Below are 57,671 nucleotides of genomic sequence, written 5' to 3'. Positions count from 1 at the left end.
GCGAACCAGAGCAAAAACAGACGCCATTTGCGGGTTTGTCGCAAAGGCCGATGAGCCGCTGGAAGGCAGCGCGATTGACGATGATACGCGGGATGCCGATGACGGGCCAGGGCGGATCATCAGGATGAATCGCCATGTTGATCCCCACTTCGTCCGCAACGGGTATCACGGCCTGCAGAAAATAGGCGAGGTTGTCCCACAGCGCCTCCGTCCCCATCTCGCGATAGGTCACAAGCATCTCTTGCAAAAGATGCGAATCCGTCTCTAAGTTCCATGCAGGCAATCGCAAACGGCCGGCAAGCAACGCCTGTTCATCGACCTCTTCGTCAAAGTACGCGAGCGTGGTCGATCCGTCGGGCAGTTCATAAGCGAGCGACGTACGCAACCAATCGAACAAAGGCATGAAGTTATAGCACACCGTGCGAACGCCTGCGGCAGCCAGGCGCCGCAACGTCGTCTGATAATTCGCGATGTACTCGTCGCGCGTTGCCCGTCCCAGCTTGATATCCTCGTGTACGGGTACGCTTTCGATCACGCTCAGTTGCAATCCCGCGGCTTCTATGGTTTGGAAAAGCGCCCGGATCTCATCCTCTGGCCAAGCTTCGCCTGCGGGTATGTGATAAAGCGAGGTGACAATGCCAACGACACCCGGGATTTGACGTATGTTCGCAAGTGTCACCGGATCGCTTGATCCATACCAACGAAATGACATCTGCATCGTTGTGAACCTCCTGACCCGTTAACCCAACAATGTCCGCAGACGCTCTGCACGGCGCGCGATACTTATAAAGTCGCGAACGGCAATCTCCGCCTTCGGAAACAGCGAACTGCCCATGCCCACGGCGATTGCGCCTGCCTCGATAAACTGGCGCGCGTTGGTCTCGTCGATGCCGCCTGTGACCATGGCCTGTAAATCGCCAAAGGGCCCGCGCAAGTCGCGAACGTAGCCAGGTCCCATGGCCGCCGCCGGGAAAATCTTGACCGCTTCGGCGCCTGCCTGACGGGCTGCATGCACCTCTGTCGGTGAAAGCACACCTGGCACCATGGGCTTGGCCAGGCTCTCAGCCAGGCTTAGAAGCGCCGGATCGAAATGCGGCGAAACAAAAAACTCGGCCCCGCTTGCATGCGCATCCAACAGTTGCTGTTCCGTCAATACGGTGCCCGCACCAATGCGCGCCCTATCTCCATAACGCTCGCGCGTCTGGGCGATGAGGCGCGAACCTCCCGCCGAATCCATGGTCACTTCAATGGTTGTGACGCCACCTTCAATTAAGGCGCCGATCACGTCATGAAATACGTCTTCCGGCAGCCTGCGTACCACTGCAACGACGCGCGCCGCTTGCAACCACGCCACGATCTCTGATTTCATCGCTCCACAACTCCCTTTCCGTCCAGATGCGCCGCCACTTCTGTCCACGTCGGATACTGGCTAAAGTCTCCGCTCCCCGTCACTGCGTAAGCACCGACGAGCGATCCGAGCCTCAAACATTGGTCAAGCGGAAATCCACGCAGCATGCCGGCGATGAAACCCGCGTTGAATCCGTCACCTGCGCCGACGGTATCGACGACGGTTTCAACAGGCCAGGGATCGACGTGCAGCCGCTTGGCGGTCGTCGCCAGGTCGGCGCCTTTGTCGCCGCATTTGACAACGACGCCCGTGCCGCTAAACCCGTTCTCACAAAGCCGTGTCAACACCTCGCCAGCATCGCAGGTGCCATACAACTGTTCCGCCTCACCATCTCCCATGAACACCCATGTCACGTGGGGCAAGACTTGGCGCACGAACGCCCGCCACTCTTCAATGGGCGCCAATTTCAACCGAATGTTCACATCGAACGACACAGGTACACCCGCCAACTTCGCGGACTTGACCAGTTCAAAGCTCGACTGTTTGGCGTCACTGCCAATCATCCACGTGATGCCCGTCGCGTGCACCCATGCAAAGGCCGCTTCCTGAAGGCGCGAGATTGCACGGTCAATCGCAAATCCCTCGCCGGCCATCGCCGAAAGCGCACGGTAATAAAACACTTGCGTCTGTTTTTTGAGGCCGTGCCACTGTTTGAAGTACACTCCTGTGGGCCGCTCGGCCGACACGTCGACCAGCGTATCATCGACGCCTTCTGCTCGCAGTTGTCTGCGGATCAACTCGCCAAACGGGTCATCGCCAACGCGCGCCAAGTATGAAGTAGGCACCTGGAGTCGCGCCAGACCAATGGCAGTATTCATCTCCGCGCCTGCACAGTCGGTACGAAAATCTCGAACTTCGGTCAACTTCCCAGCTTCTTTGGGAACGCACACGACCATCGGCTCCCCAAACGTGAGCACGCGACCGAGTGGTTGCATGACGTTTGACAATCTGATGCCCCCTGTTCAAAACCGATCAACGCTTTACAAAATCCCAGAAGTTTTGTGAGAATAACTGCTTCACGTCGCGCTCGACATCTTCGCGCGTCAAATCCCATCCTGCGTCTTGCAACTGTTGATACTTATGGGTCAAGACGTCGGTTGCGACTTTGCGCGCCCGACGCCACTTATAAATGACGTGTTCCAGCACGCGCGCGTCGGAATGTTGAATGACGAACGTGGGGCCGATTAACTCAAGGCGCAGATTGGAGATTTCTGAAACCAGCGTTTCCGTGTTCAAAAACCACCAACATCCAAATGGCATGATGTTTCCAAATTTGCGCGCCGTGACGGCCAATTCGTGCTGATCCTCGCGCGATAAAAACGTCACAAGAAACTTGTTGTCCGGGTAGCGCCGAGCCAATGCTTCAATCGGCAGCATCGAGGCCTTTGCCGTGCTATCGCCGGCGGATCGCAAACTTGGGTTGACCTGTCTGCGCACACCTATCATCAGCGCAAGCGGCAGTCGTTGTTCCCGGCAGATTGGCAAAATCGCCTCGGCGAGCAGGCGTCCCCGCACGCTATCCTCTGGGAACGCAAACGTGTCAGGTGCAGAAAACGCGAAGTAGACCGGCTTGATTTTCGCAACCCAGTCTTTCAGAAACCTGCGCACCTCCGCCATATCGACCTCGCCAAGTTCTGGCCCCACATGGTAGCCGCTATGCGACAGCTGCGCTTGTGCCCGCGGCCAGTCGTTCAGGAGAACGTCGAGGCGCAAAGCGGCGTGAAAGCGCGGGTTGCGCGGCGTGCCCTGTTCCCAATAGCGCCGCTCAATCTCGTCAAACGGATCGTTGGTCATGACCACGCTGTCAACCCCGGCGAGATCGAGCACATGGTTGGCGTACACGTCGGTGGCGGTCGCTTCGAGTTTTGCTCGCAGGCCGGCCAACTTTTCTCTCCGCAAATCGACGGCAAACGCCTGTGCTATTTGAACCACACCCAAGGCGGCTTCACTCAGCGGTGTCGTCTTTTCAAATAGCTGTTCCCAGATCCAATCCGCCTGTAAAGGCGTCGGCAAGTCCCAAAACTCTGTCGGCGGCATCTGCCCAACGCGCATCGCCTCGGCAATCAGATAGTGATATGTGAGTACATTGTCTGCGCCACTGACCTGAAGCGCCGAGAACGAGGGTGGAAACAAATGTGTGTGCATATCGGTGACGCGTACCGATGCCACGGCTTCGCGCACCCACGTAGCGAGTTCACCTTGCGCTGCCACGAAAGAATCCCCACCTTTTGGTACAATCTACGGAAGCGTAATACTTCTTCAAATCGTCATCGCCGTGAACCCGCCGTCGACTGGAATCAATGCCCCAGTGACAAAACTGGAAGCCCGCTCAGACGCCAACCACACAGCTATCCCTTGAAGTTCCTCCGGCTCCCCTAACCTTCCCATTGGCGTGTGTCGAATGATGTTGTCGATCCGCTCTTTGGTTAGGATTTTCCGATTTTGTTCCGCCGGGAAAAAGCCCGGAATTATGGCATTGACGCGCACATGAGGAGCCAACTCGCGCGCTAAGTACTGCGTCATATTGTTGACAGCCGCCTTCGATGCGGCATACGCAAAGACACCGGAGAGTGGAGGATGTGAGGAAACGGATGAGATGTTGATGATAGAGCCGCCGCCATGCTCCACCATGTGTCTGCCCACAGCCTGGCAGGCAAAAAAGACAGCCTTGGCGTTTGTGGCCATGATGTGATCCCATTCGGCCTCCTCGATGTCGAAAAACGGTGTTTTGCTGTTGACACCTGCACAGTTAACCAAGACGTCAATCCGCCCGGCCCACGCTGCGACATCATGCACGAGGTTCACAATGGACGACTGATTTTGGACATCGACGGCAAACACCTGTGCCTCACCGCCGAGATCCTGCAGATGCTTGGCAACTTGTGCACCTTTCGTTTGATCCCGTCCGGCAATGGCGACCTTTGCCCCGTGCTCGGCAAGCCCCTTTGCAATGTAACTGCCCAGCACGCCGGTACCACCAATGACCAAAGCAGTACGACCATGCAAGTCAAACAGGTGCAAGGCGGACACCCCTTTCTTCGCCCACACTTCGGAAGCGGTTACAGAATAGCCAGAACACAGGCTTTCCTCGTCGTCTCCCAGAGAGATTTGGAATACTAGTGGACACGTCAATTGTAGCACAATTAGGAATTCATGGTGTCCCGCATCGTGCCCTGCGTCCGCTGGTAGCCTGCCAGAAACGCACGAACGGCCATTTCTGCAGCGTTGGCCGTCAAGGAGAATGCTTGCTCCATCGCATCCTGTGCCGAGATGGGGCCATTGACGATCGAAAACATGGCACTGACACCGAGATCGTATAAGCCTTTGGCACCTTCTAGAACCGCGCCGGAAATACAGATCACAGGCACACCCGCTGCCTTTGCGCGTGCTGCCACTCCTGCTACCGCCTTGCCAAAGCATGTTTGCTCGTCTGTGCATCCCTCGCCCGTCAAAACAAGGTCTGCCGTTTGGAGGTGTAGGTCAAAGTCGATCGCGTCGAGAACGAGATCGACGCCACGGGCAAATTGCGCACCCAGGACCAACAGTGCAAAACCAATCCCCCCTGCCGCACCTGCGCCAGGAAGTGTTTGGCACGATCGCGCAAACGCTTGTTCTACCGTGCTGGCGATGTGACTCAGCGCGGCGTCAAGGCGAGGCAGCTCCGCAGCGGTAGCGCCCTTTTGCGGGCCGTAGACAAATGTTGCCCCGCGCGTGCCGCAGAGTGGATTCGCGACGTCGCAAGCCGCCCAGATGTCGGCGCCTTGTAAAGCCGGGTGCAGGTTTGCGAGATCGACCCGCGCCACATCTTGACAAGCGGCAGGCGTCGGTGCCAACGAGCGGCCAGCGGCGTCGTAAAAACGGGCACCCAACGCATAAAGCAATCCGATGCCCGCGTCGTTTGTACCACTGCCACCGAGGCCGACGATGATTCGGCGATGACCTCGTTCGAGCGCATGGAGCAGCAACTCGCCAAGGCCGCGGCTATTTGCCTGCCAGAGATTGCGATCCGCAGGTTGAACCAAGTTTAGGCCCACCGCCGACGCCGCCTCTAACACCGCTGTACCGTCTGGGAGGACGACATAGCCTGCCCGGATGGGCCGCGAAAGCGAATCGTGAACATCGACGTTGACCATTTCGCCTCCCGTTGCCTGAAGCAGGCTTGCCACCGTGCCCTCACCCCCATCGGCGATCGGGAGTTGCAGGATATTGGCCTTTGGGCAAGCACGTTGCACGCCAAGTGCGAAGGCCTGTGCCGCGCGAGCCGAGGTCAGTGAACCTTTGAATGAATCCGGAGCTACAAGAAAGTGCATACAGACACCCTTTCACTCACTATAAACCTGTAACCTGGCATATCTCACAGGTATAATCATAACAGTCTTAGCGCAGAGAGGCCTGCATCATCGCAGAACTGCGCCAAAAGAGGGAGGACCTACATGAACAAGCTGATCTACGCAGTGTTCGGGGACTACTATCACCCAAGTGCGCCCATTTCGGAAGCGTTTGCAGCCATGTTTGAACCACTTGCCAAACAAGGATACACGTATACTGAAATTCGGGAATCTGAACTGGCGGATCGCCTCGCGGAACAGCCTGCTGCTGTCGTCATCTATAAAGAAGACCGCGTCGATCCCACCCTGAACCCCCCAACGCGTTGGCAGGATGAGCGAACTGCAGACATCATCGTGCAATACGTCGAGGCAGGGGGAGGCTGGCTCGCATGGCATGCCGGCATGTCGTGTTACCCGGTCCCCGGCCCGTATACATCTATGCTGCGTGGCCACTTTGTATCGCACCCAAAAGTGAACGCACCCGTTACATATACGCCAGCGAGCCACCCAATCACGGACGGCATCGCTCCGTTTACCATTGTGGATGAACACTATTTTGTCGAACTGCATTCTGGACCGACTGACATTCTCGTGTCATCGACGTCGATCGACGGTGCGTCCACAGCTGGTTGGGCACACTCGTATGGCAGTGGACGCGTCTGTTGTATCACGCCCGCGCATAAACCGGAGGGACTCGCACACCCTGGCGTGCGGCAATTGTTGACGAACGCCATGCTCTGGGTAACGAAACAACTGTGATACCATAGACTTGGTGATTGCATTGAGTCCAAAGCGTTGGCTTTCGGTACTTTCCATTGCCATCCCTGTCGCGAGCCTCGTCGTATCGGCGGTGACCTCGCACTGGGGACTTCTGTTCCTTTGCATCACGCCGGCGTTTTTAAACTGGGGCTTTGGCCGAGGGGATAAGTGATCCCCTCAGCCTCCATGTCGTCGGTAGCGCAAGACAAACCATATAAGTAGAGCCAAGCCGGCAACTTCAAAGAACCCTTGCACCGTGACACCGCCTGTCGAAGATTGTCACTTTTGATCATAGCGCAAAATGGGAGAGCGGCGCTGTGTACGGTGTGGCAAATTCATGAGGATTTTGCGCAATGGTCGCAAGTGCGTATGGCACTCCGTATCTGGACACGCTACAGTTGCACCTTTACACATTTGCAATGAAAGGAGTGACCAGCGGATGCTGAACGCGCGTCGCGCCAAGGAAATTTCTGAATCGCCGGTCATGGCCAACGTAACGCACAACGGCCAGCGTATCTACATTCAACAGGTCGATCTCGCGAGCGAGACCGCCCGCGTCTACGCCTTGGAACGGCCAGAACAAGAATACGACGTACATGTGTCTAACCTCGTCGAGCATTAACGGCCAGTGTCGGCGGATCGGCACGGCAAACGACGCCTACCGATTCGCCGCTTTGTGCGTTAGGATGATGCTCGAGCCCATATGGGCGTTGGCCCGGGCACCTTGACGAAAAGAAGGCATCTTCTATGTATCCAGAACGAATTGTCTGCCTCGCCGCAGAAATCCCAGCAATCCTGTATGAGCTCGGCGCACTCGACCGCGTCGTCGGCATCTCTGCCTACACGACGCGCCCGCCAGAAGCCTTAAACATTCCGAAAGTCTCTGGGTTTCAAAACGGCAGTATCAAAAGGATTCTCGACACAAAGCCGGATGTCGCCATTCTCACTTCCGCGGTTCAAAACGGTTTGGCGGCCGAGCTCGGAAAAGCCGGAGTCACCGTCATTCACCTTTACCCCCAACGATTGCAGGACCTGTTTTCGACCATCACGCTCCTTGGCAACATCGTGGGCGCGCCTGACAGGGCATCTGCGCTCAACGAACGGCTAGAAACGGCGATCGACGCAGTGCGCGGAGAAGCCAAACGCCTGCCGCGCAGGCCACGCGTGTATTTCGAAGAGTGGATGGATCCACTGATCACCGGCATTGGCTGGGTCAGCGATGTCATCGAACTGGCAGGTGGCGAAGATGTCTTTCGGACGAAGGCCACCGGGGGACTTTCGGCGTCGGAGCGCGTGATCCAGCCGGAAGAGGTGATCGCGGCGGACCCGGAAATTGTGTTTGCATCATGGTGTGGCAAGCCGTTCCGACACGAAGAATTCTATGCTCGTCCAGGATTTTCGCAAATTTCGGCCGTACACAACCACCGCGTCTACGAGTGGTCGGGGGAAATTTTGCAATGTGGCCCGATGCTCGTCGATACGCTCGAATCCCTGCATCAGGTGATCGCTAAGGTTGCACGCTCTGAACATTGAATCACGCCTTTGCGGTTCACGGCTTCGACAAAGGGGGCAACCGCATGTCCAAACGACTCTGGTTATTCTATTGTGTCACGATGTTATACTGGTTTTCTACGTATACATACGTGCCCCTTTTATCTCCCTATGTACTCGCGATTGGCGGCACGTTGAGCATGGCGGGCGTGATCGTCGGATCGTATGGCTTTTCGCAGATGTTGATACGGATTCCACTGGGTATCTGGTCGGATCGCATAGGTCGGCGCAAGCCGTTTGTCATCGGCGGCGTGGCGATGGGTGCCGCAAGTAGTTTGGGGTTGGCTCTCACTCACTCGGTCGCCGCAACGTTAATGTTCCGCTTGCTTGCCGGCGTCGCAGCCGCAAGCTGGGTCGTGTTCACCGTCCTTTATGCCAGCTATCACACGCCGGATGAGGCACCGAAGGCCATGGGCGTGATTAGCTTCTACACTTCCCTCGGCCAACTTGCCGCTTCGACGCTTGGGGGGATTGTGGCAGAACGCTTTGGCTGGCACGCGCCGTTTTGGCTTGGCGCCTTGGGCGGCGCCATCGGGATCGCGTTGGCGTTTGGCATCCCGGACAAACCACCAGCCGCCGACAACGTCGGCATTCAGCCGCGCGAAATGCTCGCCGTCGGGCGGGATCGGATCGTCCTTGGCGTTTCGACGCTCGCGGTACTCGCGCAGATCGTCACGTTTACGACGATGTTTGGCTTCACCACCACAGCGGCGACATTGCTGCACGCCAATAAGATGGACTTGAGTTGGTTGACACTGGCGTCAACCCTACCAAACGCCATCGCGTCACTGTACAGCGGCGGCGCGTTCTCCCGCTGGTTGGGACCGCGCAATGTTGTCGCGTCTGGCTTCGTGATCGCAATGGTGTTTACAGCGGCCATTCCGTTTGTGCATCATTTGGGATGGTTGTATATCACACAGGCATGCAACGGGTTCGGGCAGGGGCTGTGTATGCCTGTTCTTATGGGACTCGCGATCCGCCATGTCGAGGCGCGTAAGCGTGCCACGGCGATGGGCTTTTATCAGGCTATCTACGCACTCGGCATGTTTGGCGGTCCAGCCATTGTCGGTTGGCTCGACGACGCCATCGGGATTGGGCGCGGTTTTCTTTGCGTGGCTGGCGTGAGTGCGCTTGCAGCGCTCCTGACCTATGGGCTGGCACCAGCGGTCCATCGAGAGCGGCCTGTACATGACATGAAACAAGGGCAGGCCTAACTGGCCTGCCCTTTTTCCGTACATGCAGTTCTCACGTGATTCGTTCCAACTCGTCGCGCAAGTTTGCGACATCGACAAAGTGCATACCAGCAACCATGCGGATTTCGGAGGCGACAAACCCAGCCGTCGATAGGACGATAAATTTCTTGCCGCGTGCACGCAGCAACTGTAACGGCCGTTCAAAGTCTCCATCGCCGCTCACCAGAATCGCCATATCATAATTGTCAATGGTATTGAACATATCGAGGACGATCTCGATGTCAAGATTCGCTTTACGCGTGATTGAGCCATCATCTTGTAGGATTTCTTTAATCTCTTTCGTTACAAGCGAATAACCACTATAGGCGAGCATATCCAGATATTTTTGTTCGCGAAGATCAGACGGGGCGCTCTTCCCAATATAGTAGAACGCATCGACCAACTCGCCCTTGGAAGCCGCCCAATCTCTCAACTTTTGAGCATCGATATTCCATTTCAGCTTATCTCTTTGCATGTAGTAGTAGTTTGCACCATCCACAAATAGTGAAACTCTCATCGTTGGTATCTCCTTTTCCAAAATTCAGTTTTTCGCATTCATTACACATCCATTAGAGCCATGTGAATAAGAAAACAAGTTTTAATAATTCGATCATACCATGCCGTGCAACGAGTTGCGATCGCGCTGCCGCTATGGGGCAGCCGGTTCTGCGGAAGCAAAGAGAATCTCGTGCATCACGAGGGATGACGCACCCACGGCAACCGCGTGCACATTGCCCATGCGCACGGGTACTTGCTTGTTTGTAAGTAAGGCGCGGTGCTTAATTGCACGCTCCACTTCCGGCAAGACAAACGTGGCGGCCTTGACGACACTTCCCCCTAAGATGACTTCGTCAGGGTTTAATACGTTCAGGATATTTGCAATCCCGATGCCTAATTGCTGACCAAGCGCATGAAATGCCCGAATGAAGGCCCGATTATCGTTTTGCGCCTGCGTAATAGCCTGCTCCAACAACGATTCACCCACGCCGACCGTCGAAACATCGGCACCGGCTTCTCGCAGATAGCGAAGCAACCCTCGCTCGGATGCGTACTCTTCCCAGCATCCATAACTGCCACACATGCAAGCGGAACCCATCGGATTGACGGTCATATGGCCAAGCTCGCCCGCGATCCCATCCCTTCCCCGGTACAATCTGCCGTCGATCACGATGCCCGCGCCAATCCCGATCCCCATATTGACGAAGACGAGATTCTTCAGCCGCATCGCCTGCCCCATATACTCGTTCCACGCACCGCAGTTCGCGTCGTTATCAAAAAATAGCGGGATCGACACGCGTTCCGCAAGCTGTGAGCGAATATCCCACTCGCCCGCAAACAAACTCGGCAAATAATAGACAAGACCGCGATGAAAATTGACCATTCCAGGCAATGCAATACATGCCCCCACTAAGCCGTATGGACTGGAGGGAGCGGCCGCAACCGCTTTCGAAACCTCGTCCGCAATATGATCCAGCAGTTGATCACGCGGATCCCCTGAACTTGCTAAAGGCGTCTGGCGGACCTGCCGATAGACAGGCTCTCCCCGAATATTACAAACAACGGTCGTCATATGGGAAATTTGAACGTCCACACCGACAGCATATGCCGCATTGGCGTTGAAGCGCAGTAAAATGGGCTTGCGCCCGCCGCTCGAAGAGCCGTAGCCCACTTCCAACACGAGTTGTTCAGATATCAGTTCATCTACGATGTTCGACACGGTCGCCTTGTTCAATCCCGTCATCTGCGAGATGTCGATGCGAGATGTCGTCCGCAGGTCGCGAATCAGTTTGAGAACCGTGGCGCGATTCATCCGGCGCATCGCCGATGCGTCGATATTCGCATGCATGAACGCCGGTCACCCCTTAGCTGGTACGAGTCTATTGCAAAGCTTTCGCGAATGCCCTAGCATTGTGCTCATAGACTTGCCTCTTGGGCAAGGCATGTTACGTACCAGTATACGCTGTCCGACGCCCGAACAGAAGTGGCCATTAAGGGGGGGCTTGCTTGTCACTGTTTCGAAAATTGGTGATTCTCTTCAGTGTAGTCATCTTAGTCATTCTCTCTGCAACATTGACGATTGTCTATGTGGAAAGTCGTCGGACCATTGTTCAACTCTCCAAGGAGAAAGCGGTTTCAATGATCCAAACTATCGATTCTGCTCTTCTGAGCGATGTTCCAGATTATCAGTTTGAGTCTGTGTTGCTCAATCTAAAGAAACAAGAGCCTGACCTGATATCATTCGACATTTACAAACTCAACGACTTTTTGTACGATATCGCGTCGACCAATCCGCACCGCATCGGTACACAAGCGTCTCCTTCAAGCACCATCGCGTTGGGTGAACACAAGGTACTAACCATGCTCGACGGGACTACCATAAATCTGATCGTACCACTTACAGGGTATGGTGGCATGCCCTATAGTGCCGACGTCAAGCTGTCCATTGCAGGTGACTTGCGTTCCAACCATATATTGCTCAGCGAGATCTTATACATTGGTCTGTGTGCACTTGCACTCGCATTGCTATCTGCTTGGTTGTTCACCCGCGAAGTCCTGTCCAAGCCTTTGCAGGCGATGATGTCGGCCGTCAACGAGGTTGCTACGGGGAATTTTGTGGTCAATTTGCGAAAGTCCTCGCGCCGCAGTGATGAGCTCGGCAGCCTTGCCCGCAGTTTCGAACGAATGACCAGCGGTCTGCAACAGTTGATTACACGGATGGCGCAAACGGCTGAAGAATTGCACACTGATTTTGAACAACTGGTGGAGAGTGGGGACTTTACGGCCCACGGCGCCCTCCACATGGCAGACGTCATTCAACATCTAAACGAGTCCATTTCATCCCAGTTCTCAAAGCTGCAGGAACTTGGCGGAAAAATGTCGTGGCACCTGCAAGCCACCGCCGAAATCACCAGCTTCGCGCAGACGGCTGACGCAGATGACGAGTCCGACCTTCGCCAGTGGTTGGTTACCATCGAGGGGCTGATGGATGAAGCAGCTCAAGTCCATCGTCACTTACAGGGACTGGCCTCGACCGCCAACGGCCAACTGGGAGCCATTCGCCATATTAACCGCACGGCAGGTCGCCTCAGTGAAATGGCAAGTGAACTGCGCACGTTACTATTGACACTCGAGGTTTGATCTTGTCATCTGTCACCCAGCAAGTCGAAATAACTGTGGGGTTGCATGTCAGCGACCGATGCGCAGCTATCGTGTCGAATGAATGCTCCCCTTTTAGAAAGTTGTCTAAACCATCGAAGAAAACCCCATCCGTATTTCCGACCGTCGTCGAGCTATTCCGGCATCATCAACCGCTAAAAATGAAAAACAGGTTGCAACTTTCGACACCTTAGTTTATGATCACGACGAAGAAGAGATATCGGAACCGATGTAAGCGTTCACCGTCGATTCCATCTCTCATCACTCGCTCTATTTTCAGGGGGGTTTAAGATGAAGAAAAAGTACTTATCCATCGCCGGCGGCGCCGTTTTAGCGCTCGGTGTTGTAACCGCTTGCGGTGCACCTAGCAACAACGCAGGATCGAATGGCTCCGCATCCGGGTCCGCGAGCACAACCAGCAACCAGGTGCAAATCTTTAGCTGGTGGACGGCGGGCGGCGAAGCCAATGGCTTGAATGCCTTGATTAAAACGTTCAACAAAGAGTATCCACATGAAAAGATCGTCAACGAAGCAGTTGCTGGCGGCGGCGGATCGAATGCCAAGGCCGTCTTGGCGAGCCGCATGCAAGCGGGCGATCCACCGGAAACGTTCCAAGTTCACGCTGGACAGGAACTGATGGCATGGGTCAACGCCGGCAAGATGCAACCTCTTGACAGTCTTTACAAGAGCATGGGGTTGAACAAGGTTATTCCGGCAGCCATCATCAACGACCTGTCTAAGAATGGACATGTCTATGCGGTTCCTGTCGACGTCGGCCGTGGAAACGTGTTGTGGTATAACCCGGCGGTATTGAAAAAGTACCACCTGACGCCGCCAAAGACCATGAGCCAGTTCATCTCCGAGTTGAAAACACTCAAGGCAAAAGGCGTAACGCCGCTGGCTTACGGAGACAAAGATCAGCTTGGCTCTGTCATGCTCTGGGAAAACGTTTTGTTGGCGACGATGGGTCCGCAAAATTACGATAAGCTCTGGCAAGGCAAGCTTTCGTTCAACAACCCACAGGTCAAGCAGGCCACCAACACGTTCCTGGAACTGTTGCAGTATACCAACTCGAACCACTCCGCACTCACATGGGACGAAGCGGATCAAATGGTGGCAGACGGCTCGGCAGCTTTCAACCTGATGGGCGACTGGGCAAAAGCGTACTTCCAGTCCAAAGGCTTAAAGGAAGGCAGCCAGTTCGGTTGGACTGCATTCCCAGGCACGAACAACGACTTTGAATACGTCATTGACTCGTTCGGCTTGCCAAAGGGTGCAAAGAACCCGACGGGCGCGATGGATTTCTTGAAGCTTGTAGCTTCGAAGCAAGGGCAGGACGAATTCAACCCGCTCAAGGGCTCTATCCCGCCGCGGACCGATGCAAATGTCAACCTGTTTGACACGTACAGCAAGGAAGCGATGAGCGACTTTAAGAAGGATAGCCTCGTACCGAGCTTGGCAAACGGTGAAGCTGCAAATCCAGCCTTTGAAACGGCGGCTACCCAAGCAGTCACGATGCTTATCAGCACCAAGAACGTCAACGAATTTGTCAGCGCTTTGAACACGGCGGCTGAGGAAAATCCGCTTTCGTAATCAGGCGTATGGGGCTTCTACTGTGGTCAAGTACGGTATGTACTTGACCACTGCCCTAAAGGGGGATCAAGGAATGGAGAAAACACCCGTGCTTACATCACAGTCTGCGGCCATTGCACGGCCATCGGTCGCACATCACAAAAAGAGACGATTCAGCTGGGATAAGATGTGGTCGTTTTTAACGCTCGTACCGTCTCTCGCGGCGGTGCTCATCTTTGTCTATGGCTTTTTAGGCTGGACAGGATATGTATCCTTTACAAAATGGAACTCAATCCTCCCAGACTATCAACTGTGGGGCTTTAAAAATTACCAAATCTTGTTCCAGGATTATCGCTTTCAATCTGACCTTCGCAACTTGCTTTTCTTTACCGTGTTTTTCATTCTGGCATGCATGATCGTTGGTCTATTTCTCGCCGTCTTGGTTGATCAAAAAATCAAAGGCGAAAACATATTCCGGAACATCTTTTTGTTCCCCATGGCCCTGTCGTTCATCGTCACGGGTGTTGTGTGGCAATGGCTGTTAAACCCGAAAACAGGTGTCAATTTGATTTTCGAGGCGTTGGGCGCAAGCCATCCGCCGGCTTGGTATACCAGCACGCGCATCGTACCAAGTTTCCACGTTGGACAAATTCAATTTGGACTTCCCATCGCCATGATTGCCGTTCTCATCGCGAGTGTTTGGCAGATGTCAGGTTTTGCAATGGCTTTATACCTCTCAGGCCTGCGCGCTGTCCCGGAGGAAATTAAGGAAGCAGCGCATGTCGACGGAGCAAATGGATGGAAGACGTTCTGGCGAATTGTGTTTCCCCAGTTGCGCCCGGTCACAGTGACCGTCGTCATCATCCTTGTGCAAAGCTCGATGAAAACGTTCGATCTGGTCTATGCCATGACAGGCCCCGGCAACGGATATGTCACAGATCTACCGTCGCTAGACATGTTCACCACGACATTCCAGGCCAACCAGTATGCACAGGGTTCTGCAATCGCGATTGTCATGTTTGTCCTCATGATGATTTTTGTGATTCCGTACCTCTGGAACAGCCTGCGGAAGGAAGGGCAATAACTATGGTAATGCGCCGGGTTGGACAAAGTGCAACATACACATTGTTAGTTTTCTTTTCTCTGATCTTCCTGGTCCCTATTTACGTCTTATTGACAACCAGCTTTAAGCCAAATAGCGAAGTCGATATCGCGCATATGTGGGCATTGCCCCACCATTTCTCGTTAGCCAGTTACTCGGCGGCATGGGCACAGTTAGGCCCGAACCTCGGTAACAGCTTTTATCTGGCCATCGTGGCCACGATTCTATCATCTGTCATCGGTGCGTTTAATGGCTATGCACTTTCAAAATGGAAGTTTCCAGGTTCCAATATTGTTTTTCCAATCATATTGTTTGGTATGTTTATCCCATACCAGAGCATCTTAATTCCATTGCTCAAGTTCATTCAGGCTATCCATTTGTACAACACGATTCCGGGTCTCATTCTGACCAATACGATTTACGGATTGCCAATCACGACACTCATTTTTCGCAACTTTTACGCCGGTATTCCAGACGACCTGATCGAGTCTGCCCAAATCGATGGAAATGGCTACTGGGGCGTCTTCATGCGTATCATGTTACCACTTGCCATCCCAGGCTTTGTGGTCACAGGGATCTGGCAGTTCACAAGCATATGGAACGAATTCCTGTTCGCCGTATCCCTAACTTCGCCACCGCATCAACCTGTGACGGTTGCCTTGCAAAACTTATCCGGCAGCGACGTCGTTCAGTGGAACGTGCAGATGGCAGGCGCCGTACTCACGGCACTTCCCACCTTGATTGTCTATATCCTGCTGGGACGCTATTTCATTCGCGGGCTGCTCGCTGGTTCCGTGAAAGGTTAAATTTGACTCGCCTCCAATGCGGCATGGCTCCGAGCCATGCCTTTTCATTTGTCTCCTACTTTATGCAACTTTTTGTCCGAAACCGGAAGGACTATTCACGATTTTGTCGAAATAATCACTTTGTCGTTTGATGTAGAAAAAGCACGAAAAAGGCAACCCTCCGGAAACGGAGAGGACGCAAAGCTATAGGGGCTAACACTGTCAGGTGTAGACAGTCATGCCAGCCAGCTGCCGTGGTTCGGTTTGGGACAACCGCCGTCACGGTTGTCCCTTTTCATTTGTGGACACAGGGTGGGACAAACATGATGAAGTACTCGCGGTTCAGAGGCAAAGCGGAGCAAAATGGAGGTGAATGGGATGTCCCTATGCTCGGCCCATGGCGATACAAATTAAAGGAAAATGAGGTTTACTGCTCGCCCGAGATGGATCAAATCTATGGCCTTCAAACTCATGGGAAACCCACGCGTCCGGATCGGTTCATTGAAGCAATCGTGCCGGAAGATCGCGATCTGGTTTTGCACTGTTGGCGCATGCTGTGTTCCGGTAAGCGCGTCGGACGCAGTTTCACCTACCGAATCCAAGTTGGTACTCAAATTAAATTTGTACAATACACCGCAAGTTGCACGTATGACGACCATGGCCGGATGTCAGGACTGGAAGGCACCATCCGCGACGTGACAACGCTGCTTGATACCCCGGTAACAAGCCTGTTTTTGGCGCATGACCGCCGGTTGCTCAATCAGCCGCAGGCCGCTGTTGCTCTTGATCACGAGTTGGGAATCATCCATATCAATCAGTGGACGGAACAGCTCTTTGGATGGTCTGAAGACGAGTTGCTCTTTCAACACGTTCCATACCTACCCACGAGCCTGGAATCCGCGACACATGAGCTGTATCAAACCATCGTGAAAACGGGTGGTACCATCTGGCTCGACACAATCCGTTTGCATAAAGACGGATCGCTTAGGAAGGTATCCGTTGCCTTGGGGCCACTCTATGACGAGAATGGCCTCGTCAAAGGTTTGCTGGCCATGTATACGCCCGTGTCTGGTGTAGCCGATAGCATGGAACGTTCGCTGGCATGCGAAGCGCGCCTGCGCCCGTTCATCGAACACGCTACCGATGTTTTTATGTTGTTGGATCGACAGTATCACGTATTATACGCGAACGCGGCAGTTCAAGAGGTCCTGGGCATGGATCCATCTGAAACGCGTCAGTTATCTGCGCCCATGCTTGTGCATCCTGCGGATCGCAAGGAGTTTGAGATGGCATGCCAGCGAGTTGGCAACTCCGTGTCAGATGCCTTCAACATGGAACTTCGTTTCCAACACCGTTCCGGAGAATACAGACACTGTCTCGCATCTCTATTTACGTGGGTAAGCCCAGGTGGTCAATCGCACGTTGTCGTTCGTTTTCGCGACGTCACGGAAGCGCGATCGGTGCGACAACAGATCGAGTTTCTTGAGCGACATGACGAACTGACGGGGCTGCTGAATCGGAAGGCATTCTTCCATGAGTCAACTGTATGGATCAGCCAATCGGATCCGAATCACCCGCTTACTGTGATGGTTCTGCGCATACAGCAATTCGACCGCATCATCGAGAATCTAGGCCATGCGGTGGGTGATGTCGTCATTCGTCTCGCGGCGGAGCGCATTCGCTTCCGGTTGCCCAAAGACAACATCTGCGCGCGCATCGGGGATCATGAATTCGCTATCATGGTCCGGCAACAAGAGCGCGGCACGCAGACGATGTTCGCTTTGGCGAACGAACTGCTCCGCGCGTTTGAAGAGCCGTTTGCGTCTGCGGGACACACCATCTACCTTGACGCAGACATCGGTATGAGCTTCTGCCCGAACGACGGAGATGACATTGCGACCTTGGTGCAACGTGCCGGTGTGGCTTTACACCGTGCAAACGATGCAAGTGAGAATAGCGTGCAGACCTACTCAACTCAACTTCACACCGATACATACAAACAGTTTGTTCTCGCGAACGACTTGCGTGATGCCCTGGCAAATGACGCATTTCGTCTATATTATCAGCCCCGGGTGGACGCACAAAGCGGACGCATTGTTGCTGCCGAAGCACTGATCCGTTGGGAACACCCTGTCTGGGGATTGGTGTCACCTGTAGAGTTTATCCCCATCGCGGAGGAAACAGGGTATATTGTCGATCTCGGCTATTGGGTGATCCGTACAGCATGCCAACAGCTTCGCGCATGGCAAAACAGGGGTTATCCACCCATCAAAATTTCGGTCAATGTCGCAGTGAAACAGTTTCAAGCAAAAGATGTTGTACAAACCGTCTTATCCATCCTGGATGAGTGGGGCGTTCCTACGTCGGCCATCGAATTCGAAATCACCGAGACGTCTGTGATGCCTAACGATCCGACCGTGATCGACACCATTCAGGCGTTTCGCAAAGCTGGGGTCGCCATCTATTTTGACGACTTTGGCACGGGCTACTCGTCACTGAGTTGGTTGAACCAATTTCAATTAGATGGATTAAAACTAGACAAGTCGTTCATCGATCACCTGCCAAACGCTTGGGCGCCTTCACAGATTGTCAAGTCCGTCATTCAACTCGCGCATCAACTGGGACTCACGGTGGTGGCAGAAGGCGTCGAAAACGTGGATCAACTTACGTTTTTGCAAAGCGAACGTTGCGATCAAGTGCAAGGCTACTTATATAGTAAGCCTGTTCCGGCAACCGCTTTTGAGCACCTGCTCGCGCAGCCATCGATTAGACCCGCATCAGCAGACACGGTGGAGCGAGCGGCAAAGAATCGGCGCCGGTATGTCAGAGTTTCGTTTGACGAGCCGCTGGTTGGCGAAGTGACGCTTGCGTCCATTGCAGGCAAACCGCTGTCTCTGGGTTACACGCAGGTTTCTATTGTCGACGCTGGCGCGGGCGGCATCAGTTTTTTGTCCAAGCTTCGGTTTCCACCTGATCGACGCGAACTTCGTCTGCGCTTCCGTTACTCGTTAGCAGAAGTGAACATCGAAGTGGAAGGCTATGTGGTCTGGGCACATGAACTTCAAAATGGCGTATTTCAGTATGGTGCGGAATTCGATATCGATGCATCGACCAGAACGCGCCTGCAAGAGCTGTTACACCGACATCAGACACTAACCCATACCACAAGCGAAAGAAAATTGGAAGCCGGTATGCCATCATTCTTTGGATAAGGTAGAACGAGGACGGGTGCCCCGCTGGTGAACAACGGGGCATCTCGTTGCCGATGGAATCCGCCGCGAATCGAGTACATCTTGCAAATAGGCTTGTATCGTTTGACCAACGTCCCCAGTACTATCGATTGTCATGGCAAGCGTCGTTTCATCATCCTTACCTTCTGCTTTAAGCTCACGGTATTGTTCCTGTAGATCGAAAAGCAGGTCCGCCTTACGCTCATTGACGCATTTAATCCCATCATAGGGTGTAAATGCTTCAAGGCAAGATGACAGAGCTCGACTCAAACATTCGTACGCGAATATCGTCAAATGGATGGTATCAACCTTTTCACGCGGTCACTTGCAATGCATCCGACAGAGCCTGTCCTAGCCACTCTGTTGTCCCCCGGAAAGTCTACGAGCAAATTGGTTGTCTTTACAGGCGGGAATGTGGCTATAATTACGTATAGAACAAGCAAATGCTATTGACAAACTGCACTACGGAGGGATTGTCATGAAAAGGCCGATATCTGTCGGTACATTCGGAGTTGTTTATCTCATGCTTGCCGCCGTAATCCTAACAGCTCTGATGGCCGGTTTCGCGACGCATCCCGGCGTGGTGTTAAGCATCATGACGCTTCTCACAGCACTCGTTATGGTTCATCGATTGCGGTCTTCCCGTGGTTCATCTTTTCATGTGCACCTAGCTTTACTCGTCGTCACCGTTCTCGTCGGCCTCCTGGTTGTAAGTTTTGGCAATGACAGAACGGAACTTTGGTTCGCAAGCTGCTATGGGCTTTTCAACGTCCTGTATCTATTGGAACTCATGTTTTTGGCGAAGGCATATCGCTGACAAACATCCACCCCGCTCTATGTGACAATAACATATTCTCTTTTTTCTCTATTGACTGCGCTGGTGACTGTCTTTACTGTTGATGTTGCAACGTGTCTACAAATGTCGCTTTCGCCTATATGACGAAGAATACCATCCACCCAAAAGCAGGTGCTGAGCTTGTACGATTCATCGACGACACCGAAATGGATAAGCATCTTGTCTCGCGAAGAGGGACTTGAAACGGCATATACGCAGAACATGACAGCTACGCTAATCGCCAGCAAGAACGGTACTGAGATTATTCACCATCGTCTCGCCCGTATGGGTACAATGGCTATTATGCCAGCAGCAGGTTGGAATGAGCTTGAGTCACTTTGTCTATTAACTGGCTCACTCCGGGTGACATACGGCAGCGAGACATCGGTTCTATATCCTGGTGACAAAGTTGTGGCCGCCCCTGTACATGAACATGTATGCATCGTTGCTATCGAGGATAGCGAGTTTTTATATGTCTCATCAGCTCCAGTCTTTCAATCTTATCAAGGTCTAGTAAATGGTTTTCATGAACTTGCCGTAAAAATTTCTCTTAAGGATGGATACACGGCGTCGCACTGTGAGCGCATACGGCGATATTCGCTGATGATTGGGTGCGAACTAAACCTTAACGCGACCGACCTTCTTTCGCTTAGCTGTGGTGCATTATTTCACGATATCGGGAAAATTCGCATTCCTGATGAAATTCTTATGAAACCTGGTAAGCTAACTCCCGAAGAATTTGATATAATCAAACAGCACACCATTTTTGGAAGGGATATCATGGACTCTCCAGAGAACCCCTTTCTGAACATTGGCAGCAAAGTGGCGGAACAACACCACGAACGCTACGATGGAAGCGGGTATCCATACGGACTGAAGCGGGAGGAGATCTATCTTCCGGCGGCCATCGTCGCAGTGGTGGACAGCTACGACGCAATGGTATCCAATCGTCCTTATCAACCGGCTCGAAAGAAGGCCGATGCGGTTCGGGAGATTGCGTCGCTTAGCGGACAGTTGTACGACCCTCGCGTCGTTGACGCGTTTCTTAAGGTCGTAGATACATTTGCAGACGAAGACTAAGGAGGAATGGCGATGAAACACGTAAAGAAGGTCCTCGTATTTGGCTCGCTCGTTGCGGCTACGCTATTGAGCGTTGCCCCGGCGGCCGTTGACGCGGCAACAACCACGCAGACATTTAGCACTGTCGGCGGCTATCAACCGATGCAACCGCCGTGCCCCACTTCTTCTCCGACACTGTGAGTTTAACTTCTATGGCATGGCCCTTCGGGGCCATATTTTTATTCCAAACTTCTTCTCTCTCTGCTCCCCCACCTCTGAAGCCCGTACGATAGCGCGACGCCAAGTCCGTCTATGATCATGTCATACAATCGCCCATCGCGACCAAAGTACAGTTGGAACAGTTCAGTACAAATGCCAAACACAAGTGCGATCGCGGCAGACAAGCGAGGACGCCGAAGAAGTAGAGTCAATAAAGCTTCAAATATCATAAAGCCAAACAGGTGACAAAGCTTCGCGACGGTATATTTCCACGAACCAAAGTGAAAGTCGAGCTGTAACAGATCCCGAAAGTTCGCATTGGGGTGGAAGTGAAACGCACTTAAATAAAAGTGGAATGGATCAATACTGCAGGTGCCGTAGGCGAGAACACACGTCCATAGCAACACGGCGAGTATTCGCCACCACATGCTCCTTGCCCTCCTCCCCGACAACAAATCCGTATTACTCTACCACAACATATTTGCGCATACAAACGCCACCTTTCACAATCACCACGCCTTATTTGGGCGCATACGCTACCACATCGTGTGCAAGAGGAGGAAAACAGATGAGTTTCGTCCAGGCGGCCCAGTTTGAGCAGCGCTTCTGGCTGCAAGTATTGGGCGATCACGCTCGCTTCATCCGCGACAGCCTATCGGTCGATGAAGGAAAAGAACTGACAACGTCGCAATACTTCATTCAGGAATACGATGCGCTCCTGCATACCGTAAATACCATGGTCCCCGATCCGGCAGCACACATCGAGCTTAGCAAGGAAAGCCTCGCGCTGTCGCGAAAATTGCGCGCCTTCAAACTTCATCTTCTGCGTCGACATCTAACCGGTGGCATCAAAACATATCTGCCACCAACATTTATCAACCACATGCTGAACGAGCTCGACGAATACCTGCGCATTTTGCACCATCTGTGCAAAGGGGAGGTTCCCGAAACGCAGCACCCACTCCACCACCACGTACTGTGGTTACAAGATGCCATGGGTCATGCGGCAACGTTGCAAGACGATGTCGATCCGGCAGAATATCAGCTGGCAAAGCGTAGTTACGCGTTCCGTAAGCAGTTTGAGGCATACTATCTGAAGGCCATCGAACTCGCTGGCTACCTACGCACCAAATTGCGAGAATTCCCTGCCCTCAACCGCTTCAACTTGGAAGTTGGCATGGAACTTACGTTGTTTCAGGAATTTCTCAACGAACTTGAGGAACTGCGTTTATCCGATCAAGCACTCGGCGTCCTTGCGCCCCTTTTGCCTGACCACATGGCGCGCGAGGAACTATATTACCTGACCAAGCTCGCTGAGGTTACAGAACTCGCTGCACCAGTGGGGGACCCCACAAAACCGCGCGTGAACAGTTAATTCCCGCACACCACCAGCTACAGGAGGCAAGCTACCCGATTCAGACGAACCGCAACAGACTTGCCTCCTATTGCCGAATGACAGTTTCCCATTGCTTTCCCACATCATTGCGGCGACAATGCATATACGAATATCATCGGCACAGCCGAACGACTACTGTGATAAAGGTATGAACTCATCATGCAACCCTTGGACCATAAATCGCACTTTATCAATCGCGAATTAAGCTGGTTGGCATTTAATGAACGCGTAGCTTCCGAAGCCATCAACACCGCTAATCCTTTGTTCGAAAGGCTAAAGTTTATGGCCATCTGCGCATCCAACTTGGACGAATTCTTCATGGTTCGTGTGGCTGGACTCAAAGATCAGTTAAAACTTGGGATGGATCGCAGGGATGATAAAACGCAAATGTCTGCCGGACAGCAGTTGCTCGAAATTTCAAAGCGCGTCCACACCGACGTCGAGCGCTTGTATAGCACATGGTCTCGCACCTTGTTACCTGCTTTGCGCCGAGAGGGCATCCATTTCTTAACGTCCAAACAGTTGAACTCCCAACAGCAGGCGTATTTGGAAAGCTATTATCATGAACACATCTTTCCCGTGCTCACGCCACTTGCCATCGACGCAAGTCACCCATTTCCTATGCTTGCAAATCGAACGCTAAACGTCGCCGTTCTCCTGCAACCCTTTGAAAGCCATTCCGAGGTCGATCCGCCTTTGTTTGCCGTCGTTCAAGTGCCGTCGGTGTTGCCGCGATACATCGAAATCGCCGGCACCCATCACAAACGAGCGTTCGTACTGCTCGAAACGGTGATTCAACTGTTTATCCACGCTTTGTTCCCCGGCCATGCCGTTGTCGAACAAGCCTGCTTTCGTATCACGCGCAACGCGGACATCAACGTGGACGAAGAAGGTGCAGAGGATCTCCTTGAGGAGATCGAAAAGGAGCTCAAAAAGCGAAACCGAGGGGCCGCAGTGCGCCTAGAAGTGGAGCAATCCATGTCTCCGGAACTCGTTGAAACATTGCGCGACTGGCTCGAACTTGAGCACGAAGATGTATACTCGATTCTCGGGCCACTTGACCTGACGTTTCTTATGCGCTTTGCCGCCGAGCCGGAGTATGCACATCTGCGCTTCCCACCCATTTCGCCGCAGATTCCGCGCGACTTTATCGGTGAAAGCAACCTGTTTGATACCATTGCCAAGAAGGACATCCTGCTCTTTCACCCGTACGAATCATTCGATCCGGTTGTCCACTTCGTCAACCTCGCGGCCAACGATCCGCAGGTGCTTGCTATCAAACAAACTCTGTACCGCGTCAGTGGCAATTCGCCAATCGTCTTGGCTTTGGCGAGAGCGGCGGAAAACGGCAAACAGGTCACGGTACTCGTGGAACTCAAAGCCCGCTTTGACGAGGAAAACAATATTGTTTGGGCAAAGAAGCTAGAAGAGGCCGGGTGTCACGTCATCTACGGGCTGGTCGGTCTCAAAACGCACAGTAAAATCACGCTGGTTGTCCGCCGGGAAGGAGACAACATCGTGCGCTATGTGCACTTGAGCACCGGCAACTACAACGACAACACAGCCAAATTGTATACCGACATCGGCATGTTCACGGCCCGTGAGGACTTCGGTGAGGATGCATCGTTATTTTTCAACCATCTTACGGGTTTTGCCGATCCGCCCGCGTGGAACCAATTTGCCACGGCTCCACTCGGATTAAAGCAAAAGTTCTTAGACTTGATCGATCGCGAAATTGAACACTGCAACGCAGGCCGTCCAGGGCGCATCATCGCCAAGATGAATGCGCTAACCGACAAAGACCTCATTCTTGCGTTGTATCGGGCATCGAACGCGGGTGTCGAGATCGACCTACTGGTGCGTGGCATTTGCTGCTTGCGACCAGGCCTTGCGAATGTGAGCGAAAATATTCGCGTGTCGAGTATTGTTGGGCGGTTTCTCGAGCACAGCCGCATCTACTACTTTTACAACGGCGGCAACGAGGAACTCTTTTTAGCCAGCGCGGACTGGATGACGCGCAACATGGTAAGCCGCGTAGAAATCCTCTTTCCAGTGCTGCAGGAGAATTTGAAGGAGCGTCTGCAACATATGCTCCACCTGCAGCTCGCAGACAACGTCAATCGCTGGCTCCTACTGCCCTCGGGTCGATATCAAAAGGTTGCCCAAGGCACAGGCGATACACCCTGTGCATCGCAAATGCGGTTCTACGCAGAAGCGCGAGGTGCCGCGGACAAAACGGCTCGAGCCGTCGCCGAATCCATGATTCCCCGCACACCCCCGCGCCTCTGACAATGTTCCTCATTGCAAGGCGATGAACCAGCGCTCCGATTACGGTGCGGTGCACTGTTGCAACAGCGCGTTGCGGCGAACGAGGATCGCTTCGATTTGATCGATTGTGGTCTCATCCATCGACTGCATGGCTCTGGCGATCTCGCCGTCCACCGCGAGCAGATCGTAGAGCATTTGTTCGTTTTCCGCCGTGCCATGAAACACGTACTCGTCTGGTGGAATGGGAGCAGATAAGGCAATAGTCCGGACGTGCTCCACACGGCGAATGTATTGCTCCATCTCTTTCACCGCCGCCAGACCCTCCAAGGGCGGGAATGGATGTTCGCGCGTTGGTTCAGGCAACGCCTGGCGAAGTTTTTTCAGATCCTGGCGTAGCTGGGCCAAATACTGGCCTAGGGCATTGTCGATCGCGTTATGGAGCGCACGGCTGCGCTCACGCAAGCGATACTTCGGGTCTTTGACGTTGATAAACCACGCGTTCATCCAACCTGTCAGCAGTTCGTTGACCACGCCGCGCGGCGCGAGGGCGATGCCGTACTTCATCAGATCGCTCATTCTTCCATCCCCTTTGCGGCCTTACGACTCGTTGCCCAGTTTTGTCATGCGTTCCGCAGCCACCTGCGGGTTGCCGACAAAGAACGGCTCGCCAATGGCCATGTTCGGTGCCGACACGACGCCTTTGCTTGCCATGATCATCGCCGTATAGTAACGCACCGCATCGAGTTCAGAGAGGCCAAACGCTCGTAGGGCAATGAGTTCCTTCATGCGCTCGTCCTTCGGATACACGAGCGCCTTCACATCGTTCAAGGTCAACCCGTAAACCGACAGAAACTCCTGCAGGTGGTCTTTCACGAGTTCCAGAATTTCAGGCATCTTTTCGTTCACCCGCTCCAACTCGGTGAGTTGAACGATTTTATTAATGGACTGTTCGATCACTGGACCCGCGTACCAATTGACTTCTTTCATGCTGACGTAATGCCCCGCCATCGGCATGTGTTGCACCAGCTTCAAGGCGTCGTCCTTGGTGTCAACATGCACATAACAGCTTACGTGATAGCCCATTTCCGCCATTTCGCGCGAGTATGCGATCCCAGATACTTCGAGAATCAGTTTCGCGCGATTGACATAGATGACCTCGTATTGCCAAGGACTGTTACCGCCAAAGAACGCCTGTTGAAAGGCTCCGATAATGGGGCGATCCGGCGTTTGAATCACATATTGACCCGTGTCGTACACGTTCAAAATGGCACCGCGCGACTTTAACACGGCGAAGTGATTCGATTCCACGGTGAGCAAGGAACCATTCAAGATGTTGTTGTCGGGATAGTGGTACGCCAGAACGTCAGGGCCCATCAATTCCTTTCCGTCCTGCGTAAGGGTGCTGATCACTTGGCGAATGGCTGGCATCGCATGTCCTCCTCGTTCCTTTGCATGCAAGAAACTCGTGTTTTTGGATGTCACAACCTTTGGAGTGTCTCTTTGGCCATCATATACCCATTGCGTAGCAACTGTCTGCCAATTTTACGAGATCTGAAATTTTTTCGCTCCGATACACAGAAAGAGGAGTAAGATGAAAGAAAAACGTTGGTGATCAGTATGGAAGCCTGGCAGCGAAATCTTGTCGTCCTTTGGATTGGCACACTTCTGACATCCGCTAGCTACTCGATGGTCGTCCCCTTCTTGCCCTTGTTCCTTCTGAAAATTGGCGTGCACTCGCACACCGAACTTTGGTCAGGCGCTTTATACAGCGCTGCATTCCTCGCCGGCGCCATTGCGGCGCCATATTGGGGTTCTGTGGGTGACAGATTCGGCCAAAAGCCGATGATCATCCGGGCAGGCATCGCGTTATTCATTACATACGGCTTAACCGCCTTCGTCCAAAATCCGTACGAACTCCTTGGCCTGCGCATCCTGCAAGGATTGCTATCCGGATACATTCCTGGTTCTATTGCACTCATCGGCAGCAACACGCCGGAAGACAAGGTCGGGTACGCCCTCTCGATGATCTCCGCAGCAAGTTCGGGCGGCGGCATCGTAGGTCCACTCTTGGGAGGAACGATTGCAAGACTTGCGGGCAATCGCGTGGCGTTTGGCAGCGCTGCCATCCTCGTCTTGATATCGGCACTACTCGCCATCTTTTGGGTCAAAGAAGCGCAAATTCGTCGAGCCACTACGCGGCCATCCGTGGTGCGCGCTATTGGCGATGCCCTGCACAACCGCCAACTGGTCACCGCGCTTTTGTTAAATATGGTCGTCTCCTTTTCCATTATGACCATCGAACCAGTGCTCACCTTGTACGTGACACAACTCGATCCGTCGACCCAAAATGCCTCATTTATCGCTGGACTCGTCTTCTCCCTCGCTGGCATTGCCAGTGTGTTATTCGCGCCGATTTGGGGCAAGTGGGCGGACAAAGTTGGCTTTCCAAAGGTGATGATTGTCGGCCTTGTGGGCGGTGCAGTCTGGACACTGATGCAGATTCCGTTTCACAGCGTGATCGCCTTCGCGGCAATTCGGTTCATATACGGTATGTTTTTCTGTGCGGTATATCCGGCCATCAATGGTCTCATTGTGCGCTCGACTTCCCAATCGTTTCGCGGGCGCGCATTTGGCCTGAATCAAACGGCGAATCAGATTGGCAATACACTAGGGCCGCTTGTCGGTGGCGCAATCGCAGATGTCACGTCGATTCACGGCGTATTCTGGGTAACCGGAGCGCTCCTTGCGAGTGTGACATGCACAGCGATCACGTTGGTGCGCAAACCTGGCATGCTGCCCAATGTAAACGAAACACATCACACAGCCCAATAAAGAGCGAAGACCGCCGGTGCTATCGCAGGCGGTCTTCTGTGTTTATGAAAGCGAACCGTCTCGATCTGGCGAGGCATGCTTACGAGCGATTTGCATCGCTTGCAAAACCGTATCCATATCTTTCTGCAAGTCGTCATACTTTGCCTTCCATTGTTCGCATTCACTGCGCAAGCGGTCATACCGCGTGTTCGCCGACTCTAAAAGCGCCTCGAGTTCAATACACCGTTGCTTCAAATCGGCGAGTTGACGCATCTGGTCACCAGATTCATCGACAATTTCGATCCGTTGCAAATACGCAATGAGTTCCTTTTTCGAAATGCGTTCGCGCTGATTTACAGCGAAATCTGCCGTTTCTGACACACTGTCAGCAACTTCCTCCAGCGGTGCTGACGAAACGGCGTCCACCACCGGCTCTTGGCTCCACGACGTACTTGATGGAGCGTTGCTTACCGTTTCTTCGCGGCGCTGTTCAGCGCGTGCCGCCAACCGCGTCTGCTGCAGATCCTCCAGCGTTCGGTGCGGAACGGACAGTGTCGGCCAATCCGGATCCGACTCTATGACACTGCGTTTGTCCCGATGTTTTTCCGCCTTGGTCACGACGGCTTTACGTCTTGCCTTCCAGGCCTTTTGCAACTTCGACTTCGTCTCCGACACGCGCCGAGACCATTGCCCAAGATTCCCCTGAAACAATCGACTGAGTGGAGTCGCCCCTTCACCCAGCCGTTCTTCCGCAATGTCCTCAAACGTGAACTGACCGCGACGAATGGCGTCGATCAAGGCATGCAGGCAGGTTTCATGAAACGGCCCCGTCAGATCCATATGTCTGCACTCGTCACATACGAACTCGGAGAGCTTACTTAAAAACTCCTGTGTTAAATAAGTCGTTTGTGGTACATGGTAATAGACGCCATCGTCTTTATCCTCGACCTCGAGAATCCTTCGATCCGCCAGTCGCAGCGCAGCAAGCTCGGCAGCGGCAAGGTTGATTCGCGGCCCCGGTCCGCCTTCAAGCAACAAGTCGACGCGGCCACTGTGTATCTGACCTTCCTTGAGCGCCCGATAAATGTGCATTAGGAGGACATCTTCGGCTTCACCCTCCGTGTCCGGCCAATCCTTCAGGATGAATGTCGATGGATCTCGCCTGCTTTCAATAAACTGGCGAGCTTCCGCAACGGTCACCTCATTTCCATAATATGTATCATACAACGTAATCCCGTAGCGCGTCGCTACATCGAGTGCCTGCATTCCTTCTAACGTCTTCACAAGCGTCCCCTCACGATCTTTGTGCTACATGACGTTTCTCTCTACAAGATTCGATGCTATCCGATTGTATTCGTCATGCATAGTTGAAGACCTTGTGACATTTTCGGGCAAATACAAATGGTGCCCCAACCTTAGCTTGGGGCACCTAACCAAACCGTTCTATTCGGCGCGTTACATCCGTGTAATTTTCTTAGTTCGAACTGTTGCTCGAATTGGACGTCGTGTTACCGGTACTCGCAGAGCTATTCGCTGCAACGGTAGTCGATACAGCAGTGTGATCAAGGAACGATACACTGTATTGCGGCGCCGCACTGGATGTCGATGAACTTGAACTCGAGGAAGTCGACGAGTTCGAGGAAGAGCTGGAACTACTCGGTGCCGGCAAAGTTAGCGTGACGGTCTTGCCATCGCTGCTGAGCGACACACCCGACACGACAACAGGGGTCGAGGTCGAGCCATCCGTCTCAGTCACAATGAACTCGTCAGCCGTTGGTGCGGCGGTAAACGCTTGATCAAACGTGACAACGAGGCTGTTGGAGTTTGCCGTCACAGACTGAATGGTCGGATCGTTCGCGCCTTGCACATAGACCGTAAACGGTACCTTTGCTTGAAAACCTTGTCCGTCTGTCGCTTGAATATGTGCGACGCCTGGGGCAACTGCGGTCACGGTACCGTCGCTGGCAACCGTGGCCACAGACGTATTATCCGAGGTGAATGTCAAGCTTGGCATCGGCTTGCATTGGTCGCTCACGCCGCTCACCGTAAGGGTCTTGCCGACCTGCAAGGCACCCGATGTCACGCCCGGTGTTCCATCGTTGACCGCCACAACGGGCTCATAACCGAGCACGGCCTTGCCACCCATATAGGACACACTATAGTGCGGCACCGGACCTGGTGGTGTGATCTCAGGAATGGTGTACGTTACGGTCTTGCCATCCGAGCTCAATTGTGCTGCACTTGGGGTTACGGTCGAACCGTCGCTGCCGGTGATGCTAATCTCACTGCCTGTTGGAGCAACCGTGAACGAATTCGCAAATTGGACGACAATCTGTCCGTTGTACGCGTCGACAGCCGTGATTGAATTTGGCGTGTTGATATCAAAAACACGTTGATTCGCGTTCCAACTACCCGCATTCACTGCGCCGATGATCGATTGTAGTACGGTAATGGGGATATACGTGGTTTTATTGTTGGTTGCCGGATCCGCTTCAACTGTGGTTGCCGTTTTCCCCACGACCTGGCCGTTGATGGAGATGGACGTGTTGCCTGAATCACTCCATTTAGCCGAGGCAACTGCGGATGCGAGATTCGCTGGAAGTTCCAGATCCCATACGTGTTTCGCACCATTCCAGGTCGCCTTGTAACCAAGCTTTGTGAACGCATTGTCAACGTAGAAAACGGGCAAGTAGGTTTGGTTGTTGAACGAGAAGGTTTCCGGCTGACTGAGCGTTTGTCCACCGACAGACACGGTGGCCTGAAACCACGATGGCAACGTCATTGCCATTGTCATGGGGACACCCGTACCAAGAACGACAGATGTTGCCGCCAATCCTGCTAAAACTCGCTTGACCATTTGACTTCCCCTCTCTGCCTAAAATCCGGGATCTTACTTGGCGCTACGGTTAAGCTGCGTGGTGTAAAAGCGCTATCATACCCGCCTTGGAACAGTACGAATATACCAAATTCAACACTAGGCAGAAATGATACGCGAACAACTAAATCGTTTTGGGCAATGGATAGCCTATCCGTACAATCGTTCATGCCAATGCGCATTGAGCTTACGATTGGACATCGATGACGAGGTGAAACGCAGGCTGTGCTTCCCCTGGATGATCCAGCTTATAGGTCAACAAGGGCAACACGTAGAGATTAGGAACCTTCTGGTTGCCTTGCTGAATCGTTGGGTAGAGATCGATGTAGTGGATGCCTGGCCCGCCAGTCGCGCGAATTTGAATTTGCATATCACCATTTGTGTTGAAGCCGCAGGCATAGCCAATCGAACTGTTGTCGTAGAGTACGCTGTAGCAGTTGTCATAGGTATCCGGGCCGCCGCCCTGCAAGTGAATCGTGAAAACTTGCCCTGCCTTTACAACCTTCGGTGCAGACACGAGACTCGGATAGATTTGATACGTCGTTGTACCGACGATAGTTCCCGCCGGATCGACCGCCTCTACGGTGTGCGGCGGCCCGCCCACATTAACGGGCACGGGAATCTTAACGGTAAACGTGCCCGTGCTACTCGTGGTCACATGTCCCAGCACCGTCTGCGCAGAATGGTAGCCAGCTGCTGTTACATGATTCCCAACCGTATTCGACCATTCAAGCGTCAATGATTCATTTGCGGGAAGTCCTTGGCCCGTGAGTGTAAAGGTACTGCCGACAATACCATGCCCGGGCGACGCAATGAGGTGGTTCCCTGTGCTGATTGAAGGAGCAGGAATCGAATCCTTGACATCGACCGGATGTCCCTTTGTAACCGTCACAGGAATCGAAAATGTTGGCTTCCAGCTATACGGAGATTGCTGTTCATTGAGGTATGGCGAACCAATAGAGCAGGGAGCAATTTCAATCAGATGGGATCCGATGCCCTCCGCTCGCACCTGGAAGACCGCTGTACCGTTGGTTGTCACAGCTGCGATGTTGCCCATCAAATGATTGTCATACAAGACTTCGTATGCACTTGAATAGGCACCATAGCCAATGCCTTGTACGCGGATGGTAAAAAAGCCTCCCTCCGACTCCCGCGTGCGACTGATTGTGAAAGACGGTTTAACCGTAACACTGCCTTGCGCCGCGACAATCCCGCTTGCATCCGCCAGTCCGATTTGATGAATGTCGCCGTAGCCGGTGGGTACTCGTAGCACACCATGCACTTCGCCGTTTGCGTCCGCTGTCACTGTCCCCAATACCTTGACAAAAGGCGTATAGGACTCGCCTACAAAGGTGTTCCCGTCAACGTCCCATGTCCCTTGGAAAGCTTCCCACAGCACCCGATAGGTTTGCTTAGGCACGAGCCCAGATGCACTGTACGTCACGCGTTCACCGATGGTTGGATATGTATTGCTGACGTCGATCACAGAAGGCGTTGCGACAGTTTGTCCCAACACATCACTGCCCATCGGGCTCTGCCCACCAGCTTCACTTCCCGCGCCGGACGAGCTAATTCCGTTTGTACCCGCCGTACTGGAACCCGTCGTATCGGCCGATGCCATACCTGCGCCAGCGGCCAAAATCGTTGCGATGATAGCGCTGCCAATGGCCCAAGATCCAAATCTCCGCGTTCGTTTCACGCACGTTCCTCCACATCGTCGATGATCTGAGCCAACTACAATCAAACGGTGATTGCACTCGCCCATACCAGACTATTTAGAGAAAAGTGCTGCGATTTCCTGCTGAACACTCCAAGCTAGGAGGCGTTATGCGCCCCTTCGCTTGGCCAACAACGCTCGCAATAAGCGCATCCGGCAATCGGCGTCGAGCCATGGCAACTCCTCACCGACCTGAGCCAAAATGGCGCTCTCATCTTGCAATTCGTAGACCTTGCCCTCCATGCGTCCATCTTCGTGTGCATGCTTAAACCACAGGTACCAACGTTCTCCCCTTAATACAAGTCCAGCACTCTCGGATACTGTCCAGAGCAATTCGCCATCATGTAACAGCTCGTCCACAGTCTGCTCAAAGTGATTAAACGTGTTTGACAAATCTTCGGGTCGACCAAAGCAATACGCAACCATCGTCTGCTCAACATTTGCATAGTACTGCATAAACCAGACTCCTTGCCTCATCTGCTTTGGGTTGGATACACGTGGTGACCTTGCTAAATAGGATACCCATTCTGTCTCGAAGTTATCTTGAATCTCGTTTTAGTCCCATATAACGTAAAGGGCGATCCGCCAAAGGTTGCGGATCGCCCGTAGCTTTCATCAACCGATCCTCACTGTATGTGTGGTTGTTGCATGGTTGGCTGTTGTGGCAGTTGATACGACTGAATCATCGTCTGCGTGGTGTTCTGTTGCAATGTAGGCACCTGATAATCGCCTTTCTGGTTCATGAATGAGAAAATGTCGTATGCCATGCGATCGCACATGTTGGCGCCCGCCATGAGATAAGCCCGGAACTGTGGATTCACACACTCTAGCGCAAAGCTTGTCCAAGCAGTTGCACCGAATTTATGAAGGTTCAGTGCGACCGTACAAATTGTGCGATCCGACAACGACTGTGCGTTCATATTCGGCGCCGGATGGCTTGGATTGCGCAGGCCGAGCTTAGGCTGAACATGCATCGTCGGTTGGTAAGCCAGTTGATTGTTTGCGTTTGCAGATCCCTGCATGATCTGTACGCCCTGCACGTAGTGTTGTTCAATCATGTGCGCCTGTTGCTGAAGCAGATTGCGCAACTGCATATCTTGGGCTTGTTGGCTTAAAAAAGAGAACATTTCAACGTTGGCTGACTTCGTGCTGAGGGCCTCGTGCATGCCGATGATTTCATGTGCACCGTATGGGGCGTTGGGCTGTTGTTGCTGTTGCATCAATGAAAACCTCCACGCGAAATGTAAATGGCAATTTCCGTTTTGCGACAATAGATTCCCCCTCTCTCACAAACTCCATTCACGCTTCCATGCAGGAATGCACTTGCCAAATCACACGTAAGTTCCATTTGAATTTCATTTATTATCACATGTTGATCATGATTCGATTATGGTATGATAATTAATGAACACCGCAGACTGGTGTCTGATATGGAGGCGTTTGCGTGTATCCGAAACAACGGCAGGAGCTGTTGCTGCAGTTGCTCGCCCAACATGGCTTCGCGTCCTACCGACAACTGGCTGAACGCCTAGGGGTTTCCGAAATCACCGTGCGGCGCGATATGAAAGCGCTGCAGGCTCAAGGCTTGGTCGAAAAGTCGTTTGGCGGCGGACAAGTGGCGAAAGTCTCCAGTGAACTGCCCTATATGCATAAGCGCATTATGCAGATTGGAGAAAAGTCGGCTATTGCAAGGGCGGCATTACAATACATTGAGCCCGGAATGACCATCGGGATCGGGGCGGGAACCACCACCTGGATGCTGGCACAGGCCATCGTGGGGTTTCGAGACTTGACCCTGTTGACCAACTCGGTGAACGTCGCTGGCGAATTGTGCCGTAACGGATACGACGATATTCTGCTCACGGGCGGACATTACCGAACGCCCTCGGACGCTCTGGTTGGCCCTGTTGCAGAGCGCATGGTTCGCCAATTCCGAACCGATGTCTTATTTTTGGGCACCAATGGCATGCATATCGATTACGGTTTATCGACACCCAATTTGCAGGAGGCTTCTATCAACCGGGCGCTGATGGAACGTGCCGCCAAGGTTGTTGTATTGGCGGATCATACCAAATGGGGTATCGAGGCGATGTGCAGCTTCGCCCGTATGGATGAAGTGGATGTGCTGATTACCGATAGACTTCCAGGAGATTCGGAGCGTCGGGCGCTGCAGGACATGGACGTAAATGTTGTCGAGACGCCGGTGCCTGTTGCATCGGATAGCTTATCCTGAAGAGGTGACAACCATGACTGAAATTCGCTATAACCCGTTGTTGCGCGACTGGACGATGGTCGCGTCCAACCGCCATAAACGTCCCAATCTCCCCAAGACCAATTGCCCATTTTGCCCTGGCTCAGGTAAAGTTCCTGACAACTATGAAGTGCTGGCGTACGACAATGATTTTCCGGCGTTGTCGCAAGATCCACCAATACCGGACGACGTGGCGACCGGTTTGTATCACGTGCAACCCGCATACGGAAAGTGCGAAGTGATTTTATATTCGAAAGAGCATACCACAAGTTTGCCACAACTTCCCGTTGCACACATTCGCAAGTTGGTGGATCTATGGGCGGATCGTTTTCAAGCGCTGTCCGCAAACCCACGCCACAAATACGTGTTTATCTTCGAGAACCGCGGGCCGGAGGTCGGCGTGACGATGCCGCATCCGCATGGCCAGATTTACGCGTATCCGTACGTGCCACAAAAGCTGCGTGTCGAATTGGAATCTTTTCACTTGCACCGGGAGCAAACCGGGCACTGCTTGATGTGTGACATCAATGCGGAAGAGCAGCGCGTCGGCGTGCGCATGTTGGATGAAACAGAGCACTTTCTAGCGTATATTCCGTTTTTCACCGACTATCCATACGGCGCGTTCATCTCAGCGAAGCGACACGTCGGAACGATCGCAGAATTTACGGATGAAGAGCGGACAGATCTCGCACGCATACTGAAACGTGTCACGAGTGGCATGGACGAACTGTTTCACCGCGAATTCCCATATATGATGGCGATCCATCAAAGTCCCGTGAACCAGGAGGCAGGCGTGCCCGACTTCCACTTCCATATTGAGTTTTATCCGCCACTGCAAACGGAAACGCGGTTGAAATACCTCGCTTCCTCAGAAACCGGTGCCTGGGCGCCATGTAATCCAATGGCCGTAGAACAGACGGCCCCTGTACTCAAAGCCGCCATCCAAACACGAAAGGAAGCGAATAAACATGTCGATCCGCTGGTCTGACATCCTTGAACAAGCTTTAACATTTTCACCAGGTTCGCAGGCTGACTTGCGCGCGTTTTTCGCGCCCGGTCGGGTGAATTTGATCGGTGAGCACACCGATTACAATGGCGGATATGTCCTGCCAGCGGCGCTTGGCATCGGCACATGGGTTCTGGTACGTCCACGTACCGACAGACGTTTCCGCTTCGCATCGACGTTTTCCGATCTCGTCGTCGATGTCGACGCCACCCATATCATCTACGATCCCGCGTATGAATACGCCAACTATCCGCTTGGCGTGATCGACATCCTGCGCAAAGAAGGCGTGGAAGTTGAAGGAGCCGACTTCTTTTTTCACGGCAATCTGCCGATTGGAGCCGGCCTTTCATCGAGTGCGTCTGTGGAGGTCGCGACTGCGGCGGCCATCGACGCGCTCGCTGGCGCTCGTCTAAGCAAAGAAAAGATGGCACTCTTATCACAACGGGCAGAAAATGAATTTGTGGGTGTCAACTGCGGTGTGATGGACCAGTTTGCCGTCGCGATGGGTCAGGCTGACGCGGCACTTTCGCTCAACTGCCAGACGCTCGCGTACCAGTTGGTACCAATGCACGCAAGCGGCTACCAACTTGTCATTGCCAACACGAACGTGCCGCGCAAGCTCGCCGGATCGAAATACAACGAGCGGCGTGCCGAATGCGAAGCAGCACTCGCCATTCTCCGTCAGGAGTGGCCGCAGCTACAGGCATTGGCGGATCTTTCGCCGGCACAATGGCCACAGGCTGCCACGCTGTTGGAAAACGCGCACTCTACAGGACTGGATGCGGAGATTTTGCTACGCCGGGCGCGTCACGTCGTCTTTGAAAGCGATCGCGCGTATCATGCGGCAGACTTGCTACGAAGGGGCGACTTGAAAGCATTCGGCGAATCGATGAACGAGTCACACCGATCCCTGCGGGATGATTACGAAGTGACGGGCGAGGCGTTGGATGCACTGGTCGAGGCCGCTTGGAATGCCGAAGGATGTATTGGGTCTCGCATGACAGGCGCGGGATTTGGCGGCTGCACGGTAAGCCTTGTGGCGCGGGACAGCGTGTCGACATTTACAACATCCGTCGCAGAACAATACAAACAACGTACAGGCAGGGAGCCTTCATTTTACATTACGGACATCGGCGAAGGCGTGCACGAGGTCAGCGTCGCTAACCTTTGGGACAATGTGATTACATCTTGATACAACCACGAACATACGCAAGCCGGTCGGCGCGGATATCCGCACGGCGACCGGCTTGCGTTTAACCCGGAAACGCTTTTGCGTTTCAACTCGAAAGCAACACGTCTACATAGTCCGGATGGCGCTCGAACTGCACCTTGGCATAGGAGCACACCGGCCGAAGCTTTAGGCCTTCGTCGCGAGCCATGTTGACCAGTTCGCGAATCAACATCGCGGCCACCCCTTGGCCTTGGTAATCAGGTGAAACAACGGTATGGTCGATGGACCAGGCGTGTTCGCCAAGCGGCGAACAGGACACGTACCCGATGCGCACCCCGTCTTCACGCAATGCATGAACACCATCTTCTACTCGTTTTAGTTCCATCCGCCTTCCCCCTTGTAGCCGCAAAAAGGCAGTCATTGTCGATCACGACGCTGAATTACTGATGCCAGACACGTTTTCAGGCTGACCGCCAGAAGGGCTCGTTCCGTTGGCCGTAGAGGTGCCAATCGCATTGGTTGCTGTACTATTCCCCGTTCCTGTGCCTGATACCCCATTGCCTGTCGAATTGGTAGTCGAATTGCCAGAACTGCTGGTTGAATTGCCGGTGCCGTTGCCCGCACTGTTGGGCCAACCTGGTATAGACAATCCAGACGGCAATACCAACGGTATATTTTGGTACGCGATGGTCGCATGTGCGGACATGACAACATCCATGGACTGAATGACTTCTGAGACGCGTTTGGCCGAAGCGCCGTTTCCACCCAAACGGCTGATCACGCTTTTCGGCAAGCGCATGAGCGTACGAACATCTTCAGCCGTCAACACGGGGTTCCCATTCTGCAGCGAGATATGAAGCGTAACACTCGCCACTACTTGTTCCCCTATTTGATGGACAAGTGACTGCGATACGGTTGACGTATTCAATGCTGTGGACAAAAATCCTTGGATAAACGGTGCGTAGTAATCCGCCGCAACCTGCGATTTTAGTTGCCCGGTGAATACGTCTTCACCAACGCCCTTCTGATATTTTACGTCCTGAAGTGCACCGGTCGTAAACACAGGAATTTGTACACTTTCGGGAGCCATCCAACCAAAGTTTGACTGTTTCGACCAGCCTCCGGAGCCATCGTTAAAATACACGTCATCATGATAGTTGACGTACGTCCACGTTCCGTCGCTCTTCGCCGAGTTGCTCCCCTGCTCACCCTCAACCAAAGTGGACTGTGCGATAGCGGCACTCTGTCCGTTTGCCGTACCGACATCGTACGTGCTTGTGTAGCGCTCATATTGATTCGCTTCTGATTGTAAAGCCGAGACAAGGGACGCATCGGAGCGCCACTTTGGAGCAATTTGAATTTGCAGACGATCAGTCTCGACACAAGTGGTCTGACTGTACAGCGCATTGTCGTAATTGGCCAACGCACTCGAGAATTCCTTGCGCTTCGTGCTCGAGAGCGTCCACGAGCCAGGAATCGATGCGATGGAAGAAGCAAAAGCCTTTAACTTCGCAATGAACTGCTTTCCTTCCGCCAACGTCAAATTCCCTGTGCTACTTGCTATCAACCCTTGTTTCGCTGCCCATGTCAGAGGTGGCTGACCCGCGAGATCCATGTGGTAATACTTCGCCGCGACGCTCGTTGCAAACGCCGCAGAAACTGCATCGGATACACCAAATCTCGTCTTATTGTCCGGGGTCGCCAAACCCAACTCCAAGGATTTATGCACATACCCCCACAGTGCGGTCTTCGATGACACGTCCTGAAAGGTTGACTTTCCAGATAAATCTGGCTTTATGTTGACCGATTCTAAAAACATGCTTAGAAATTGGCCCTTTGTTAAGGTGGTTTGCGCCGACACCGGCTCGGCCATAGCGGCGATCGGCATCGCCGCTATGGCGGCCAAGGCCAGCGACGAGTAAAACTTTTTCGTTGTCTTCGACATTTGTGGTCCCCCTGGATAGACTTCTGGCTTCTCACAGCTGTTTTGCCTACCCAATCCTACCACACCTTCCAGCGAAGTTGGAAGAAGTCATAAGATTCTTGTCAAAATTCGACCACGCTCCAAAACGCCTGTTTCGGCCCGTGGTTCACGTCAAACAGCAGCGGCCAGTCTTTGCGTCCGCGAACAGGGAAGTTGTCCCGCCAGGTATCATCATCGGCAACCCCCCAGAACGTGACGCTTTCGATGACATCCTTGCGAGCGCGCAACAATGAAAACAGTGAACGATAACGCTCGGCCAAACGTTCGGCAAGTTCATCGTCGTAGGGCAGAACTTCTTGCGATTGGCCGCCCGTGCCGTGGACATTGCCATAAACACTCACGTCGAGTTCTGTGATGTGAAGGCGCACACCGAGTGACGCGTAGCGGTCGATGGCTCGTTCGATTTCGTCCAGTGCCGGATCGTCCAACATCCAATGCCCCTGCATACCGATTCCGTGGATGGGAACACCTTGATCGAGCAGACCTGCAACAAGTTTGTAAATACGCTCCGACTTATCGGGTTTGGTTTCGTTGTAGTCGTTGTAGAAGAGCAGTGCGTCGGGTGCCGCTTGATGTGCGATGCGGAAAGCCTTCGCAATGTAATCGTCGCCAAGGGCCTGCAGCCAGCGGCTGTCCCGTAAAAATCCTGTACCCGCATCGACGACTGCCTCATTGACCACGTCCCAACAGCCGATGTCGTTGTGGTATCGACCAAGCACTGTTGCCACATGCTCTTCGAGTCGACGCTCGACAACGGCCGCTGTCGCTGTTTGACCGAGATCGTCCAGAAACACTGCGGCTGGCGTTTGATTGTGCCAGACCAACGTGTGGCCGCGGGCAAACATACCGTGCTCTCGGGCAAAATTTACCATTGCATCCGCCTTCGCGAACTCGTATCGATCCTGTTCTGGATGAATCTCTTCCCACTTCATTTCGTTCTCTGCGGTCACGCTGTTAAAATGCGTGACCAACAAGTCGCGGTGGGTCTTCAGGGATTTGGCATTGACGGCAGCACCAATGCGAAAGTACGGGCGATAGCGCTCACTCAAGGAAGGAATATTCCGATAAGCGTCAGTCATAGTGTGTCCTCCATTCGCACGTCAAAGTGTAAGAAATCGGTTTCTGCTAAACGTTCACAAAGCAAACGCTTCACATGAAACATTGTTCACATTGGAAGCGTTTCAATGATGATCCAACTGCAGAAAGTCGCCATATAATCGAGGCAGAAAAGGAAAGAGGTGCATTTGAATGGAACAATCGAGCTACATCGCCACTCGTTGTGTGTATGAAGCTGTGCTCCAGACATATAGCCAACGTCGCGTGTCGTTTGGCGGACGTTTTGCGACAAGCGAGTTCACCCGCAAGTTATGGAACAAGATCGCGCTACGCAAATGACCACGGTTGTGCCGCCCTCTTGTCTGACAAACATCGCGCGTGGTAGTTGCAGCGACAAGCGCTTATAAACTGCCACGTTTTTCATTACGCAATCAACCCCGCAAAAAGCCGAGCGTGGAGTAACGGCTTGTCCCCTAACTGCCGCAGTAAGGTTACTCAAATCCTCTCGTTTAGGATTGACTTATATTGCCATATCGCGTTACTGTGTTGATGCGCAGAACTCGCGCATGATGACACTTCATATAGATAGGAAGATTACATTGAGTACCATGTCGCCATCTGCACGACTCGATGAGCTGTTAGGACACGAACAAAAACGCAAAGCCCCTGGTTGGATAGGAGATGCCATTTACGGCGTCAACGATGGCTTGGGTGCTATCTTCGGCATTATCGCCGGCGTCGCCGGTTACACCCCAAACAGTCACACCATTCTCGTCTCCGGTTTCTTCGGCGCGCTTGCCAGCACATTATCCATGGGTGCAGGTGCTTGGCTGGCCACCAAGTCGGAAAATGAGTTGATGGAAAAGGCGATTCACGAAGCCGAGCAGAACATCCGCCAGCACCGCGACAAAGAAATCGAGATTCTTTCGTTAATTTACGAAACAAAAGGCTTTACGGCAGCCGAAGCAAACGAGATAGCACACCGCATTGCGGAGGACGACGAGTTGTTCGTAAAAACCATGGCACAAGAGAAGCATGGTATTCATGAAGCGAGCCGTGGAAACGTCTGGGGATCTGCGATTTCTGGAGCCATCTCGACGTTTATCGGCGGCATCGTTCCTCTGATCCCTTTCTTTTTCATGCGCGGCATTGGAGCAGTCATTGCTGCCGCCATCGTCAGTTTGCTCGCACACTTTGTCGTCGGTGCACTCAAAAGCCTGGTCACCGTGCGTTCCTGGTGGTCCAGTGGCATCGAAATGACGTTGGCCGGCGTGATCGTAGGCGTCATCTCGTACTTGCTCGGTGTGTTCGGCAGTCACATCTTATAGAACGCCGCCGGCTATACCGCATTCAACGCTGCGGGTAGACCATCACCTTGATGCTGCCCGCTTTGTTGGTTCGGGCGCGCTCCAGCGCCTCGCCCACTTTCGACAGCGGATACGCGTCCGTGATAAGCGACGACGTATCGATCCGGCGCAGCAAGGAGATGCCCGCAGGGTACGTGTTGGCATATCGGAAGACGCCACACATTTCGATCTCGTCGTCCACAAACTGCGTCACGTTGATGGTGTTTTCGGCAATCGGAGGCATCCCGACAAGTGCCATCCTGCCACCTCGGCGAACGATAGCAAACAGACTGGTCAGCGCAGCCGGATTGCCCGCCGTCTCGACGCCAACATCAACGCCTTCTCCGCCAAAGAGATCCTGTACGACCTCACCAACATCCTGGGTGCCTACATGAACGGCGTGCGTAGCCCCCATTTGCAGTGCCACGTCCAATCGTCGCGGCTCGACGTCGCCGACGACAATCTCACTAGCCCCCTTCATCTTGGCTGCGATCACGCACATCAACCCGACCGGGCCCATGCCCATGATGGCCACGCGTTCGCCGGCCTGCAGTCGCACTCTATTCAATGCGTGCAAACCAACCGAGAACGGCTCGACGAGAGCTGCCTGCTCAAACGACATATCGTCCGGAATGCGATACACGAAGTCCGCACGATGCGCCAGATATTGCGCAAAGGCCCCGTCAACTGGCGGTGTGGCGAGGAATTGAACATCTGGACACAAGTTGTACCGACCTGATTTACACGCCGGGCAGCGTCCGCATGTGACGCCTGGCTCTACCGCAACTCGATCCCCAACCCGCAGATGGTGAACACCATCGCCAACGCGAACGACCGTCCCTGCACATTCGTGTCCGAGAATCAACGGGCGCTCGACGACATAGCGACCAATCCGCCCATGCTCGTAATAATGTACATCGGATCCGCAAACGCCCACAGACTCCACGCGTATTAGCACTTCGTCGTCCCGAATCTGGGGAACTGGTTTTTCTTGCAGTTCGATGTGCATCGGATCCGTTAGATAGGCTGCCAACATCCGCTCTGGAATCGAACACTCATCCTTAAGCGTTTTCATGCGCATCCTCCTTCCCCTAAATCGATTTGAATCATACATGATTAGTATACCGTATGAATTCATTGAAAAGATAGAAGCACACACGTCAGCGACCAATCTACACTCCACAACGCGATCGCGCTGACAATGGCCATCCACCTTTAAACTGATGAACTTTTCTGGCGCGAACCTAGTCTTTAGCTTTGACACTCAAAATCAGGGGGAAAATACCGTGTCACATGCCATCATGTCCTTTTTGCAAGCGTCAGGATACCTTGGCGTATTGATTACCATGGCGTTGGAGAGTGCATGTGTTCCATTGCCTAGCGAGTTGATTATGCCGTTTGCGGGGTATCTGGCAGGATTGGGGCACCTTCAGTTCTGGGGCGTGGTGGCCTGTGGCACGCTCGGCAATGTACTTGGTGCGTCTATCGCGTACTCCATTGGTCGCTACGGCAGCATGCTCGCCATTATGCGTTACGCCCGCCTCACACGGCTTTCCGAAAGCCATCTTCAACTCGCGCACCGTTGGTTTGCCGGGCGCGGACAATCGGCCATCTTAGTCGCTCGTATGTTGCCCATCGTGCGCACCTTCATTTCGCTCCCCGCCGGCGTCTCCCGCATGCCTGCACGCCCCTTCGTCGCCTATACCTTGATTGGCTCCTTCCCATGGGTGTACATGCTCACGTACGCTGGTAGTTTTCTCGGACGCCGATGGTTTGCGATCACGCACGAAATTCACGCTTTTACGTTCGGATTACTTGCCTTCGCCGCACTGTGGGCCATCCTCTCCTTGAGCAGACGGTTTGTGAAAAGCTTGCCTCCCAATTCGTAATCCCCTTAGCGTTCATCTTCCCGGCGAAAATCGGCGATTGCTTCGCGAATCAATTCCAGGTCGAAGCGCGCCGGGAGTTGTACTTGGACTACGTAGGTATCACTCCCAAATTCCTTAATTGAGACGCTCGCTTGCCCCCCTGTCACCTCCGCAACCCGTTCTTCAAAAGCGCGAAACGGTGTGGTATAGGGCAAAGGTACGACACAAAGTTTGTTGCCAACATTGGCACCGACCGTAATGGCGGAGCCGATAACGGATGAATTGGGTAAAATTCGACGAACATCGCCTTCCTGTAAGATCGTGTGGTACCAATTGATATCGACGACGGTTCCGCTATATTCGACGCCACCGAACACGTATGTACGCACACTCACGTACTGACCAATTTGAAATGGGCGGAGCGTAAACAGCACCATGCTCGCAATGAGATTGGCGAGCGTCGATTGCGCACCAACGCCGACGATCACGCCGGTCACCGCGCCACCTACAAGGATGCTTCCGATCTTCACCTGCACCAAGTGCAATCCGACCACCAGGACAAAGGCGTAACCAACACCAGAGATGGCGCGATCGACAAGGCTTTGCACCCGCGCGTCTGCATTTGTGTGAACGCGTGTGACATAGGAGATCGTACGGCGCAACTGGCGAATCAACAAAACGCCCACGACAAACCAGACGATGGCCAAGCCCCATTGGATAGACTCGCGCTCCACCTCGGGTAAAAGCCGCATTCTGGCTGAATCGCGTGCCACCGAAAAGACGACGGCGACAACCACCAACAGTCCAAATAACACGATTAAGCGCCGCCAAGTTGCAGCTTGTCTTCGTTCTTGTTGCACCATCTCAGCACCTCTTCACTCGGGCAAGAAATGGGCGAGCCTGCCGCGCCCGCGGCTCTTGCTCGCCCACTTGATCATAATCCTTACAAATAAGCTTCACAATGAGCATCAGTGACTCTGTTCCGGCACGAGATAGGCTGCAGATGTCTTCCAATTCGCAGGAATTGCTGTACTTGTCCAGCCACTTTTCGGCATCCACGGCTCGTGATGCTCGTTAAAATAGGCATCGATCATTTGACGCGCGATGACAGCCGAGAACTGTGCTCCATAGCCGCCGCCAGGCGCCATGACGGCCACCGCCACCAAAGGGTGATTCAGTGGTGCATAACAGATAAATACGGAGTTGTCGGTCGGCTTACCGTTGATATAAATCTGCGCAGTCCCGGTCTTGCCAGCTGCCTGATAGTGAGCACCCATAAATGCATAGTATGCGGTACCACTTGGGTTGGACGTCACACCATACATGCCCTGCTGAATAAGATGCCACTGCCAAGGAGCCCCCTTGACCTGCCCCACCACTTGTGTTTTGAACGACCGTAATGGCTTTGCCCCGGAACTCGGGGTGGCGTCAGGGCCAAAGACGTTCTCCAATAAATGTGGCTTGAGGCGCAGCCCCTCGTCTGCCAACGTCATCGCGTACTCCGCCAATTCCATTGGCGTAAACATCTGCGATTGGCCGATGGCCGCATCCGCCAGACTCGCTGGAGAGCCATAGTTCACATACTTTCCAGTCTTCGCAATCGATTGCTCGCTTGCCTTCAAATTATAAGGAACCTGGATGTTGCCTTTGCGATAGTTTTCAATATAGAACTTTCCTGACGATTCATAAGGTAAATCGATACCTGTCGGAAGCCCGAGACCGAAATTCTCTTCGCCCTGAAACAGCGCGTTGATACCCTTTGCAAAATCGGTATCCAGATAGTTTTGGTAACTGCCATCCGAACTCGGGTAACCACCACCGCTTGTCGTGGTACTGCCAAACCACTTGCCCAAATGAAGACCTACTTCGTACAAAAACACGTCACTTGATACGGTCAAAGCCTCAATCGGATTGACAAGGCCAAACACGAAGCCCTCGTCTTCATTCTTGCGCTGCGTCCCAATGTAAATATACCCGTCGTCTTCAATCAATGTCTTCGGCGTTACGACGCCTGCCTTGAGCGCCGTCAGCATATTGGCAGGTTTGACCGTCGACCCCGGATAATTGTAGGTGTCAATCGCATTGTTCAACTGCGCGCCAGAAGTCTCTAGGTAATGAACGTGGTGAATATACGATCCGTTCGTATACCAGTTGGGATCTAGATAGGGATAGCTGACCATCGCGATGACGCCGCCTGTCTTTACATTGAGCATGACCGCCGCAGCGTCGGTGATATTATTTTTATTCGCACTGTTACTATCGATCATGTTTTGCATAATCATCTGCGCTTCGGCCTGCTCGCGCCCATCGAGGGTCAATTGAATATTGTCGCCGTCGACAGGTGCAATATCGCCGACGCTTCCCACCGCATTGCCTGCACTGTCGATGGTGACCAGGTCATATCCAGGCTTACCCTGCAAAATGTGTTCGTATTCATATTCGATGCCGGTTTCGCCAACCTTTTGGCTGTATAGATAACCCTTGTACTGGTTTACGTTCTGCGCAGTGATTGCGCCGACGTAGCCAAGTACCTGGCCAGCGAGATCGCCATACGGATATTGCCGTTCATAATCTTGTACAACCTGGACACCAGGCAATTCGGTCTGATGTTCTACGACAAACGCAACCTGCGCGTCGGTCACATTCGATGCTAAGGTCACCTGCAAAGCACCAGGTTGACTTTGCATGGTTTGATACAGCGAGCTTGCTGTCGTCTCCAATACTGGCGCCAGAATCGCAGCCAATTGGTGCAACTGGGCGTCGGTCATCGGCGTATAGCGATCCAATTCAATGGCGAGAACCGGCTTGTCCCACGCCAGCACCTGACCATTCGCATCGTAAATCCATCCGCGTTGCGGAAGAATGGGGACGCGGGCGTACTGAGTGGTCATCTCCGACTGGCGGAATGTCTTTCCTTGTGCGACCTGAACATAGGCCATACGCAAAATAAGCGATGAAAACGAAAGAAATACAAGACCATACACAACACGTACACGAAATGCCCGACGCTTTCTCGCTTTTTGCTTGTCAGGCGCCACATTTTTGGGGCGGCTTTTTCTCTTCCGCAGTTTCACGCGCCTCATCCCTACTCCATGATTTTTGCACACTTGAAACGACTCGTCATTTCCACCGTAGGTTCAACCTCTTTGTCGACTGTCACAATTTCAACAAATGTGCGAGGCGGGTCGAAAAATTCGACAACGTGTCGGAAACCTGTAGTATGGTATCCGGGGAATTTCGGGTAGAATTGATATAGTGAAGTGGGACGAGCCTGCTTGTAAAAGGCTCGATCAAACTTATAGGAGTTTTGCCATGGTGCAGACGTCTGTGCCGACAGCGGAAGACCACTCGTCCAGTGCGCAATCGAACTATGGCGACGCACTTGCCCGATGGTGTGTCTACGCTCTCGGCGCATTTGCAATTGTCAACCAAGGGCTTGACATATCTGTCTTGTCCGGGTTAGGAAACCTATGGGGAACCATCGCGATCGCGTGCTTGGCGGTCATCGCCTTGGTTCGAGTCGCATATGGATTGCGTCGCCAAGGTTTTCGCTGGAGTCGCTACGCAGGTTGGTATATCCTGTACTGTGCAACGCTTATTCTGTATGGCTTGAAACATCCGCTCCTCGCGTTCAACGGTTTCAGTGTCGATGTCGAGTACATCGTTATCGCCCTATTGCTGCCTTGGGTCGTGAAATCGAGAGATGTACCACGACTATTGTATGGCGTGATCGCAGCATCGATGCTACTTGGGGTGGACGGAGTGTTTCAGTACGCCATCAAAGTGCCGATTCCGAATACGTGGTTGGATGTCGGCGAAGTTGTCCGGACCCGGGTCTTTTCCGTCATGAAGTCGCCAGCCGAATTTGGCGCTAATTTGGAAATGACCATTCCCATGATGTTTGGACTGTTTGCCGTCGACCGCCACCCGGCTAGACGGCTTGTCTACATCGCCGGCGGGATATGCTCACTTGCTGCTTTATTTTTCACGTATGACCGCGGCTCTTGGCTCGGCCTGGGTGCAGCCGTGCTCATCGTGGCAGTTGTTTACGAGCGGCGCCTCTTGCCGATCCTGTTAGTGCTAGGGGTTATCGCCTTTTTCATTCCGTCGATCCACATGCGGGTGATGGACTTGTTCAACCCGGTGTACGCAGTCAAGTCGTCTGCCGGTGGACGGATGCTGCTCTGGCAACAGGCGTTCGATACGATGGCCAAAAACCCTCTGTTCGGAGCAGGACTGGGTCAGTATGGCGGATACGTGGCAACTTCGCACAGTCTGTCGTCGTTTTCGGATAACTACTATGCGAAAGTTCTCGGCGAGACGGGACTGGTCGGGCTTGTCCTGTTCATGGCAATGCACGTCGCGATTCTCCGCGAGATCGCAACCAGCGTCGTGCGGCGAGCGAAGGGGCGCAATCGTTGGCTGGCCTTAGCGGGATTGACCAGCGTCCTTGCTATCTTGATTCACAGCTTTGTCGAAAATCTGTTTGAGTACAATTACACCGCAAGCCTTTATTTCGTGATTGTCGGACTTATCTTGCTCTGGGGACGCACCTTGCCGGAATCATCCGCAGAGATGCCCGGCAGAAAGCGAGGAACTTTGAAATGACGCTGATGTATGCGTTGTTTAATACATTCTATGGGGCGCTCAAACTGATCACGGGTATCGTGGCCGTGTATCAGCTTGTGTTGTCACTGTATGGGCTGTGGCACCGCAAACAGGCCATTAGCCATGCGCCGAAGAAACGGTTTGCCGTCATTATTCCGGCGCATAACGAAGAACGCGTGGTTGGTCCGCTGATCGACAGCATCAAGCAACAGACATATCCGGACCATTTATTCGACATACACTTAATTGCCGACAACTGCACCGACCACACCGCAGATGTCGCAAGGATGCACGGCGCGACCGTCCACCTGCGCGAGAATGCATCCGACCAAGGCAAGGGATACGCGATCGAATGGATGCTCAACCGCCTGAAAAAGATGAAGGCCGAGTACGACGCGATTGTTATGTTCGATGCCGACAACCTGGTCGATCCAGAATTTCTGGCGATGATGAACGACCACCTGTGTCGCGGCGACCGCGTCATCCAGGGATACTTGGACACAAAGAATCCTTTCGACACCTGGATCAGTGTTTCACTCGCCCTTTCATATTGGTTTGATAATCGCCTGTGGCAATATGCTCGGCGCAAACTCGGGCTTTCCTGCACGCTCGGGGGCACTGGGCTGTGTATCGATTACACACTGCTTCAGGAGATGGGCTGGAAAGCGACAGGACTGACAGAGGATCTGGAGTTTGGAATTCGTTGCGTGCGTCGCGGCATTATTCCGGTGTGGGCTCACGATGCGAAGGTGTATGACGAAAAACCAACCGGTTTTCACGCTTCATTCCGGCAGCGCCTGCGCTGGCAACAAGGTCATTTTCAGTGTGCCAAAGAGCACATGATACCCATGTTCATTCAGGGAATCCGCGAGCGAAATCTAGCCAAGATCGATATGGCGGTATATCTCTTTCAACCGATGCGGTCCATGCTTTTGTTTGTTGGTGCGATGCTGATGTTCGCCTTGCAATATGCAGCGCCAGAACAGACGGGTACGGTCAGTGCAGCCGCAACGTTTGCCACAGATTTGTGGGTCGCCGTCAACTTGCTTTTGTTCTTGGAAATCCCACTCGCGCTTATCCTGGAACGCGTGAATTGGCGAGCCTATTTTGGGTTAGCACTCCTGCCGTTCTTCCTTTGGACATGGGGACCGGTTACACTGCAAGCGTACTTCACGCGGAGCAATCGCAAATGGTACCATACGGTGCATAAGCGGGCGATCCGACTGGATCAATTGCGGGAGCGGTGAGCCGCTCTGACGCCATAAGGGGTTCACGATGGACGAACATCGTCAAAAAAATGGGTCCCATCATTCTCAGCTCGAATCGTTGGTAGAAACAGAAGTTGAACAACTGGCGCGGTACGCCATGCGGGTGCCGCGCACGTCATTTTTCCTCGTCATCATTGTCATCGGCGCGCTGCTGACCACGCTGTCCCTCACCTTGCACATCCTCCCGTGGTGGGCAGTTGTCAGCGCGATTGCAACACTCCTGATCCCCCTCTTATCGTCTGTATTGCGCAAGCGCCATATATGGACACGCAGGATAGCACTGACCACCATCACTGTATTAACTGCTGGCCTTTTGATCAGCGTCTTTTACCTAGTCGATGCACTATTTCACCATACGGAATCGGCGCTTTCGCTGTTTCGGGACGCTATACTTCTGTGGACGACAAACATTCTTGTCTTTGCAGTATGGTACTGGGAAGTCGATCAAGGTGGCCCATTAAAACGCCATGCTCAGGTACCAGAGGCACCAGACCTGCTGTTTCCGCAGATGGTATCGAGCATCCCTGAGTGGGAAACGTGGCATCCGGCATTTGTGGATTATTTGTTCCTTGCCTTCAACACAAGCACAGCCTTCAGTCCAACCGACACCGCAGCTTTATCCAGACGGATTAAAGTGTTGATGATGACACAATCGTCGATCTCGCTGGTTGTTGTCGCCGTGATCGCAGCAAGAGCGATTAATATTGCGTAAAACGGACGCACGGGCCGAGACTGCCCGCGACGTCACGACACTGTAACGAATCGCTCGGTTCCCGCCGGAACCCTGCCCGACCCAGGTGTGAAATCGAGGGAAAGGGTGACTGGAGGTAGCACTTCAAGAGCCGTCTCTTTACCCTTTTCCAGCCGGAGAGCTGGCTGAAATACGAGTCCACGCTGAATACTTTCTGGCCGCATGGACAGCTTGTACAACAAGCTTATTGCTTTCCCTGGCTGCACAACGACCGGTGCCTTAAAGACACGCGTATCATCCGGACGCGGCGACGAAAGAGCCTTAAGCGAATAATGAATATCTCCTATCCAATCGTCGCCGGCTTGTTCAAGTCCCAATATGGAAACCGGATCAGGTGAATGGTTTGTCAGCGTCATCGTCAACCATTGACTTGATAAAATGATAGGTCCAGAAGCGCCTCCAGCATACGCATCCACGTCTAACCAAGTTGCAGCATGCGAAATGACGCGGCATGTCAGTGAGCCATATGGGAGTACCTTCTGCCAAAGATTCGTGGACAAATACAAATTCAACGGTTGATTATACAAGCTGTGTGCCGGCATGACGTCGAACACAAAGTGATAGGCGCCGTAAGAAGTCCGTCCGTCCTGTGAGCCGATGTGTGTAGCCCAATAGTTGCGCAGCGTAACGCTCCTGGTGTGATTCAACAGCCGAGCGCTCGTCAGCGAAGCCGAATCTGTCGTCCAGACGTCGTATCTGAGCGTTAAAGGATGAGCGCGATCCACGATGGCATTCACTCGCCAACCGCCGCCTGCCCACCAGCGCGAGCTTTTGCTCACGGCATGCTGCATGATCGGTTGCCGCGACCATATGGCACCGATGCCGAACAGTATAACAATGGCTACTATGGCGGAGATCCCCCATATCCGACGCATCCACTCACCCGTTCTGTTGAATGTTATTCTGTTACAAGGAGTCTACAGTCGCTTGATCAGTTCAATTTCATCATGAATCGGTATGTCATCGTATCCGATGAGTGGGATTGACGGTTTCTTCGCTCGTGCCTCGTCGATTGCCCCTGGGTAAACTGCGTTGATGCGGTACCCTCGACGTTGGTAAAAGCGAAGTGCGTGCAGATTGTCATTGGACGTAATCATCTCCACCGCTTCGCAGCCTAGTGCTTTCGCCTTATCTTCGACGGCTCGAAGCAGTGCACCGCCCACACCCGTTCCTTCCAAGGTGGCGTTGATGCTTAACAACTCACACCTGTTCCCATGTTGCACGTAGGTGGCAGCACCCACACGCTGTCCGTTTTGAATGGCGATGAACGCAAAGGCGTCTTGCAGACAATAGACCCTGCCTTTGGAGACCATCGTATCTCCGCCCCATTCGCGGGTCCACAACGCGCGTAACCACGACCAATCTTCAAGCGAGATAGGTTCTTTGACCAACGTACGATTTGTCACCATGCTCATACTTCCTCACTCAATTAGGGTCATACCCATGAAAACATACGAAACAAAAAAGAACTCGTCAACAGATTCATCTCTGCTAACGAGTTCTTGTGAATGATTTGGTGTCGAGAGCGGGACTTGAACCCGCACGGGTTTCCCCACACGCCCCTCAAACGTGCGCGTCTGCCAATTCCGCCATCCCGACATGCGGTGTAAACCGAATCAACGCTTTTGATTATACTGGGCAAAACTCTGTATGTCAAGGACAATACGCCATTTTATTTCGTCTGCAAATTGCAAAGACGCAGCCGGGAATTCAGGAAGGCTATGCACTCTTTTGCGATCTTGCTGTATCAAATTGCCGAAACATATAGCCGTACAACAATGACGAAACCAATTGCAACCCACCAGCAAAGACGAAAGGTAAAGCGAAGCTGCCACTGTCCAAAAGCGTTCCAGATAGGGACGGCCCGATGGCCGACGCCAGACGCGTGAAGAACGAGTTCATGCTGAGTGAGAAACCGCGCCGCTGATCCCTGGTCAAACTGCTTCCAAGCGCGGAGCGGGCACCTTGTGTACCGCGACTGAGGGCTGAGCGAACCGCATACACCACGGACGCCAGCGAAAATGTGGGCATAAAGGGCAGTATAAGCATTAAGGCGACGCCCACCAACCGCAGCCAAACTACAGACCGCACCATGCCAAACCGCTCGGCAAGTACTCCTGATAATACTGCCGCAAGCCCTGTTACAACAAAGGAAACCGCAAGTGTGGCACCAATTTGCGCGGAATTCGCACCAAAGCGAGCGGCAAACCAATATGTCATCATCGGTCCGACGAAGCCCACACCAAGTCCGTTCAGTAGATTGACGAAGGCCAATTTGGCCATATTGCGATTTTCTTGCCGGCGAATGGTGCGTTCCGCGAACTGTGCCGCGCCTTTAGCATCTACCGGCTCAACATCCGGACGGCCTTTTGTATCTACTCGTTCTGGAGCCTTTCCGCCAGGAGCCCGCCAAATCACGATAGCACATCCAAGTGAAATCACGCACAAGCCGTAAAACAGTGGTCGATAGGCGGCAGCTCCCGGCAAAGAATGTATCCACAGGCGCGGCAATCCACCGAGAACAGCTCCCAAAGCCATGCCGAAAAAGCCCAACGCAGTATTGATACTAAATACTCGGCTTCGCCGTTCGCGCGATACCGCACTTGCCAACCAGGCTTGCTCTGCTGGTGTAAATGGCCCTGCAGCTCCATTCTGACCTCTTCCAAATCCGGTGAGAATTACAGCCAGAGCGAGAACATATGGATTTCTACACAGTCCTACGACCAATGCCGCACAGGCGGTCATGCACTCATACGTGAGCAAAAACGGTTTACGGCCGATCCGGTCGCTCAAGACGCCGACCAGCAGGATAAGCGCCGCCCCGCAAACACCCGCGGCCGACATGACGCCTCCAATTTCCGTTGCACTCCAGTGAAGGTCGCGCAAATACAACGTCATGTCAACAATCGCAACACCTTGTGACACGCTTCGGAGTGCGCGAGCTGTCTGCAAATAACGCACTGCATGCAACCTATTGACAGTCAATCCTCTTCACCTGGTTTCTCGTCATGACGTTGTCGAATTTGCGGTTGAGACAGGCTTCCATGCGGGATCGCGCCCATAAATCTTGCGATACAACTCGTAATTGTAGAAGACGCGATCGACAAAGTGCCGCGTTTCACCAACTGGGATTTCGTCGATGTCGTCGAGCTTACCGTTCCATACACCACCCTTTAGCCACGTGGAAACGCGGCGCGGACCTGCGTTATAGGCGGCTATGGCGGCCACCTCATTGCCTTGAAACTGCTGAATCAAGCTCTTCACGTACCAGCTGCCAATCAGAATATTATACTCGGGGCTGGCCAATTTCTTCGCGTCCTTGGGCAAGCGGTTCACAGCGGCTCCCGACCCAGTCTTTTGATTGCGGATCATTTCTGCGATCCACTCCGCCGTCTGCGGCATCAACTGCATAAGTCCCACAGCTCCGGCGTGGGAAACGTCCTGCGTATGAAATTTACTCTCGACTCGGATGACACTTGCGATCAGCAGTGGATCGACATTTGCAGATGCGGCCGCCTGCTGAATGTTCTTTTGATAGTGGATTGGGTACATCATCCGCCAAAACGCGTTCGTAGAAATCACGATAAGCACTGCGATGAGCAGTACCGCCGCGATCATCGAACGCCGGTTCAGGACGATGAAGCGGGGCCGTCGCCCTTGCGAATCTCGCTCCATACCTGCAACACCTGCTCCCGAGTGTTTTCGATGGATCCGTCGTTATCAATCACGTAAGTCGCCAACTTGCACTTTTCTTCGAGGGGCATCTGTGCATGTATACGTGCGAGCGCCGAGTCCCTGTCTAACCCATCGCGGACCATAACGCGTTGGATTTGTGTTTCAACGCTGGCGTAGACCACAATCGTCGCATCGACGAAGCGCTTCGCCGTTCCTTCAAACAGCAGCGGCACATCCCAGATCACCGTTTCACCAGGGCGTTGACGCCAGTATGCATTCGTTTCCTCGACCATGCCCTGCTGAACGCGCGGGTGTGTAATGGCGTTGAGTCGCATGCGTTTTGCCGCGTCTTGAAAGACAATTGCACCAAGTTGCTTGCGATTGAGTGAACCATCTGGCAACAAAACAGCTTGCCCGAACTCGCGCACGATTTCGGCTAGACCATCGCTACCTACGGCAACCACACGACGCGCCCATACGTCTGCATCAACCACATAGGCACCGAGATCGCGCAGCATACCGGTCACCGTACTCTTGCCGCTGCCGATCCCACCCGTTAACCCGACAATTCTTCCTTTCATCCGCCGACCTCCCGTTCCGGCTGCACCCGTGTCCTCGGGATCCGACCGCGGCGCTGGCACTGCGGGCAATAATGGGTGCCCCTTCCGGCGACACGCGTCCGCTGAATCTCACTGCCACATTGGCGGCAAGCCTCGCCTGTTCGGCCATATACGTTCAATTGAATCTGAAAGCCGCCATGCCGCCCATAGCCGTCCTGATATGTGCGAATGGACGATCCGCCCGCCTCAATGGCGCGCCGCAGCACGTCCCGTATGGAAGATAACAAGCGAGCAAGCCGCTTTGGACCAAGGCGATTGGCGGGTTCCAGAGGATGAATGCCACTTAGAAAGAGCGCCTCGTCCACATAAATGTTGCCAAGCCCTGCGATGATCGTCTGGTCGAGAAGCACCGCCTTCACTGGCCCCGTTCGCCTTTGTAACGATGATCGCAAAAGGGTTGGCGTTAGATTCGAGTCAAATGGCTCAGGTCCGAGCGTCTGTAAGCCGCTTGGCCATGACTCGTCCGGCAACAACAAATCCATGGTTCCAAACTGCCGCACGTCGCGATATCTTAGGTCCCGTCCGCTGGCGAGCCGGAATATGACATGCGTATGCAAAGCCAAAGGTTCACTTGTTTGAACAACTCGATACTGGCCCTCCATCCGAAGATGCGAAACCAATGTGTACGGAGCCAAGTCAAACAGGAGATATTTGCCCCTGCGGCCGATTGCACGAATGGTTCGTCCAGTAGCGCGATCGACAAAATCAGCGACGGAAGGGTAGCGAATGATTCGCGGCAAGCTCACCTGTACATCGACGATTGCATCGCCTGTCACGAGCTCGGCGAGGCCTCGGCGAACCGTCTCCACTTCCGGTAGTTCCGGCACACGACACCCCTCCTCTCGTCATGCAAATTCACTTTGCATCGTACCAAGTCCGCCCGTACGCGGTATCCACCCGAAGCGGCACGTTTAACGTCATCGCGTTCTCCATGTTGTCACGAACCAACTGTTGAAGTTCGTTTAATTCATCCTGCGGACACTCAAAAATCAATTCGTCGTGCACCTGTAGCAACATGCGGGCATCCATCTGTGCCTCACGCAAAGCGCGATCGATCCGCACCATGGCGAGTTTAATCAGATCGGCTGCTGTTCCCTGAATCGGCGTATTCATCGCAGTTCGTTCTGCAAAGCTGCGCAGGTGAAAATTGCGGCTGCGAATGTCAGGTAGATAGCGCCGTCGGTTCATCAACGTCGTAACAAAGCCCTTCTCTTTCGCTTGCTCCACGATCTCGTCCATATACTTGCGCACTCCAGGGAACTTGCGAAAGTACTCCTCGATAAAGCGTTTTGCATCCTTTTGTGGAATGTTCAAGTTCTGGGCCAGACCAAAGTCGCTAATACCATAGACAATCCCAAAATTAACAGCTTTGGCCTGACGTCGCATCAAAGGTGTAACCTCATCAGGCGAAACCTCAAAAACGTCACTTGCGGTCCGCGTATGAATGTCCATGCCACTGCGAAACGCATCGATGAGCGCCTCATCGCCAGAAAGATGGGCCAAGATGCGGAGTTCGATCTGCGAGTAGTCAGCCGCAAAAATCAACCAGTCCTGATATGTCGGCTCGAAAACCTGGCGCAAACGTCTCCCTTCCTCCAACCGAATAGGGATATTTTGCAGATTCGGTTCACTGCTCGACAAACGACCGGTCGCAGTCAAAGCCTGATGAAAACGGGTGTGAATCCGCCCTGTCTCCTTGCGAATCATCTTCAACAAACCGTCGACATAGGTGGACTGCAACTTGGATAGTTGGCGGTAATCGAGTATTTTTGCGACGACCTCGTGATAAGGCGCCAGTTTTTCAAGCACGTCCGCACTCGTCGAGTATCCAGTCTTCGTCTTTTTCACGGCCGGCAAGTTGAGCTTTTCAAACAAGATCTCTCCAAGCTGCTTGGGCGAGTTGATATTGAATGAAACTCCGGCCAGTTCATAAATTTCCTGTGTTAGGCGGTCGATGCGCGCCGACAAATCCGTCCCAAACGCTCGCAGTTTGTCCTCGTTCACGTGAAAGCCGGTAATCTCCATCTTCGCCAAAACGAACGCCAGTGGGAGTTCGACCTTGCTGTACAAGTCATCTAACTCCTGCGCAGCTAATGCATACTGAAGCGATTGATATAGCTCCGGGAGTTTGGCCGCAACGTATGTGAGCAATGCTTCACGGCGTTCTGTGACTTTCGTCACGCTGGGCACATCAACGTGTAACTCACGGTTGAGAATATCTTCTAATTCCACCTCACCGTCAGTCGGATTTAATAAGTACGCTGCCAACTTAACATCGTCCCAGTGTCCGTCGGAAGACAGTCCAATTCCATGTGCGTCGAGGGCGAAGGCCATGGACTTCAAATCAAACACAACTTTTGGACTGTCTCCAAGCAGCCAAGAGCGGATATCACTCATCTCAAGCTCATCATCAAAGCATAAGTAGTACGCCTGGCTCGCCGTGGCCAAGGCAATGCCACGAATCTCCGCATTGTGGTAGTCCGGCGGTTGCAAGTCCAGAATACAGCCCACAGGCCCAGTTAGACCACTCCAAACTCGCTCCAAATCTGCCACCCGAACAATCCTTTCGTATGAAAACGACAACCACGCATCCTTTGGCTGTGGCAACTCGTCATCCGTCGACGCCGGGCTCATTTCCTCGGAAATTTTGTCGATGAGCGAATGGAATGCCAATTCCCGAAACCACTCGATTGCTTGCTTTGCGTCGTACCCGTTGTAGGAAAGATCCTCCAGTGCGACCTCCAGTGGCGCATTGCGATGAATCGTGGCCAACTTTTTCGAAAGCAACGCCTGCTCACGATGTTCCACCAATCGTTCACGCAACTTGGCACCTGGAACTTCATCGACATGATCCAATACGGATTCGACCGTGTCAAAGCTCGTAAGCAACTTGATGGCGGTCTTCTCCCCTACACCGGGGACACCTGGAATATTGTCCGACGTATCGCCCATTAAACCTTTTAAATCTATGATTTGTATGGGGCGAAGGCCATATCGCGCAGCGACCGCAGCTTCATCGTAATATTCGACATCGGTGATGCCGCGGCGCGTGAGCAGGGCATGTACCCGCGGAGAAACTAATTGTAGTAAATCCTTATCTCCGGATACAATTTTAATATCCCATCCAGCCTCTTCAGCACGCTTCGACAACGTGCCAATCAAGTCGTCCGCTTCATAGTTTTGCAGTTCGACAACGGGTATCGACAAGGCCTCTAGAGTTTGGCGTGCCAAGGGGAATTGTTGCACGAGATCATCCGGCGTCTGCTGACGCGTCCCTTTATACTCGGCGTATTCCGCATGGCGAAATGTTGTTTTGGATTTATCGAAAGCGACTGCAAGGTGCGTCGGCTGTTCCGATGCAAGCAGGCGCAAAAGCATCATGGTGAATCCATATACCGCGTTCGTCGGAACCCCTTGCTGATTGGACAGTGGAGGTAGCGCAAAAAACGCACGGTAAAGGATGCTGTTACCATCGATGAGCAGTAACTTCGGATTACTTGACATAAAACACCTCTAATTCCGGACACATCCCGGAAAATCAAGAAAGCAATTGACCCTCGTTTTATTCTATCACATTCGCCTTGCGACTCGATTTCCGATGTCACTGCATGGCGGCTTCAACGCAAAAACAGGGGCTGTCCCAAAACCCATTGTAAGATGGGGGAAGGGTACAGCCCCTTTTTTGTTTAATTGTCTTTTTTTTTTGCGTTCTGTGCTTGCAAGGTAGCTCCTCCTACGCGGATAAAGCCGCCTTCTTCATCAGA

Annotated in this window: 54 protein-coding genes, 1 tRNA gene, 1 pseudogene and 1 riboswitch (1 of these 57 running past the window's edge); of the genes and pseudogenes, 25 read left to right on the top strand and 31 right to left on the bottom strand. The window is 53.2% G+C overall.

Features of this window, described 5'->3' with window-relative positions:
* From uxuA to QMF38_RS07335, 6 genes are all read right to left on the bottom strand, one after another.
* On the bottom strand, window positions 1–718 hold the 5' portion of the coding sequence (gene uxuA / locus QMF38_RS07360) for a mannonate dehydratase (protein ID WP_281759042.1). The gene continues 326 nt to the left of window position 1, outside the view; only the first 718 of its 1,044 coding nucleotides appear in the window; it begins with the start codon at window positions 716–718; the stop codon falls past the left edge of the window.
* A gap of 21 nt (window positions 719–739) precedes the next feature.
* On the bottom strand, window positions 740–1,369 hold the full coding sequence (locus tag QMF38_RS07355; protein WP_281759041.1) for a bifunctional 4-hydroxy-2-oxoglutarate aldolase/2-dehydro-3-deoxy-phosphogluconate aldolase: 630 nt from the start codon (window positions 1,367–1,369) through the stop codon (window positions 740–742).
* Entirely contained in the window at window positions 1,366–2,355 is a 990-nt protein-coding gene (locus QMF38_RS07350) for a sugar kinase (RefSeq protein ID WP_281759040.1), read from the bottom strand. Before QMF38_RS07350 ends, QMF38_RS07355 begins: the two co-directional genes overlap by 4 nt.
* Before the next feature lie 25 nt (window positions 2,356–2,380).
* Complete coding sequence (locus tag QMF38_RS14940; protein ID WP_281759039.1) at window positions 2,381–3,619, bottom strand: glucuronate isomerase; 1,239 nt, start codon at window positions 3,617–3,619, stop codon at window positions 2,381–2,383.
* Between the two features lie 48 nt (window positions 3,620–3,667).
* Window positions 3,668–4,429, bottom strand: a complete 762-nt coding sequence (locus QMF38_RS07340; RefSeq protein WP_281759038.1) for an SDR family oxidoreductase — start codon at window positions 4,427–4,429, stop codon at window positions 3,668–3,670.
* A 122-nt stretch (window positions 4,430–4,551) separates the two neighbouring features.
* Window positions 4,552–5,718, bottom strand: a complete 1,167-nt coding sequence (locus QMF38_RS07335; protein WP_281759037.1) for a glycerate kinase — start codon at window positions 5,716–5,718, stop codon at window positions 4,552–4,554.
* Between the two features lie 123 nt (window positions 5,719–5,841).
* Between QMF38_RS07335 and QMF38_RS07330 the strand changes: the two genes are divergently transcribed.
* From QMF38_RS07330 to QMF38_RS07310, 5 genes are all read left to right on the top strand, one after another.
* On the top strand, window positions 5,842–6,495 hold the full coding sequence (locus tag QMF38_RS07330; protein WP_281759036.1) for a ThuA domain-containing protein: 654 nt from the start codon (window positions 5,842–5,844) through the stop codon (window positions 6,493–6,495).
* A 10-nt stretch (window positions 6,496–6,505) separates the two neighbouring features.
* Complete coding sequence (locus QMF38_RS07325; RefSeq protein WP_281759035.1) at window positions 6,506–6,667, top strand: hypothetical protein; 162 nt, start codon at window positions 6,506–6,508, stop codon at window positions 6,665–6,667.
* A gap of 267 nt (window positions 6,668–6,934) precedes the next feature.
* Complete coding sequence (locus QMF38_RS07320; protein WP_006448121.1) at window positions 6,935–7,117, top strand: H-type small acid-soluble spore protein; 183 nt, start codon at window positions 6,935–6,937, stop codon at window positions 7,115–7,117.
* 125 nt (window positions 7,118–7,242) lie between these two features.
* Window positions 7,243–8,028: an ABC transporter substrate-binding protein gene (locus QMF38_RS07315; protein ID WP_281759034.1), complete on the top strand. Its 786-nt coding sequence runs from the start codon at window positions 7,243–7,245 to the stop codon at window positions 8,026–8,028.
* 44 nt (window positions 8,029–8,072) lie between these two features.
* Window positions 8,073–9,260 carry an MFS transporter gene (locus QMF38_RS07310; RefSeq protein ID WP_281759033.1) on the top strand — a complete coding sequence of 396 codons (1,188 nt, stop codon included), beginning with the start codon at window positions 8,073–8,075 and terminating at the stop codon, window positions 9,258–9,260.
* A 31-nt stretch (window positions 9,261–9,291) separates the two neighbouring features.
* On the opposite strand, the gene QMF38_RS07305 is transcribed toward QMF38_RS07310, so the two are convergent.
* Together QMF38_RS07305 and QMF38_RS07300 are read right to left on the bottom strand one after the other, a co-directional pair.
* On the bottom strand, window positions 9,292–9,795 hold the full coding sequence (locus QMF38_RS07305; protein WP_058093788.1) for a LabA-like NYN domain-containing protein: 504 nt from the start codon (window positions 9,793–9,795) through the stop codon (window positions 9,292–9,294).
* Between the two features lie 132 nt (window positions 9,796–9,927).
* Window positions 9,928–11,124, bottom strand: a complete 1,197-nt coding sequence (locus QMF38_RS07300) for an ROK family protein (protein WP_281759032.1) — start codon at window positions 11,122–11,124, stop codon at window positions 9,928–9,930.
* 158 nt (window positions 11,125–11,282) lie between these two features.
* Between QMF38_RS07300 and QMF38_RS07295 the strand changes: the two genes are divergently transcribed.
* From QMF38_RS07295 to QMF38_RS07275, 5 genes are all read left to right on the top strand, one after another.
* The gene (locus QMF38_RS07295; RefSeq protein WP_281759031.1) at window positions 11,283–12,416 is read left to right on the top strand and encodes a HAMP domain-containing protein; all 1,134 of its coding nucleotides are present in this window, start codon (window positions 11,283–11,285) and stop codon (window positions 12,414–12,416) included.
* A 309-nt stretch (window positions 12,417–12,725) separates the two neighbouring features.
* Window positions 12,726–14,027, top strand: a complete 1,302-nt coding sequence (locus QMF38_RS07290; RefSeq protein WP_281759030.1) for an ABC transporter substrate-binding protein — start codon at window positions 12,726–12,728, stop codon at window positions 14,025–14,027.
* 73 nt (window positions 14,028–14,100) lie between these two features.
* The gene (locus tag QMF38_RS07285) at window positions 14,101–15,090 is read left to right on the top strand and encodes a carbohydrate ABC transporter permease (RefSeq protein WP_281759029.1); all 990 of its coding nucleotides are present in this window, start codon (window positions 14,101–14,103) and stop codon (window positions 15,088–15,090) included.
* 2 nt (window positions 15,091–15,092) lie between these two features.
* Complete coding sequence (locus tag QMF38_RS07280; protein WP_006448129.1) at window positions 15,093–15,914, top strand: carbohydrate ABC transporter permease; 822 nt, start codon at window positions 15,093–15,095, stop codon at window positions 15,912–15,914.
* Window positions 15,915–16,055: 141 nt separating this feature from the next.
* Window positions 16,056–16,150: riboswitch (cyclic di-GMP riboswitch) on the top strand.
* Between the two features lie 66 nt (window positions 16,151–16,216).
* On the top strand, window positions 16,217–19,105 hold the full coding sequence (locus QMF38_RS07275) for an EAL domain-containing protein (protein WP_281759028.1): 2,889 nt from the start codon (window positions 16,217–16,219) through the stop codon (window positions 19,103–19,105).
* A 96-nt stretch (window positions 19,106–19,201) separates the two neighbouring features.
* Here the strand turns inward: QMF38_RS07275 and QMF38_RS14820 are convergent.
* Window positions 19,202–19,393: pseudogene (locus QMF38_RS14820) on the bottom strand (pentapeptide repeat-containing protein); the annotation flags it as partial.
* 208 nt (window positions 19,394–19,601) lie between these two features.
* Here QMF38_RS14820 and QMF38_RS07265 point away from each other — a divergent pair.
* The 3 genes from QMF38_RS07265 (at window position 19,602) to QMF38_RS07255 (ending at window position 21,218) form a co-directional block, all read left to right on the top strand.
* Window positions 19,602–19,940 (top strand): hypothetical protein, encoded by a 339-nt coding sequence (locus tag QMF38_RS07265; protein ID WP_281759027.1) that lies wholly within the window; start codon window positions 19,602–19,604, stop codon window positions 19,938–19,940.
* 159 nt (window positions 19,941–20,099) lie between these two features.
* The gene (locus QMF38_RS07260) at window positions 20,100–21,038 is read left to right on the top strand and encodes an HD domain-containing phosphohydrolase (RefSeq protein ID WP_390854228.1); all 939 of its coding nucleotides are present in this window, start codon (window positions 20,100–20,102) and stop codon (window positions 21,036–21,038) included.
* 12 nt (window positions 21,039–21,050) lie between these two features.
* Window positions 21,051–21,218 carry a hypothetical protein gene (locus tag QMF38_RS07255; RefSeq protein WP_281759025.1) on the top strand — a complete coding sequence of 56 codons (168 nt, stop codon included), beginning with the start codon at window positions 21,051–21,053 and terminating at the stop codon, window positions 21,216–21,218.
* A 38-nt stretch (window positions 21,219–21,256) separates the two neighbouring features.
* On the opposite strand, the gene QMF38_RS07250 is transcribed toward QMF38_RS07255, so the two are convergent.
* Window positions 21,257–21,664 (bottom strand): VanZ family protein, encoded by a 408-nt coding sequence (locus QMF38_RS07250; RefSeq protein ID WP_281759024.1) that lies wholly within the window; start codon window positions 21,662–21,664, stop codon window positions 21,257–21,259.
* A 140-nt stretch (window positions 21,665–21,804) separates the two neighbouring features.
* On the opposite strand from QMF38_RS07250, the gene QMF38_RS07245 reads away from it, so the two are divergent.
* Both QMF38_RS07245 and QMF38_RS07240 read left to right on the top strand, forming a co-directional pair.
* Window positions 21,805–22,611: a DUF2935 domain-containing protein gene (locus QMF38_RS07245; protein ID WP_281759023.1), complete on the top strand. Its 807-nt coding sequence runs from the start codon at window positions 21,805–21,807 to the stop codon at window positions 22,609–22,611.
* Window positions 22,612–22,791: 180 nt separating this feature from the next.
* The gene (locus tag QMF38_RS07240) at window positions 22,792–24,921 is read left to right on the top strand and encodes an RNA degradosome polyphosphate kinase (protein WP_281759022.1); all 2,130 of its coding nucleotides are present in this window, start codon (window positions 22,792–22,794) and stop codon (window positions 24,919–24,921) included.
* Window positions 24,922–24,960: 39 nt separating this feature from the next.
* Here QMF38_RS07240 and QMF38_RS07235 read toward each other — a convergent pair whose 3' ends face one another.
* Together QMF38_RS07235 and QMF38_RS07230 are read right to left on the bottom strand one after the other, a co-directional pair.
* Window positions 24,961–25,476 (bottom strand): hypothetical protein, encoded by a 516-nt coding sequence (locus tag QMF38_RS07235; protein ID WP_281759021.1) that lies wholly within the window; start codon window positions 25,474–25,476, stop codon window positions 24,961–24,963.
* A gap of 21 nt (window positions 25,477–25,497) precedes the next feature.
* Window positions 25,498–26,328 carry an SPFH domain-containing protein gene (locus tag QMF38_RS07230; RefSeq protein WP_058093800.1) on the bottom strand — a complete coding sequence of 277 codons (831 nt, stop codon included), beginning with the start codon at window positions 26,326–26,328 and terminating at the stop codon, window positions 25,498–25,500.
* A gap of 189 nt (window positions 26,329–26,517) precedes the next feature.
* Between QMF38_RS07230 and QMF38_RS07225 the strand changes: the two genes are divergently transcribed.
* Window positions 26,518–27,732, top strand: coding sequence for an MFS transporter (locus QMF38_RS07225; RefSeq protein ID WP_281759154.1), 1,215 nt, complete (start codon window positions 26,518–26,520; stop codon window positions 27,730–27,732).
* 42 nt (window positions 27,733–27,774) lie between these two features.
* Here the strand turns inward: QMF38_RS07225 and QMF38_RS07220 are convergent, their stop codons facing one another.
* The 5 genes from QMF38_RS07220 to QMF38_RS07200 all read right to left on the bottom strand — a co-directional run bounded on the left by QMF38_RS07220 (window position 27,775) and on the right by QMF38_RS07200 (window position 33,523).
* Window positions 27,775–28,995, bottom strand: a complete 1,221-nt coding sequence (locus QMF38_RS07220; RefSeq protein WP_281759020.1) for a hypothetical protein — start codon at window positions 28,993–28,995, stop codon at window positions 27,775–27,777.
* A gap of 190 nt (window positions 28,996–29,185) precedes the next feature.
* Window positions 29,186–30,568 carry an Ig-like domain-containing protein gene (locus QMF38_RS07215; RefSeq protein ID WP_281759019.1) on the bottom strand — a complete coding sequence of 461 codons (1,383 nt, stop codon included), beginning with the start codon at window positions 30,566–30,568 and terminating at the stop codon, window positions 29,186–29,188.
* Window positions 30,569–30,773: 205 nt separating this feature from the next.
* The gene (locus QMF38_RS07210; RefSeq protein ID WP_281759018.1) at window positions 30,774–32,285 is read right to left on the bottom strand and encodes a hypothetical protein; all 1,512 of its coding nucleotides are present in this window, start codon (window positions 32,283–32,285) and stop codon (window positions 30,774–30,776) included.
* 126 nt (window positions 32,286–32,411) lie between these two features.
* Entirely contained in the window at window positions 32,412–32,759 is a 348-nt protein-coding gene (locus tag QMF38_RS07205) for a hypothetical protein (RefSeq protein WP_058093805.1), read from the bottom strand.
* A 170-nt stretch (window positions 32,760–32,929) separates the two neighbouring features.
* Entirely contained in the window at window positions 32,930–33,523 is a 594-nt protein-coding gene (locus QMF38_RS07200; protein ID WP_006447277.1) for a spore coat protein, read from the bottom strand.
* Between the two features lie 224 nt (window positions 33,524–33,747).
* Here QMF38_RS07200 and QMF38_RS07195 point away from each other — a divergent pair, with 224 nt between their 5' ends.
* From QMF38_RS07195 to QMF38_RS07185, 3 genes are read left to right on the top strand one after another with little or no spacing between them, the layout of a single operon-like run.
* The gene (locus tag QMF38_RS07195; RefSeq protein WP_281759017.1) at window positions 33,748–34,536 is read left to right on the top strand and encodes a DeoR/GlpR family DNA-binding transcription regulator; all 789 of its coding nucleotides are present in this window, start codon (window positions 33,748–33,750) and stop codon (window positions 34,534–34,536) included.
* Between the two features lie 13 nt (window positions 34,537–34,549).
* Complete coding sequence (galT, locus tag QMF38_RS07190; protein WP_281759016.1) at window positions 34,550–35,542, top strand: galactose-1-phosphate uridylyltransferase; 993 nt, start codon at window positions 34,550–34,552, stop codon at window positions 35,540–35,542.
* Entirely contained in the window at window positions 35,523–36,752 is a 1,230-nt protein-coding gene (locus QMF38_RS07185) for a galactokinase (RefSeq protein WP_281759015.1), read from the top strand. The genes galT and QMF38_RS07185 overlap by 20 nt, the downstream gene beginning before the upstream one ends.
* 85 nt (window positions 36,753–36,837) lie before the next feature.
* Here QMF38_RS07185 and QMF38_RS07180 read toward each other — a convergent pair whose 3' ends face one another.
* The 3 genes from QMF38_RS07180 to QMF38_RS07170 form a co-directional block, all read right to left on the bottom strand.
* Window positions 36,838–37,116 (bottom strand): GNAT family N-acetyltransferase, encoded by a 279-nt coding sequence (locus QMF38_RS07180; protein WP_281759014.1) that lies wholly within the window; start codon window positions 37,114–37,116, stop codon window positions 36,838–36,840.
* A gap of 42 nt (window positions 37,117–37,158) precedes the next feature.
* A complete protein-coding gene (locus tag QMF38_RS07175) occupies window positions 37,159–38,676 on the bottom strand; it encodes a hypothetical protein (protein WP_281759013.1) in 1,518 nt (505 codons plus the stop codon).
* 101 nt (window positions 38,677–38,777) lie between these two features.
* Window positions 38,778–39,794 carry an endo-1,4-beta-xylanase gene (locus QMF38_RS07170; protein ID WP_281759012.1) on the bottom strand — a complete coding sequence of 339 codons (1,017 nt, stop codon included), beginning with the start codon at window positions 39,792–39,794 and terminating at the stop codon, window positions 38,778–38,780.
* Between the two features lie 169 nt (window positions 39,795–39,963).
* On the opposite strand from QMF38_RS07170, the gene QMF38_RS07165 reads away from it, so the two are divergent.
* Both QMF38_RS07165 and QMF38_RS07160 read left to right on the top strand, forming a co-directional pair.
* Window positions 39,964–40,110: a hypothetical protein gene (locus tag QMF38_RS07165; protein ID WP_006447269.1), complete on the top strand. Its 147-nt coding sequence runs from the start codon at window positions 39,964–39,966 to the stop codon at window positions 40,108–40,110.
* A 269-nt stretch (window positions 40,111–40,379) separates the two neighbouring features.
* Entirely contained in the window at window positions 40,380–41,099 is a 720-nt protein-coding gene (locus tag QMF38_RS07160) for a VIT1/CCC1 transporter family protein (RefSeq protein ID WP_281759153.1), read from the top strand.
* Between the two features lie 22 nt (window positions 41,100–41,121).
* Here QMF38_RS07160 and QMF38_RS07155 read toward each other — a convergent pair whose 3' ends face one another.
* On the bottom strand, window positions 41,122–42,192 hold the full coding sequence (locus QMF38_RS07155; protein WP_281759011.1) for an NAD(P)-dependent alcohol dehydrogenase: 1,071 nt from the start codon (window positions 42,190–42,192) through the stop codon (window positions 41,122–41,124).
* A gap of 211 nt (window positions 42,193–42,403) precedes the next feature.
* On the opposite strand from QMF38_RS07155, the gene QMF38_RS07150 reads away from it, so the two are divergent.
* On the top strand, window positions 42,404–43,006 hold the full coding sequence (locus QMF38_RS07150) for a DedA family protein (protein ID WP_058093815.1): 603 nt from the start codon (window positions 42,404–42,406) through the stop codon (window positions 43,004–43,006).
* Between the two features lie 5 nt (window positions 43,007–43,011).
* On the opposite strand, the gene QMF38_RS07145 is transcribed toward QMF38_RS07150, so the two are convergent.
* The gene (locus QMF38_RS07145; RefSeq protein WP_058093816.1) at window positions 43,012–43,848 is read right to left on the bottom strand and encodes a mechanosensitive ion channel family protein; all 837 of its coding nucleotides are present in this window, start codon (window positions 43,846–43,848) and stop codon (window positions 43,012–43,014) included.
* Between the two features lie 105 nt (window positions 43,849–43,953).
* Window positions 43,954–45,924 carry a peptidoglycan D,D-transpeptidase FtsI family protein gene (locus QMF38_RS07140; RefSeq protein WP_390854287.1) on the bottom strand — a complete coding sequence of 657 codons (1,971 nt, stop codon included), beginning with the start codon at window positions 45,922–45,924 and terminating at the stop codon, window positions 43,954–43,956.
* Window positions 45,925–46,297: 373 nt separating this feature from the next.
* Between QMF38_RS07140 and QMF38_RS07135 the strand changes: the two genes are divergently transcribed.
* The 3 genes from QMF38_RS07135 to QMF38_RS07125 are packed head-to-tail and all read left to right on the top strand — an operon-like array spanning window position 46,298 to window position 49,573.
* The gene (locus QMF38_RS07135) at window positions 46,298–47,593 is read left to right on the top strand and encodes an O-antigen ligase family protein (RefSeq protein WP_058093818.1); all 1,296 of its coding nucleotides are present in this window, start codon (window positions 46,298–46,300) and stop codon (window positions 47,591–47,593) included.
* Entirely contained in the window at window positions 47,590–48,840 is a 1,251-nt protein-coding gene (locus QMF38_RS07130; protein WP_058093819.1) for a glycosyltransferase family 2 protein, read from the top strand. Before QMF38_RS07135 ends, QMF38_RS07130 begins: the two co-directional genes overlap by 4 nt.
* Window positions 48,841–48,868: 28 nt before the next feature.
* Window positions 48,869–49,573 carry a hypothetical protein gene (locus QMF38_RS07125; protein ID WP_058093820.1) on the top strand — a complete coding sequence of 235 codons (705 nt, stop codon included), beginning with the start codon at window positions 48,869–48,871 and terminating at the stop codon, window positions 49,571–49,573.
* 32 nt (window positions 49,574–49,605) lie between these two features.
* Here QMF38_RS07125 and QMF38_RS07120 read toward each other — a convergent pair whose 3' ends face one another.
* The 8 genes from QMF38_RS07120 to polA all read right to left on the bottom strand — a co-directional run bounded on the left by QMF38_RS07120 (window position 49,606) and on the right by polA (window position 57,411).
* Entirely contained in the window at window positions 49,606–50,487 is an 882-nt protein-coding gene (locus QMF38_RS07120) for a hypothetical protein (protein ID WP_058093821.1), read from the bottom strand.
* A 42-nt stretch (window positions 50,488–50,529) separates the two neighbouring features.
* Window positions 50,530–51,021, bottom strand: coding sequence for a GNAT family N-acetyltransferase (locus QMF38_RS07115; protein ID WP_232302119.1), 492 nt, complete (start codon window positions 51,019–51,021; stop codon window positions 50,530–50,532).
* A 105-nt stretch (window positions 51,022–51,126) separates the two neighbouring features.
* Window positions 51,127–51,211: transfer RNA gene (locus tag QMF38_RS07110), tRNA-Leu, on the bottom strand.
* A gap of 120 nt (window positions 51,212–51,331) precedes the next feature.
* A complete protein-coding gene (locus QMF38_RS07105; protein ID WP_281759009.1) occupies window positions 51,332–52,597 on the bottom strand; it encodes an MFS transporter in 1,266 nt (421 codons plus the stop codon).
* Between the two features lie 21 nt (window positions 52,598–52,618).
* Complete coding sequence (locus QMF38_RS07100) at window positions 52,619–53,287, bottom strand: lytic transglycosylase domain-containing protein (protein ID WP_281759008.1); 669 nt, start codon at window positions 53,285–53,287, stop codon at window positions 52,619–52,621.
* The gene (gene coaE, locus QMF38_RS07095; RefSeq protein WP_058093825.1) at window positions 53,242–53,868 is read right to left on the bottom strand and encodes a dephospho-CoA kinase; all 627 of its coding nucleotides are present in this window, start codon (window positions 53,866–53,868) and stop codon (window positions 53,242–53,244) included. Before coaE ends, QMF38_RS07100 begins: the two co-directional genes overlap by 46 nt.
* The gene (mutM, locus tag QMF38_RS07090; RefSeq protein WP_058093826.1) at window positions 53,865–54,734 is read right to left on the bottom strand and encodes a bifunctional DNA-formamidopyrimidine glycosylase/DNA-(apurinic or apyrimidinic site) lyase; all 870 of its coding nucleotides are present in this window, start codon (window positions 54,732–54,734) and stop codon (window positions 53,865–53,867) included. The genes coaE and mutM overlap by 4 nt, the downstream gene beginning before the upstream one ends.
* Window positions 54,735–54,762: 28 nt before the next feature.
* Entirely contained in the window at window positions 54,763–57,411 is a 2,649-nt protein-coding gene (gene polA, locus QMF38_RS07085; RefSeq protein WP_281759007.1) for a DNA polymerase I, read from the bottom strand.
* Window positions 57,412–57,671: the final 260 nt, after the last annotated feature.

It is taken from the genome of Alicyclobacillus hesperidum subsp. aegles (assembly GCF_027923525.1).
In the GTDB taxonomy this organism is placed as follows: domain Bacteria; phylum Bacillota; class Bacilli; order Alicyclobacillales; family Alicyclobacillaceae; genus Alicyclobacillus; species Alicyclobacillus aegles.
This window is presented reverse-complemented; position numbering and strand designations above follow the sequence as displayed.

Excerpts from the sequence above, each read along its gene's own strand:
- QMF38_RS07235 (WP_281759021.1), bottom strand. The coding sequence starts at position 25,476 with ATGAGCGATCTGATGAAGTACGGCATCGCCCTCGCGCCGCGCGGCGTG.
- QMF38_RS07240 (WP_281759022.1), top strand. The coding sequence starts at position 22,792 with ATGCAACCCTTGGACCATAAATCGCACTTTATCAATCGCGAATTAAGC.
- QMF38_RS07130 (WP_058093819.1), top strand. The coding sequence starts at position 47,590 with ATGACGCTGATGTATGCGTTGTTTAATACATTCTATGGGGCGCTCAAA.
- QMF38_RS07215 (WP_281759019.1), bottom strand. The coding sequence starts at position 30,568 with ATGGTCAAGCGAGTTTTAGCAGGATTGGCGGCAACATCTGTCGTTCTT.
- QMF38_RS07310 (WP_281759033.1), top strand. The coding sequence starts at position 8,073 with ATGTCCAAACGACTCTGGTTATTCTATTGTGTCACGATGTTATACTGG.
- QMF38_RS07355 (WP_281759041.1), bottom strand. The coding sequence starts at position 1,369 with ATGAAATCAGAGATCGTGGCGTGGTTGCAAGCGGCGCGCGTCGTTGCA.
- QMF38_RS07290 (WP_281759030.1), top strand. The coding sequence starts at position 12,726 with ATGAAGAAAAAGTACTTATCCATCGCCGGCGGCGCCGTTTTAGCGCTC.
- QMF38_RS07175 (WP_281759013.1), bottom strand. The coding sequence starts at position 38,676 with ATGTCGAAGACAACGAAAAAGTTTTACTCGTCGCTGGCCTTGGCCGCC.
- QMF38_RS07300 (WP_281759032.1), bottom strand. The coding sequence starts at position 11,124 with ATGCATGCGAATATCGACGCATCGGCGATGCGCCGGATGAATCGCGCC.
- QMF38_RS07145 (WP_058093816.1), bottom strand. The coding sequence starts at position 43,848 with ATGGTGCAACAAGAACGAAGACAAGCTGCAACTTGGCGGCGCTTAATC.
- QMF38_RS07250 (WP_281759024.1), bottom strand. The coding sequence starts at position 21,664 with ATGTGGTGGCGAATACTCGCCGTGTTGCTATGGACGTGTGTTCTCGCC.
- QMF38_RS07245 (WP_281759023.1), top strand. The coding sequence starts at position 21,805 with ATGAGTTTCGTCCAGGCGGCCCAGTTTGAGCAGCGCTTCTGGCTGCAA.
- QMF38_RS07330 (WP_281759036.1), top strand. The coding sequence starts at position 5,842 with ATGAACAAGCTGATCTACGCAGTGTTCGGGGACTACTATCACCCAAGT.
- QMF38_RS07140 (WP_390854287.1), bottom strand. The coding sequence starts at position 45,924 with ATGGCCTATGTTCAGGTCGCACAAGGAAAGACATTCCGCCAGTCGGAG.
- QMF38_RS07155 (WP_281759011.1), bottom strand. The coding sequence starts at position 42,192 with ATGAAAACGCTTAAGGATGAGTGTTCGATTCCAGAGCGGATGTTGGCA.
- QMF38_RS07225 (WP_281759154.1), top strand. The coding sequence starts at position 26,518 with ATGGAAGCCTGGCAGCGAAATCTTGTCGTCCTTTGGATTGGCACACTT.
- QMF38_RS07170 (WP_281759012.1), bottom strand. The coding sequence starts at position 39,794 with ATGACTGACGCTTATCGGAATATTCCTTCCTTGAGTGAGCGCTATCGC.
- QMF38_RS07165 (WP_006447269.1), top strand. The coding sequence starts at position 39,964 with ATGGAACAATCGAGCTACATCGCCACTCGTTGTGTGTATGAAGCTGTG.
- QMF38_RS07320 (WP_006448121.1), top strand. The coding sequence starts at position 6,935 with ATGCTGAACGCGCGTCGCGCCAAGGAAATTTCTGAATCGCCGGTCATG.
- QMF38_RS07230 (WP_058093800.1), bottom strand. The coding sequence starts at position 26,328 with ATGCCAGCCATTCGCCAAGTGATCAGCACCCTTACGCAGGACGGAAAG.
- QMF38_RS07275 (WP_281759028.1), top strand. The coding sequence starts at position 16,217 with ATGATGAAGTACTCGCGGTTCAGAGGCAAAGCGGAGCAAAATGGAGGT.
- QMF38_RS07265 (WP_281759027.1), top strand. The coding sequence starts at position 19,602 with ATGAAAAGGCCGATATCTGTCGGTACATTCGGAGTTGTTTATCTCATG.
- QMF38_RS07255 (WP_281759025.1), top strand. The coding sequence starts at position 21,051 with ATGAAACACGTAAAGAAGGTCCTCGTATTTGGCTCGCTCGTTGCGGCT.
- QMF38_RS07315 (WP_281759034.1), top strand. The coding sequence starts at position 7,243 with ATGTATCCAGAACGAATTGTCTGCCTCGCCGCAGAAATCCCAGCAATC.
- galT (WP_281759016.1), top strand. The coding sequence starts at position 34,550 with ATGACTGAAATTCGCTATAACCCGTTGTTGCGCGACTGGACGATGGTC.
- QMF38_RS07180 (WP_281759014.1), bottom strand. The coding sequence starts at position 37,116 with ATGGAACTAAAACGAGTAGAAGATGGTGTTCATGCATTGCGTGAAGAC.
- QMF38_RS07125 (WP_058093820.1), top strand. The coding sequence starts at position 48,869 with ATGGACGAACATCGTCAAAAAAATGGGTCCCATCATTCTCAGCTCGAA.
- QMF38_RS07185 (WP_281759015.1), top strand. The coding sequence starts at position 35,523 with ATGTCGATCCGCTGGTCTGACATCCTTGAACAAGCTTTAACATTTTCA.
- QMF38_RS07100 (WP_281759008.1), bottom strand. The coding sequence starts at position 53,287 with ATGGAGCGAGATTCGCAAGGGCGACGGCCCCGCTTCATCGTCCTGAAC.
- QMF38_RS07135 (WP_058093818.1), top strand. The coding sequence starts at position 46,298 with ATGGTGCAGACGTCTGTGCCGACAGCGGAAGACCACTCGTCCAGTGCG.
- QMF38_RS07160 (WP_281759153.1), top strand. The coding sequence starts at position 40,380 with ATGTCGCCATCTGCACGACTCGATGAGCTGTTAGGACACGAACAAAAA.
- polA (WP_281759007.1), bottom strand. The coding sequence starts at position 57,411 with ATGTCAAGTAATCCGAAGTTACTGCTCATCGATGGTAACAGCATCCTT.
- QMF38_RS07280 (WP_006448129.1), top strand. The coding sequence starts at position 15,093 with ATGGTAATGCGCCGGGTTGGACAAAGTGCAACATACACATTGTTAGTT.
- coaE (WP_058093825.1), bottom strand. The coding sequence starts at position 53,868 with ATGAAAGGAAGAATTGTCGGGTTAACGGGTGGGATCGGCAGCGGCAAG.
- QMF38_RS07205 (WP_058093805.1), bottom strand. The coding sequence starts at position 32,759 with ATGCAGTACTATGCAAATGTTGAGCAGACGATGGTTGCGTATTGCTTT.
- QMF38_RS07305 (WP_058093788.1), bottom strand. The coding sequence starts at position 9,795 with ATGAGAGTTTCACTATTTGTGGATGGTGCAAACTACTACTACATGCAA.
- QMF38_RS07285 (WP_281759029.1), top strand. The coding sequence starts at position 14,101 with ATGGAGAAAACACCCGTGCTTACATCACAGTCTGCGGCCATTGCACGG.
- QMF38_RS07115 (WP_232302119.1), bottom strand. The coding sequence starts at position 51,021 with ATGGTGACAAATCGTACGTTGGTCAAAGAACCTATCTCGCTTGAAGAT.
- QMF38_RS07335 (WP_281759037.1), bottom strand. The coding sequence starts at position 5,718 with ATGCACTTTCTTGTAGCTCCGGATTCATTCAAAGGTTCACTGACCTCG.
- QMF38_RS07200 (WP_006447277.1), bottom strand. The coding sequence starts at position 33,523 with ATGCAACAGCAACAACAGCCCAACGCCCCATACGGTGCACATGAAATC.
- QMF38_RS07120 (WP_058093821.1), bottom strand. The coding sequence starts at position 50,487 with ATGCGTCGGATATGGGGGATCTCCGCCATAGTAGCCATTGTTATACTG.